The sequence below is a fragment of the Amycolatopsis sp. NPDC058340 genome (assembly GCF_042723975.1).
Lineage (GTDB): Bacteria > Actinomycetota > Actinomycetes > Mycobacteriales > Pseudonocardiaceae > Amycolatopsis.
This window is the reverse complement of the sequence record NZ_JBHXIB010000022.1, coordinates 72,942-125,200: the sequence shown is the minus strand read 5'-3', so window position 1 is coordinate 125,200 and position 52,259 is coordinate 72,942. Positions and strand designations below refer to the sequence as shown.

At 68.7% G+C, this 52,259-nt stretch carries 50 protein-coding genes, 2 tRNA genes and 1 pseudogene; 21 read left to right on the top strand and 32 right to left on the bottom strand.

Features of this window, described 5'->3' with window-relative positions:
* Window positions 1-244: 244 nt before the first annotated feature.
* From phoU to ACFWIW_RS24150, 5 genes are all read right to left on the bottom strand, one after another.
* Entirely contained in the window at window positions 245-907 is a 663-nt protein-coding gene (phoU, locus tag ACFWIW_RS24170) for a phosphate signaling complex protein PhoU (RefSeq protein ID WP_016337999.1), read from the bottom strand.
* Between the two features lie 80 nt (window positions 908-987).
* On the bottom strand, window positions 988-2,382 hold the full coding sequence (locus ACFWIW_RS24165; RefSeq protein ID WP_378370503.1) for an LCP family protein: 1,395 nt from the start codon (window positions 2,380-2,382) through the stop codon (window positions 988-990).
* Window positions 2,383-3,191: 809 nt separating this feature from the next.
* On the bottom strand, window positions 3,192-3,920 hold the full coding sequence (locus ACFWIW_RS24160; RefSeq protein WP_378370497.1) for a GGDEF domain-containing protein: 729 nt from the start codon (window positions 3,918-3,920) through the stop codon (window positions 3,192-3,194).
* Window positions 3,921-3,985: 65 nt separating this feature from the next.
* Window positions 3,986-4,597 (bottom strand): isopentenyl-diphosphate Delta-isomerase, encoded by a 612-nt coding sequence (gene idi, locus ACFWIW_RS24155; protein WP_378370496.1) that lies wholly within the window; start codon window positions 4,595-4,597, stop codon window positions 3,986-3,988.
* Window positions 4,598-4,655: 58 nt separating this feature from the next.
* Entirely contained in the window at window positions 4,656-5,489 is an 834-nt protein-coding gene (locus ACFWIW_RS24150; protein WP_378370495.1) for an alpha/beta fold hydrolase, read from the bottom strand.
* Window positions 5,490-5,678: 189 nt separating this feature from the next.
* On the opposite strand from ACFWIW_RS24150, the gene ACFWIW_RS24145 reads away from it, so the two are divergent.
* Entirely contained in the window at window positions 5,679-5,849 is a 171-nt protein-coding gene (locus ACFWIW_RS24145) for a hypothetical protein (protein ID WP_378370494.1), read from the top strand.
* Between the two features lie 46 nt (window positions 5,850-5,895).
* Here ACFWIW_RS24145 and dusB read toward each other — a convergent pair whose 3' ends face one another.
* The 3 genes from dusB to ACFWIW_RS24130 form a co-directional block, all read right to left on the bottom strand.
* Window positions 5,896-7,041, bottom strand: a complete 1,146-nt coding sequence (gene dusB / locus ACFWIW_RS24140) for a tRNA dihydrouridine synthase DusB (protein WP_378370493.1) — start codon at window positions 7,039-7,041, stop codon at window positions 5,896-5,898.
* A gap of 37 nt (window positions 7,042-7,078) precedes the next feature.
* Window positions 7,079-7,672 (bottom strand): hypothetical protein, encoded by a 594-nt coding sequence (locus ACFWIW_RS24135; protein ID WP_378370492.1) that lies wholly within the window; start codon window positions 7,670-7,672, stop codon window positions 7,079-7,081.
* Between the two features lie 183 nt (window positions 7,673-7,855).
* Window positions 7,856-8,149 (bottom strand): hypothetical protein, encoded by a 294-nt coding sequence (locus ACFWIW_RS24130; protein WP_378370491.1) that lies wholly within the window; start codon window positions 8,147-8,149, stop codon window positions 7,856-7,858.
* 263 nt (window positions 8,150-8,412) lie between these two features.
* On the opposite strand from ACFWIW_RS24130, the gene uppS reads away from it, so the two are divergent.
* From uppS to ACFWIW_RS24115, 3 genes are all read left to right on the top strand, one after another.
* Window positions 8,413-9,171: a polyprenyl diphosphate synthase gene (gene uppS, locus ACFWIW_RS24125; protein ID WP_378370490.1), complete on the top strand. Its 759-nt coding sequence runs from the start codon at window positions 8,413-8,415 to the stop codon at window positions 9,169-9,171.
* Between the two features lie 72 nt (window positions 9,172-9,243).
* Window positions 9,244-11,178: a DUF2339 domain-containing protein gene (locus ACFWIW_RS24120; RefSeq protein ID WP_378370502.1), complete on the top strand. Its 1,935-nt coding sequence runs from the start codon at window positions 9,244-9,246 to the stop codon at window positions 11,176-11,178.
* Window positions 11,179-11,222: 44 nt separating this feature from the next.
* Entirely contained in the window at window positions 11,223-11,624 is a 402-nt protein-coding gene (locus ACFWIW_RS24115) for a TIGR03667 family PPOX class F420-dependent oxidoreductase (RefSeq protein ID WP_378370489.1), read from the top strand.
* Here ACFWIW_RS24115 and ACFWIW_RS24110 read toward each other — a convergent pair.
* A complete protein-coding gene (locus ACFWIW_RS24110; protein ID WP_240596776.1) occupies window positions 11,621-12,172 on the bottom strand; it encodes a superoxide dismutase family protein in 552 nt (183 codons plus the stop codon). The genes ACFWIW_RS24115 and ACFWIW_RS24110 overlap by 4 nt on opposite strands.
* Before the next feature lie 83 nt (window positions 12,173-12,255).
* Here ACFWIW_RS24110 and ACFWIW_RS24105 point away from each other — a divergent pair, with 83 nt between their 5' ends.
* The gene (locus tag ACFWIW_RS24105) at window positions 12,256-13,218 is read left to right on the top strand and encodes a DMT family transporter (RefSeq protein ID WP_378370488.1); all 963 of its coding nucleotides are present in this window, start codon (window positions 12,256-12,258) and stop codon (window positions 13,216-13,218) included.
* A complete protein-coding gene (locus tag ACFWIW_RS24100; RefSeq protein WP_378370487.1) occupies window positions 13,163-13,627 on the top strand; it encodes a DUF6328 family protein in 465 nt (154 codons plus the stop codon). Before ACFWIW_RS24105 ends, ACFWIW_RS24100 begins: the two co-directional genes overlap by 56 nt.
* On the opposite strand, the gene ACFWIW_RS24095 is transcribed toward ACFWIW_RS24100, so the two are convergent.
* Window positions 13,628-14,155, bottom strand: coding sequence for a hypothetical protein (locus tag ACFWIW_RS24095; RefSeq protein ID WP_378370486.1), 528 nt, complete (start codon window positions 14,153-14,155; stop codon window positions 13,628-13,630).
* Window positions 14,156-14,232: 77 nt separating this feature from the next.
* On the opposite strand from ACFWIW_RS24095, the gene ACFWIW_RS24090 reads away from it, so the two are divergent.
* Together ACFWIW_RS24090 and helR are read left to right on the top strand one after the other, a co-directional pair.
* Complete coding sequence (locus ACFWIW_RS24090; protein ID WP_378370485.1) at window positions 14,233-16,044, top strand: LamG-like jellyroll fold domain-containing protein; 1,812 nt, start codon at window positions 14,233-14,235, stop codon at window positions 16,042-16,044.
* Between the two features lie 192 nt (window positions 16,045-16,236).
* Window positions 16,237-18,441, top strand: coding sequence for an RNA polymerase recycling motor ATPase HelR (gene helR / locus ACFWIW_RS24085; protein ID WP_378370484.1), 2,205 nt, complete (start codon window positions 16,237-16,239; stop codon window positions 18,439-18,441).
* Window positions 18,442-18,510: 69 nt separating this feature from the next.
* Here helR and ACFWIW_RS24080 read toward each other — a convergent pair whose 3' ends face one another.
* From ACFWIW_RS24080 to ACFWIW_RS24040, 9 genes are all read right to left on the bottom strand, one after another.
* Window positions 18,511-19,005: an Lrp/AsnC family transcriptional regulator gene (locus ACFWIW_RS24080; protein ID WP_016337981.1), complete on the bottom strand. Its 495-nt coding sequence runs from the start codon at window positions 19,003-19,005 to the stop codon at window positions 18,511-18,513.
* A gap of 168 nt (window positions 19,006-19,173) precedes the next feature.
* Complete coding sequence (gene lysA / locus ACFWIW_RS24075; protein WP_378370483.1) at window positions 19,174-20,517, bottom strand: diaminopimelate decarboxylase; 1,344 nt, start codon at window positions 20,515-20,517, stop codon at window positions 19,174-19,176.
* Window positions 20,518-20,659: 142 nt separating this feature from the next.
* Window positions 20,660-20,818, bottom strand: a complete 159-nt coding sequence (locus ACFWIW_RS24070) for a DUF6307 family protein (RefSeq protein WP_378370482.1) — start codon at window positions 20,816-20,818, stop codon at window positions 20,660-20,662.
* Between the two features lie 9 nt (window positions 20,819-20,827).
* Window positions 20,828-21,007: an RGCVC family protein gene (locus tag ACFWIW_RS24065; RefSeq protein ID WP_240596787.1), complete on the bottom strand. Its 180-nt coding sequence runs from the start codon at window positions 21,005-21,007 to the stop codon at window positions 20,828-20,830.
* Window positions 21,004-22,029, bottom strand: a complete 1,026-nt coding sequence (locus tag ACFWIW_RS24060; RefSeq protein WP_240596789.1) for an acyl-CoA desaturase — start codon at window positions 22,027-22,029, stop codon at window positions 21,004-21,006. The genes ACFWIW_RS24065 and ACFWIW_RS24060 overlap by 4 nt, the downstream gene beginning before the upstream one ends.
* Before the next feature lie 436 nt (window positions 22,030-22,465).
* A complete protein-coding gene (locus ACFWIW_RS24055; RefSeq protein WP_378370481.1) occupies window positions 22,466-23,377 on the bottom strand; it encodes a dihydrodipicolinate synthase family protein in 912 nt (303 codons plus the stop codon).
* 234 nt (window positions 23,378-23,611) lie between these two features.
* Entirely contained in the window at window positions 23,612-24,700 is a 1,089-nt protein-coding gene (locus tag ACFWIW_RS24050; RefSeq protein ID WP_378370480.1) for a chitinase, read from the bottom strand.
* A gap of 156 nt (window positions 24,701-24,856) precedes the next feature.
* Complete coding sequence (locus tag ACFWIW_RS24045; RefSeq protein ID WP_378370479.1) at window positions 24,857-25,327, bottom strand: heme-degrading domain-containing protein; 471 nt, start codon at window positions 25,325-25,327, stop codon at window positions 24,857-24,859.
* Between the two features lie 33 nt (window positions 25,328-25,360).
* Window positions 25,361-26,590, bottom strand: a complete 1,230-nt coding sequence (locus ACFWIW_RS24040; protein WP_378370478.1) for a M20 family metallopeptidase — start codon at window positions 26,588-26,590, stop codon at window positions 25,361-25,363.
* A gap of 76 nt (window positions 26,591-26,666) precedes the next feature.
* Between ACFWIW_RS24040 and ACFWIW_RS24035 the strand changes: the two genes are divergently transcribed.
* From ACFWIW_RS24035 to ACFWIW_RS24025, 3 genes are all read left to right on the top strand, one after another.
* Window positions 26,667-27,149 (top strand): tRNA adenosine deaminase-associated protein, encoded by a 483-nt coding sequence (locus ACFWIW_RS24035; protein ID WP_197684721.1) that lies wholly within the window; start codon window positions 26,667-26,669, stop codon window positions 27,147-27,149.
* Between the two features lie 23 nt (window positions 27,150-27,172).
* A complete protein-coding gene (locus ACFWIW_RS24030; protein ID WP_046200068.1) occupies window positions 27,173-27,625 on the top strand; it encodes a nucleoside deaminase in 453 nt (150 codons plus the stop codon).
* 85 nt (window positions 27,626-27,710) lie between these two features.
* Window positions 27,711-27,917: a CsbD family protein gene (locus tag ACFWIW_RS24025; protein WP_063271745.1), complete on the top strand. Its 207-nt coding sequence runs from the start codon at window positions 27,711-27,713 to the stop codon at window positions 27,915-27,917.
* Between the two features lie 47 nt (window positions 27,918-27,964).
* Here ACFWIW_RS24025 and ACFWIW_RS24020 read toward each other — a convergent pair.
* Window positions 27,965-28,052, bottom strand: a tRNA-Ser gene (locus ACFWIW_RS24020).
* A 42-nt stretch (window positions 28,053-28,094) separates the two neighbouring features.
* Window positions 28,095-28,640: a DUF305 domain-containing protein gene (locus ACFWIW_RS24015; protein WP_378370477.1), complete on the bottom strand. Its 546-nt coding sequence runs from the start codon at window positions 28,638-28,640 to the stop codon at window positions 28,095-28,097.
* A gap of 93 nt (window positions 28,641-28,733) precedes the next feature.
* Between ACFWIW_RS24015 and ACFWIW_RS24010 the strand changes: the two genes are divergently transcribed.
* Window positions 28,734-29,162 carry a limonene-1,2-epoxide hydrolase family protein gene (locus ACFWIW_RS24010; RefSeq protein WP_378370476.1) on the top strand — a complete coding sequence of 143 codons (429 nt, stop codon included), beginning with the start codon at window positions 28,734-28,736 and terminating at the stop codon, window positions 29,160-29,162.
* Between the two features lie 108 nt (window positions 29,163-29,270).
* Here ACFWIW_RS24010 and ACFWIW_RS24005 read toward each other — a convergent pair whose 3' ends face one another.
* Complete coding sequence (locus ACFWIW_RS24005) at window positions 29,271-29,453, bottom strand: hypothetical protein (protein WP_378370475.1); 183 nt, start codon at window positions 29,451-29,453, stop codon at window positions 29,271-29,273.
* Window positions 29,454-29,577: 124 nt separating this feature from the next.
* Window positions 29,578-30,906, bottom strand: a complete 1,329-nt coding sequence (locus tag ACFWIW_RS24000; RefSeq protein ID WP_378370474.1) for a BNR-4 repeat-containing protein — start codon at window positions 30,904-30,906, stop codon at window positions 29,578-29,580.
* A gap of 233 nt (window positions 30,907-31,139) precedes the next feature.
* Between ACFWIW_RS24000 and ACFWIW_RS23995 the strand changes: the two genes are divergently transcribed.
* A complete protein-coding gene (locus ACFWIW_RS23995; protein ID WP_378370501.1) occupies window positions 31,140-33,530 on the top strand; it encodes a lamin tail domain-containing protein in 2,391 nt (796 codons plus the stop codon).
* Between the two features lie 193 nt (window positions 33,531-33,723).
* Here ACFWIW_RS23995 and ACFWIW_RS23990 read toward each other — a convergent pair whose 3' ends face one another.
* From ACFWIW_RS23990 to ACFWIW_RS23965, 6 genes are all read right to left on the bottom strand, one after another.
* Window positions 33,724-34,095 carry a hypothetical protein gene (locus ACFWIW_RS23990; protein WP_016337969.1) on the bottom strand — a complete coding sequence of 124 codons (372 nt, stop codon included), beginning with the start codon at window positions 34,093-34,095 and terminating at the stop codon, window positions 33,724-33,726.
* Window positions 34,088-36,829: an FtsK/SpoIIIE domain-containing protein gene (locus tag ACFWIW_RS23985; protein WP_378370473.1), complete on the bottom strand. Its 2,742-nt coding sequence runs from the start codon at window positions 36,827-36,829 to the stop codon at window positions 34,088-34,090. The genes ACFWIW_RS23990 and ACFWIW_RS23985 overlap by 8 nt, the downstream gene beginning before the upstream one ends.
* A 15-nt stretch (window positions 36,830-36,844) precedes the next feature.
* A complete protein-coding gene (locus ACFWIW_RS23980; protein ID WP_378370472.1) occupies window positions 36,845-37,090 on the bottom strand; it encodes a hypothetical protein in 246 nt (81 codons plus the stop codon).
* A 1-nt stretch (window position 37,091) separates the two neighbouring features.
* Window positions 37,092-37,352, bottom strand: coding sequence for a hypothetical protein (locus tag ACFWIW_RS23975; protein WP_005167132.1), 261 nt, complete (start codon window positions 37,350-37,352; stop codon window positions 37,092-37,094).
* A 140-nt stretch (window positions 37,353-37,492) separates the two neighbouring features.
* Window positions 37,493-37,577: transfer RNA gene (locus ACFWIW_RS23970), tRNA-Ser, on the bottom strand.
* 72 nt (window positions 37,578-37,649) lie between these two features.
* Entirely contained in the window at window positions 37,650-38,396 is a 747-nt protein-coding gene (locus tag ACFWIW_RS23965; RefSeq protein WP_378370471.1) for a PP2C family protein-serine/threonine phosphatase, read from the bottom strand.
* A gap of 77 nt (window positions 38,397-38,473) precedes the next feature.
* Here ACFWIW_RS23965 and ACFWIW_RS23960 point away from each other — a divergent pair, with 77 nt between their 5' ends.
* The 5 genes and pseudogenes from ACFWIW_RS23960 to ACFWIW_RS23940 all read left to right on the top strand — a co-directional run bounded on the left by ACFWIW_RS23960 (window position 38,474) and on the right by ACFWIW_RS23940 (window position 47,501).
* Window positions 38,474-40,114 carry an N-6 DNA methylase gene (locus ACFWIW_RS23960; RefSeq protein WP_378370470.1) on the top strand — a complete coding sequence of 547 codons (1,641 nt, stop codon included), beginning with the start codon at window positions 38,474-38,476 and terminating at the stop codon, window positions 40,112-40,114.
* Window positions 40,115-40,999, top strand: a complete 885-nt coding sequence (locus ACFWIW_RS23955) for a serine/threonine-protein kinase (protein ID WP_378370469.1) — start codon at window positions 40,115-40,117, stop codon at window positions 40,997-40,999.
* Between the two features lie 111 nt (window positions 41,000-41,110).
* A complete protein-coding gene (locus tag ACFWIW_RS23950) occupies window positions 41,111-41,761 on the top strand; it encodes a L,D-transpeptidase (RefSeq protein WP_378370468.1) in 651 nt (216 codons plus the stop codon).
* 123 nt (window positions 41,762-41,884) lie between these two features.
* Window positions 41,885-44,592: pseudogene (locus tag ACFWIW_RS23945) on the top strand (PQQ-dependent sugar dehydrogenase).
* Between the two features lie 86 nt (window positions 44,593-44,678).
* Complete coding sequence (locus ACFWIW_RS23940; protein ID WP_378370467.1) at window positions 44,679-47,501, top strand: PQQ-dependent sugar dehydrogenase; 2,823 nt, start codon at window positions 44,679-44,681, stop codon at window positions 47,499-47,501.
* A gap of 171 nt (window positions 47,502-47,672) precedes the next feature.
* On the opposite strand, the gene ACFWIW_RS23935 is transcribed toward ACFWIW_RS23940, so the two are convergent.
* Window positions 47,673-49,196: a 3-hydroxyacyl-CoA dehydrogenase gene (locus tag ACFWIW_RS23935; protein WP_378370466.1), complete on the bottom strand. Its 1,524-nt coding sequence runs from the start codon at window positions 49,194-49,196 to the stop codon at window positions 47,673-47,675.
* A gap of 169 nt (window positions 49,197-49,365) precedes the next feature.
* Here ACFWIW_RS23935 and ACFWIW_RS23930 point away from each other — a divergent pair, with 169 nt between their 5' ends.
* On the top strand, window positions 49,366-49,560 hold the full coding sequence (locus tag ACFWIW_RS23930; protein ID WP_240596826.1) for a hypothetical protein: 195 nt from the start codon (window positions 49,366-49,368) through the stop codon (window positions 49,558-49,560).
* A gap of 9 nt (window positions 49,561-49,569) precedes the next feature.
* The gene (locus ACFWIW_RS23925; protein WP_378370465.1) at window positions 49,570-50,193 is read left to right on the top strand and encodes a TetR/AcrR family transcriptional regulator; all 624 of its coding nucleotides are present in this window, start codon (window positions 49,570-49,572) and stop codon (window positions 50,191-50,193) included.
* Here the strand turns inward: ACFWIW_RS23925 and ACFWIW_RS23920 are convergent.
* A complete protein-coding gene (locus ACFWIW_RS23920; RefSeq protein ID WP_378370464.1) occupies window positions 50,177-50,866 on the bottom strand; it encodes a TetR/AcrR family transcriptional regulator in 690 nt (229 codons plus the stop codon). The two genes, ACFWIW_RS23925 and ACFWIW_RS23920, sit on opposite strands and share 17 nt — an antisense overlap.
* 117 nt (window positions 50,867-50,983) lie before the next feature.
* Here ACFWIW_RS23920 and ACFWIW_RS23915 point away from each other — a divergent pair, with 117 nt between their 5' ends.
* The gene (locus tag ACFWIW_RS23915) at window positions 50,984-51,505 is read left to right on the top strand and encodes a nitroreductase/quinone reductase family protein (protein WP_378370463.1); all 522 of its coding nucleotides are present in this window, start codon (window positions 50,984-50,986) and stop codon (window positions 51,503-51,505) included.
* 79 nt (window positions 51,506-51,584) lie between these two features.
* Here ACFWIW_RS23915 and ACFWIW_RS23910 read toward each other — a convergent pair whose 3' ends face one another.
* Window positions 51,585-51,800: a hypothetical protein gene (locus ACFWIW_RS23910; protein ID WP_378370462.1), complete on the bottom strand. Its 216-nt coding sequence runs from the start codon at window positions 51,798-51,800 to the stop codon at window positions 51,585-51,587.
* Window positions 51,801-52,259 lie beyond the last annotated feature (459 nt).

Below are 52,259 nucleotides of genomic sequence, written 5' to 3'. Positions count from 1 at the left end.
CTCCTCACACTACCAGACACCGACCACCCCCCCCCCACCCCCAACACTGGGTGGCTGGGCACCGCGCGTGACTGAGTGGCCGACTCGCGTGACTGGACGGACGACACCCGTGACGGAGCGGACGACACCCGTGAGGGAGCGGACGACAGACGTGTCCGAGCGAGGCCGACCGGCGCCCAACGTAGCGAAGGGGCCCTTCACCGCACTGGATGCGGTGAAGGGCCCCTTCGCGGGGAAAGTCCCCTTACAGCTCGTCGGGTCCGTAGCCGGGCATCTTGCCGGTCACCACGAAGATCATCCGGCGCGCGACCGACACGGCGTGGTCGGCGAAGCGCTCGTAGAAGCGGCCCAGCAGGGTGACGTCCACGGCCGCGGCGACGCCGTGGTCCCAGTTCCGGTCCATGATGACCGTGAACAGGTGCTTGTGGATCTCGTCGACCTCGTCGTCGTCCGACTCGATCGTGCGGGCGGCCTCGACGTCCTTGGACTTGATGACCTGCTCGACCTGACGGGCCAGGCTCACGCCGACCTCGCCCATCTTGGCGAAGTCCGCCTTCACCTCTTCGGGCAGTACGGGGTCCGGGTGACGGCGGCGCGCGGCCTTGGCCACGTGCAGCGCCAGATCGCCCATCCGCTCCAGGCTTTCCGCCGCGTGGATCGCGGCGAGCACGGTCCGGAGGTCGGTCGCGACGGGTGCCTGCAGGGCCAGCAGCGCGTACGCCTGCTCCTCGCATTCGGCGCGCGCGTCGTCGACCTTCGCGTCGTCGCTGATGACCTGCTCGGCGAGCCCGAGATCGACCTCGAGCAACGCCCGGGTCGCCCGCTCCATCGCGTCGGCGACCTGGAGGGACATGCTCGCTAGGTTCTCGGCGAGCTGTTCGAGTTCGACATGGTAAGCCTCACGCATGGCCCAACCCTACGGGGAACAAGGGCCAAAAGCCGCATCCCAGAGTGAACCTGACATGAACCCGGACTAACGAATGATCCTCAGCCTGAGCTGCTGCTCTTCTTGGCTCCGCCGGACTTGGCCGAGCTGGTCGGGGCCGACGCCGTATCGCTCGCGGGAGGCGCCGGGGCCTTCTCTTCCAGCGGGGTGTTGTTGATCAACGCGTCGAAGACGGCCTTCGCCTTGCTCTGCAGCAACACCTCGTTGCCGCGTTTGTTCGCCTCTTCGGTGGTGGGCACGGTGAGGAACTTGACCTTGTCCGAGCCCATCCCACGCATCGACTTCGCCAGCGTCATCATCTGGTTGATGCCGAGGTTCTCGCCGAAGGTGGCCTTGGCGAACGCGTCGATGAAGCCGCTGAGCTTGCCGGTGTCCAGGATGACGTCCTTCGACATCACCGTCTTCAGCAGCGCGCCGAGGAAGGCCTGCTGCCGTTTGATCCGGCCGTAGTCCGACGTCGGGTCGCCCTTGACGTGCCGTGCCCGGACGTAGTTCAGCGCCTGGTCGCCGGAGATCCGCGTCTCGCCCGCCTGCGGGATGATCATGCCGAGCGTGGTGTCGTCGACCGGCTTCTCGTTGTACACGGTGACGCCTTGCACCGCGTCGACCATCGATTTGAAGCCGTTGAAGTCGATCCCGACGAAGTGGTTCATCTTCATGCCGGTGATCTGCTGGATGACCTTCGTGACGCACTGCGGGCCGCCGACCGCGTAGGCGGTGTTCAGCTTCGCGATCTTCTGCGCCGGCGAGGTCTCCTCCGAGTACGACGACGTCGCCGGATCCCAGCGCTTGCATTCGGGACGGCTGATCTCGAGGTCGCGCGGGAAGGACACCATGACGACGCGCTGCCTGTCGGCGGGGACGTGCGCGATCATGACCGTGTCCGAGCGGGCGCCCGGGGTGCCGTCGGCGTCGCCGACACCGTCTTCGGCGGCCGCGCCGTCACGGCTGTCGGAGCCGACCATCAGGAAGTTCTCGTCGCCGGTCTGGCCGGCGGCGTCCTGGATGTCGGCCGAGTCCTCGTCGAGCGAGGCGACGGTGTTGAACTTCGCGTCGAACCAGGTCTGGGCGCCCCACGCCGAGCCGATGGAGAGGAACACGAGCGCGGCGACCACGGCGGCGGTGATCCGGCCCGCCTTGGCCGTCTGCCTGGTCTTGCGTTCCTTCTTCTCCTGCAGCCGGGTCTGCGACGCGGATTCCTCGGCAGGCTCGGGATCGGTGGTCGTGACCACCCGTTGCAGCGCCGTGCGGGTCTGCTCCAGCAGGGCGGCGGGGCGGGCGGCGAACCGTTCGCGGCGCTCGCGCTTCTTGGCCTCTTCGGCCTCAAGTTCGTCGTGCGCGGCGGAGAACCGGGCGAGCGTGTGGTCGATCTTGCGCTTGGTGATCGTCGCGTCGTCGATCGCTTCGAGCTCGTCGGTCATGGTGAGCCGGTCCATCTCGGACCGCGGCGGGACACCCGGCGACTGCGGGACCGGCGCCTGCTGCACCGGCCGTTGCGCCGGACGGCGGGGACGACGCGGGGGCGGCGGTACCGCGGGCTGCTGCTGAGCGCCGGGGCTCACCACCGGCGGACGGCGCTGAGTCGGCGCCTCGGGGCTGGGCGCGGCCTGCGGAGTGCGGCGCGGCTGGCGCGCGCGAGGCGGGCGCGGGGTCTCGTCGGCCTGCGGGTTCCGCGGCGGCATCTGGGCGCGCGGCGCGGCGGGTTTGGCCGCGCGGGGCGCCGGTGCCGGGCTTTCGACGGGGGCGGCCTGCCGAGGGCGGCGAGGTGCCGGAGGCTCCGTCCGAGCGGCTCGCGCTCCGGGTCTCGGAGGCTCCTCGCCCTGCCGGAGACGGCGCGGAGCGGGCGCCTCGGCGGAAGGGTCGAAGATCGGGCGTTCACCCGTATGACGTGCGACGACGTCGGAAACGCTGATCCCGCCGTGGGTGTCCATCGAGCGTCGTCGAGCCCTGCGGCCGCGCTCACCGGCACTGCCGTCGGTGTTGCTGTGGCGACCGGTCCCCGGGGTGTGGTGCTCGTCGGGCACTCGGTCTCCTTTCAGGCCTGGCGTCGAAGCTCTTTCGTTATCGTACGGACACCTCAGGTTCGTGACGACAACCATCCCGGAATTTTCTTCACCCAAGGTACCGAGAAGCGCCGAACGGTCCATGCGATCGGGTGAGCGGTCGTGGTTAAAGCTGCGTTAAAAGGTGCGAAACCACTACGCAGAGTGCGACGGTTGACTGTGTGAGTGCCCGCCGAGTGGGGCTACGCGCCCGCGGACTCCGCGGCGTTCATCGGATGCGGAATCGTCCGTGAAGATTCCTTATCCCGATAGGCCACTTTGTTTCGGCCCGCCCGTTTCGCCATATACAACAAAGCGTCGGCGCTGCGCAACTGTCGTTCCGGTTCGGCCGCGAGATCCGGCTCCGCGCGGCTTTCGTGCGCGAGTCCCACGCTGATCGTCACCGAGAGACCGGGGCGGATCCGGCGCCACGGATGGCGGGCGACCCGGATGCGGGCGGTGTCGGCGATGCGCACCGCGCGGGCGGCGTCGACGTCCGGGATGACCAGCGCGAACTCCTCACCGCCGTAGCGGGCGCAGAACGCCTCCGGCGGAAGTCCCTGTTGCAGCAGGTCGGCCACCTCGCGGAGCACGCGGTCGCCGACCAGATGCCCGAACGTGTCGTTGACGTCCTTGAACAGGTCGAGGTCGACCAGCGCGATCGCGACGCCGGGCGGGCCGCGGTGGTCGACGGCCGGGCCGTGCAGCCACTGGTCGAGGTAGCGGCGGTTGTAGCTGGACGTCAGCGTGTCCCGCAGGTTGCCGGCCCTGGCGAGGTCGAAGGCGGATTTGAGGTGGTGGTACGCGCGTCGCCAGTCGCCCTGGGTGGCCAATACCCCGGCGATCGACTCGTGGAGGCTGAGCAGATCGGTGGTCGGCGCGCCCGGTGGGAGCGCGGCCTCGTCGTCGGCTGCCACGCTCACCTCCGCCACGAATTGGTTTTCGTCGTATAGGAGGGATCTCTTGAGGTATGAGTACGGGCCAAAGTGAATATCGCTCAAGAGGACGACGGTTCGGCGCCATTGTCACGCACCGAAGTGCCGTTCCGTAAGGAGGAAAATGGCTCGGTGTCCTTGAGCTGGGAAAACTGATCCTTCGCCCAGTAACTCACGTCAGTCACATCGTCATTCAGCAACAGTGCGTAATCATTCCAGCTCAGCCAGCGCCAGTCGCCGACCTCGTCGGGATGCGGTTCCGGATCGTCGTCCACCCAGGCGACGAAAACCGGGCAGAACTCGTTCTCGACCACGCCTTCGAACGGCGGCGTGGAGTAACGGTAGGCCGGAAGGACGCAGCGGAGCCCGTTCAGCCGGGGCAGCCCGAGCTCGAAGGCGGCGCGGCGCCGGACGGCCTCCTCGATCGGTTCACCCGGTGCGGGGTGCCCGCAGACGCTGTTGGTCCAGACCCGGGGCCACACCTTCTTGGTGGCGGCGCGGCTGGTGATCAGCAGGGACTGGTCGCTGCTGCGCAACAGATAGCAGGAGAACGCCAGGTGCAGCCGGGTGTGCTCGTGGTGCGCGGCCAGTTTGGGCGCGGTCTCGCCGGTCGGCTCGCCGTCCTCGGTGACGTAGACGATGCGCTCTGTGTCCACTTCGGTCATGTTGTTCATCGGACCCACTGAACCAGCAGGCTCGCTGTAACCGGTACCGCGACCAGAGTTACCCCTGTTAGTGGGACGAAAGGTGCTCCACGAGCAAAGATGTGACGGCTTCGGGAGCTTCCTCCACGACCCAGTGAGAGACGTCCTCGATCATCTCGAAGCGGTACGGCCCGGTGACCCGGTTCGCGGTGTCGAGCGCGGCCGTCGAACCGAAGGCGGCGTCCTCGGTGCTCCAGATGTAGAGCGTCGGAACCTCGATCGGCCCGATCTTCCCGCCGGGACGTCCGGCGCGGTACCAGTTGAGCGCGGCGGTCAGCGCGCCCGGCTCGGACAGGCGCTGGACGTACTCGTCGACCTTGCTCGGCGGCACTTTCCAGTCGAACATGCGGCGCAGCGCGTCGGCGTTGTTCTCGAGCATCCGGCGTTCGGTGACGCGGGTCTGCCGCCATTCGGTCATGTAGGCCGAACGGAGATGCTGGTCCTCGTCGGTCTTCATGGCCTCCGCCAGCGCCGCCGGATGCGGCGTCGAAATCACGGCGAGACTGCGGAGCCTGCCGGGATGCGCATCGGCCGTCCACCACGCGACGGCGCCGCCCCAGTCGTGCCCGACGAGATCGAATTCGTTCCACCCCAAGCGATCCGCGATCGCGATGACGTCACCGACGAGATCGTCGATCCCGTAGTCGGAGGCCTGTTCCGGCCGGACGTCCGGCGAGTAGCCGCGCTGATCCGGGGCCACCGCGCGATAACCGAGCACGCCGAGCGTCGCGACCTGGTGCTCCCACTCCACCGCGGCCTCGGGAAACCCGTGCAACAGCAGGACTGGGCGGCCGTCTTCGGGGCCGGCCGCGATGGCGTCGAAGGAACCGGCCGCGGTGGGGATGCTCAGCTGCTCGATCACGACGCCGACTTTACGGGTCTCCGGTTTCCGGCAAGCGGCAAGGGATTGACGACGAGTGTTCGTTGATCGTCTAATGAGCGCGCTGCCGATCTTCGGCCGCACTGGGGAAACTGGGGTGTCACACCGCTCGCGGGTGGAATCGGTGTCACCGCGGCGAATGTCGCGGTCGCGCGGGAGGCACCGGTTTCGGTGCTCGGGGTCTGCGACGGCAACCCGGGTTGCCATCTCGGGCCGTACCCGACCTACGAGGCGTGTCTCATCGAGCAGAGCAACATGGCCCGGTATTACACGATCACCATGCGGTGTTTCGAGGTCGACCACGGCCAGTGGAAGTTCGCCTACAAGACCAGGGGAACCTGAGTCGTGAACGAAACGCTCCCGCCGCCCGGCGGGAGCGTTTTTCGGTTCAGCCGCCCGAGTGCATGTCCTCGGCTTCGGGGACGCAGTCGTCGTCCGGGTCGTCGAGCCAGCCGTGCGGCAGCGTGACCTTGCCCGGCGAACCCTGCCGCCCGCGCGGACCGGTGGCCGCGGTGGGGAACGGCGCGTCGTGGTCGAGCCTGGCGATCAGGTCGTCGAGCTGGTCCATGCTGGACAGCATCGCGAAGCCGCGCCGCAGCTCGGAACCGACCGGGAAACCCATGAAGTACCAAGCCATGTGCTTGCGGATGTCGCGCATGGCCTTGTCGTGACCGTCGTGTTCGACGAGCAGTTCCGTGTGGCGGCGCAGCACCTTCGCGACCTCGCCGAGATTCGGCGGCGTCGGCTGCGGGCGGCCGGCGAAGGCGGCCTCCAGCTCGCCGAACAGCCACGGCCTGCCCAGGCAGCCGCGGCCGACGACGACGCCGTCGCAACCGGTCTCGTCGACCATGCGCAGCGCGTCCTCGGCGGAGAAGATGTCACCGTTGCCGAGCACCGGGATGCTGGTGACGGCTTCCTTGAGCGCCGCGATCTTCGTCCAGTCGGCCTGGCCGGAATAGCGCTGCGCGGCGGTGCGCGCGTGCAGGCTGACCGCCGCCGCGCCCTCCGCCTCGGCGATCCGCCCGGCGTCGAGGTACGTCAGGTGGTCGTCGTCGATGCCCACCCGGAACTTGACCGTGAACGGCACCCCCGCCTCGGCCGCGGCCTTCGCCGACTCGCGCACGATGTCGGCGAACAGCTTGCGCTTGAACGGCAACGCCGCGCCGCCGCCCTTGCGCGTCACCTTCGCCACCGGGCAGCCGAAGTTGCTGTCGATATGGTCGGCGAGCCCCTCGCCGGTGATGATGCGGACGGCCTCGGCCATGGTCTTCGGGTCGACCCCGTAAAGCTGCATGGACCTGGGCTTTTCGTTCTCGCCGAAGGTCATCATGTGCATGGTGCCGGGGTGGCGCTCGACGACCGCGCGGGCGGTGATCATCTCGCAGACGTAGATGCCGGCGCCGTACTCCTGGCACAGCTGCCGGAACGCGACGTTCGTGATGCCCGCCATGGGAGCGAGCACGACCGGCGGATCGACCTCGTAGGGGCCGATCTTCAGGCTGGGCTTGCTCAGGGTGGCTGTCACGTCCTCCATTGTCGCCTGTGGTGTCTGTCACGCGCAGGTGGGCCGGTCACTTGTCCCACACAATGACCTTGCTGCGAATCGTGCCGTTACCGACAGCGATCACGTCGATCCGAAAGACTCGTCCTTCTGCCGTCTTTCCGCAGACATGACTTGAGCTGACCAGGGAGCCGGTAAAACTCTGGCCACGTTCGGCAACAGCGGACGTGCACTCGTCCTTGCTGGGCAGAGAGTCGGTTTGCCATTCGGCGAGCCTGGCCGCCTCACCTTGGGTTGTGAAGCCGTTGCCGAGTGGGTAGATGTACTTGTCCGCGAGGTACCTCGGAGTTTTGAAATCGAGGTTGAACCGCCCCCACTCGAATTCATCAGACGAAAAGTAAACCCCTGGCTCGCTGCTCGCCGGAGAGGTAGGAGCCGACTGATTCGCGGTTACCGGAACCTGTCCAGTCATGACCTGGGTGACCGTGACGGTTGCCGATGCGGCGGTCGCAGGCGGCGCCGCTTCGGTTTTCGGCGCACTCTCGCGGCCGATGAAGAAGCCGGCGCCGGCTAGGGCCGTGACCAGTGCGGCGATCGCCGTGATCCACTTGTGGCCGAGTTCGCCCCAGCCGGACTTCTTTCCGGATTCCTCGTCCTCGCTCATCCCGTTCCCCTCCCCTGTTGAGACCGGGGTAACACTTTAGAGGGAGATGATGTGGGTTCTTTCACGAACCCGACATCGTGTCGGTCGCATGTGCTGCGCGGAGGTCGCCCGATGCGCGGGTGTTGTCCGTTGCCTCGGCCGGCGTTTTTGCTTGCCGATGCGGTCGGAGGAGGTCTTGGCGGTTCAGGACGACTTCGCCAGCTGGCTGGCTCGCTGGAAGGACATGCCGAGTTTGCGCTGGGCCTCTTCGCGCAGGACTTCGGCGCGGGCTTGGCGGTCCTTCACCGAAATCGGCAGGTGCACTTCGAGATACAGGTCGTACTCGTCGTCCTTGACGCCGTCCATGATTTCGATGAGCTCGTTGGCCATCGTCACGACGTCCTTGTACCGGAGAGCCTGGGTCGAGCGGTCGATCTCGCGGACGCGGATGAGCCAGGACCTGCCATCGCGAGTGACTTCGGCGTGGTAGGTCTTCACTTCCTCCACCATCCTTTCCCGAGGACGCCCCGCATTGCTGAAGATGTCGACGGCGAACACCCCGCCAAGTTCGGTAGGGGCACCACCAAGCCGGCACCCTCCCGTTTCCGGATCGACGCCGCGCGTTGCCGTTTGGCGGCGACAGCGATCTTCATGACGACCTCTCGCAAGCGTCGATCGCAGGCTAGAGATCTCCCGAGATCGGATGAAGAACGACGCCTCGTTGCCGCTGCGCATCACCGGATTTCGGTAGCTTCGCCTTCATGAGCGTCCGGACCAGACTCGACGACCTCTACGCACGCCGGCTCCGCGCCCGCCTCCGTCAAGGTCCGTTGCCCCGCCACGTCGGCGTGATCATCGACGGCAACCGTCGCTGGGCCCGCGCGATGGGCTTCGAGGACGTCCGCGAGGGGCATCGTCACGGGGCGCAGCACATCGCCCGGTTGATGTCGTGGTGCGAAGGCCTCGGCATCGGGCACGTGACGGTGTACCTCGCTTCGGTCGACAACCTGACGAAGCGCGCTTCGCCGGAGATGGCCTTCTTGATGCAGGTGATCGAGGACGTCGTCCGCGAGCGGCTCATCGCGCCGGGCGCGAACTGGCGCGTCGCGCCTGTGGGACGTCTCGACATGTTGCCGTCGTCGACGGCCGAGGTGCTGAAACAGGCCGAAGAGGACACTCGGGGTGCGACGGGGCCCGAGCTGACCCTCGCGATCGGGTACGGAAGCCGCGAGGAGATCGTCGACGCCGTCCGCGATCTCGTGCTCGAAGGGGCGGCTGAGGGCAAGACCCTCGTGGAGATCGCGGAGTCCGTCTCCGTGGACGCCCTCGCCTCGCATCTGTACACGGTCGGCAGTCCCGATCCGGACCTGATCATCCGGACCAGCGGTGAGGTCCGGCTGTCCGGATTCCTGCTTTGGCAGGCCAAGGATTCCCGGCTGCACTTCTGCGACGTCAACTGGCCGGGCTTCCGGTACATCGACCTGCTGCGGGCACTCCGGGTGTGGGCCAGATCGCGATGATCTTGCAGGTCGCGACCACATCGTCATCACGATTGAGTAGTGCTACGGATCCCCGGGCGGGCGTCAGGCCGCATGCTGATCGCCATGACCACCGATGGGGATGTGCTCCTCAGGCTCGCCGGGGAGATCGACGACCTTGGGGCCCGCCTCGCGCGGGTCGGCACGGAGCTGCGGACCGTCCGGTCCGAGGCGGAGCCGAAGCACGAAGAGGCGCCTGAGCAGGAAGAGCAGCAGCCGGAGCAGGCCAAGACACCGCAGGCCGAGCAGCCCGTGGCCCAGCAGGCTCAGCAGCAGCAGCCCCAGGTGCCGCACCAGGCCCAGCCCCAGCAGCCCTACCCGCACCCCCAATACCAGCAGGCCCACTACCAGCACGCCCACTACCAGCAGTACCAGCAGGCCCAGTACGCGCAGTGGCAACAGCAGCAGCAGTACCGCCAGCAGCCGCAGCAGCCCTACCGCCCGTATCAGCCCGCGCCGAAGGTGTCGCTCGCCGAGAAGCTGGGCAAGGAGGGCGCCGGCAGCAGGCTGCTGGCCTGGATCGGCGGCGCGGTCACGTTGCTCGGCATCGTGTTGTTCCTCGTGCTCGCGATCCAGCGTGGCTGGTTCGGCCCGATGCCGCGGGTGATCGGCGGCGCCGTGCTCGGCGCGGCGCTGGTCGGGATCGGCCTGAGGCTGCACCGCACGCCGGCCGGCCGCACGGGTGCGTTCGCGCTCGCCGCGACCGGGATCGGCGCGTTGTACCTCGACGCCATCGCCGCGACGACGATGTACGAGTACCTCCCGGCCTACGCGGGTCTCGCGATCGGGCTCCTGATCGCGGTCGGCGGGTTGCTGCTGGCCGTGCGGTGGAAGTCGTCGCTGCTCGCGACGGCCGTCGTGCTCGGCTGCGTGATCTGCGCGCCCATCATCACGCAGGGGTTCACCCCGCAGCTGGTCGCGTTCCTGCTCGTGGTCCAGGTCGCTTCGACGCCGGTGCAGCTGCGCCAGTCGTGGCCGTCGGTCGCGGTCGCGGCCGGGATTCCGCCGCTGGTCGCGTCGGTCTTCAGCACCGCGTTCACCGGCTTCGGCGGCAGCACGGCCAACACCGCCGCCGCGCTGGCCGCGGGCGGGGTCGGGCTCGTCCTCGCCTTGATCGTCACCCTCAAGCGGAGCGGGGACGCCGCCGCCCTCGCCCTGCTGGCCGTCGCTCCCGCGCCGTCGCTGCTCGCCGCGCTGTTCCTGCCGAAGACCCCCGCCGTGCTCGTCACCGCGTCGGTCGCGCTGGTGCTGCTCGCGGTGTGGGCGGCCGGGCAGTGGCTCGACGGCTGGACCGGTGAGCTCGCGGGCGCCGCCGGGCTCGTCGCGGCCCTGCAGACGACGATGACGCTGTTCGACGGCAGTGCCCGTTCGGGGATCCTCATCGGCGAAGCGGTTCTGCTGGCGCTGGTCGCGCTGTGGACGAAGAAGCACGTGGCGCTCTTCGGCGGGATGGGCTTCGCCGTCATCGGCGGCATGATCGCGCTGGTCATCGACGTCCCGCCGACGCTGTTCTTCCTGATCCGTAACCGTCCGGACGCCGACCTCGCCGCCGCGTTCCTGGTGGCGCTGGCGATCCTGGCCGCCTCGATCACGCTTCCGTGGGTCTCGCACCGGCTCGGGCTGTTCAAGGCCGCGGCGGAGAACGTCGTGCCGTGGCTCCTCGCCGGGGTCTGCGGGCTCTACGGCGCGGGCGCGCTGGTGCTGTGCGGCGCGCTGCTGGTGGTTCCCGGCCGGTCGGGTTTCCTGGTCGGCCACGTGGTGATCACGGTGTCGTGGACGGTCGCCGCCCTGGTGCTGCTCATCCGCGGCATCTCGGCGATCAACCTGCGGGTGATCGGGTTCGTGCTGGTCGGCGCCGCGGTGCTGAAGCTGGTCCTGTTCGACCTCTCCGCGCTCGACGGCCTGGCCAGGGTCGCCGCCTTCCTCATCGCCGGTCTGGTGCTGCTCGGCGCGGGGACGCGCTACGCGAAACTCGTCGCGTCTCGCTGACCGGAACGAGGAAGAAAAGCCGCCAGGTCGTGGTTGGTCGGTTCATGACCTACCAACCCGACCCGCGGCTCGCCGAGCGGGCGAAGGAGAACGTCGCCTGGCTGACCACGATCAGCCCCAAGGGACGCCCTTCGCCCCGCCCGGTGTGGTTCGTGCTCGACGGTGAGGATTTCATCGTCTTCAGCCAGCCGGACACGGCGAAGACCCGCCATATCGAAGCCAACCCCGAGGTCAGCCTCCACTTCAACAGCGACGAGCACGGGGGCTCGATCCTGGTGATCGGCGGCAAGGCCGAGATCCTGCCGGACGGTCTCGCGTCGGAGCAGCCGGGCTTCCTCGCCAAATACGAGAAGCATTACCCGGCGATCGACTACGACGTCCCGAAATTCGACCGGGAGTACCGCGTCCGGATCAGGATCCGGCCCGAACGTACGTGGGGCTTCTAGAAACCGACCGTCACGCAGGCCAGCCGGGCCCCCGCGGTCCCGGCGTGGCCGGGGTCGGTGTGCGTATGCGTTTCGTGGATCACGATCGAGTTCGCGCGCCGGTCGGTGAACGTCCAGTCCACTTTGGACACGGCGACGCCGCGGCCGGTGGCGTCGGTGGTGAGGTCGAGCCAGATCTCGTTGCGGGGGTTGGCGTAGGCCGGATCCACCGACGGCTTCACCGGGTCTTCGACGTTCTGGTAGTGCGGTCCGGCGAGATCACCGGTGGCGCCGCACGGTTTGGTGTGCGCGTGGGCGCCGTATTCGCGGTTGGGCAGCAGACCGGTCACGAGTACCGCGGTCGAGGTGCCGAAGGCCTTGGAAGTCAACCCGAAGACGTGCGCGCGGGCACCGGGCGGCGCCAGATCGGGTTTGTAGATGGTGAGACCGCTCTTGGCGGTGATCACGTGGACGCGGGAGCCGGGGACGGCGGTGGCCGGTCCGGCGCCGGCGGTCAGGGCCAGTGCGGCCGCGGACAGGACGAGGGCGAGTGCGGGGACGGGGCGCATGCCCCTTGCCTAGTCCGCACGAATCGGACACGCCAGAGTGATCACTCGGTCGGGCGATCATTCTCAAACTATGGGCAGGACAAGTGAGTAGCAATCCTCCGGATCGCACCTGGCTGGTCGCGGTCGCCGCCGCTCTTTGGGGCACCGACGGGCTTTTGAGGCTCCCGCTCGCCGAGGCGCTCCCGGCGGCCACGGTCGTCTTCTGGGAGCACCTGCTGGTGGTGCTCGTGCTGAGTCCCTTCATTCCCGGCGCTTTCCGCGCGCTGCGCCGGACCGGACCGCGGGAATGGCTGGCCGTGCTCGCCATCGGCGGCGGATCCTCCGCGCTCGCGACGGCGATGTTCACCGCGGCCTTCAAACTGGGCGACCCGGTGACGCCGCTGGTGCTGCAGAAGCTCCAGCCGGTGTTCGCCGTGCTCGCCGCGTATTTCGTCCTTCGCGAGCGGGTCCGCCCCGGATACGCCTTCTTCGCGATCCCGGCGCTGCTCGGCGCCTGGCTGCTGGCGTTCAAGGATCCGCTGAACATCCAGGTCGCCGCGGCGAAGGCGGCGCTGCTGGCGATCGGCGCGGCCGCGTTGTGGGCGGCGGGCACGGTGCTCGGGCGGATGCTCTCCACCGAACTGGCGCCGAAGGAGGTCACCACCCTGCGCTTCACCGTCGGGCTCCCGGTCGCGGCGGGCATCGTGGCGTACCAGGGCGGCCAGTTCGCGGTGGGCTGGGACAACGCGCTCGGGCTCGGCCTGCTCGCACTGGTCCCCGGGCTGCTGGCGCTGAGCCTGTACTACCTGGGCCTGCGGTCGACCCCCGCCGCCAGGGCGACGCTGGCCGAGCTCGCGTTCCCCGTCACGGCGGCCGTGATCGGCGTATTGTGCTTGAACGCCGATTTGTCGGGTACTCAGTGGCTGGGCCTCGCCGTGGTGGTCGTGTCAGTGACGTCGCTCGGCTGGCACGAAAAGGTCAGGCGTCAACCGATGGTCTTGGAGCCGCCGCATGGTCGAGCACACCGGCGAGACGAAGAACGAACGCCTGACCCGCAACGTCAGTGAGCTGCTGCAGGAGCTGCGGGTCGCGCAGGCAGGCGTCCAGATCCTCTTCGGTTTCCTGCTCACGGTGGTGTTCACCGACGAGTTCCACAACGCGAGCGGGTTCGAGAAGTCCGTTCACCTGACGGCGGTCCTGCTCACGGTCTGTTCGACCGTGCTGCTGACCGCGCCCGCCGCGTGGCACCGGCTGCTGTTCCGCACCGGGAACCGTGAGCGGATCCTCACCGTCGGCAATCGTTCCGTCCTGGTCGGCCTCGCCTGTCTGGCGGCCGCCATCACCACGACCGTCGCGCTCATCGCCAAGGTCGTCTTCGGCCCGATCGCGATGACGATCCTCGGCGTGGTGTCGGCGGTGCTGTTCGTCGTCATGTGGTTCGTCGTGCCGAAGAAGATCGACCGCAACGGCGACTGATCACCGGCCGGTGCGCACCGGGGTGCTTTCGGGCAGGCCGAACGCGGCGGCCGACACCGACTTCGGGTCGTCCGGGCTGGCGCCATCGAGCACCCGGCGGGCGCCGACCCACGAGAACATCTCCTTGACCGAACGCGAGTAGCCGGCGCCGTCCTCCGCGAACTTCCGGTCGAGCACGCGGAACCCGCCGGGAGTGCGTTCGACGCGGTAGACCATCGGCTGACGGCGGAATCCGCCGAGCGTGACGAGCCCGTCGCCGTCCCTCGTGACCTCGTCGCAGCTGGCGACAAGGCCGATCTTGACCTGGTCACCGTCCGGCCGGGTCTCGATCACCTTCTGTGTGCACACCCAGCGGACGCCCGCGTCGCGGGAACCGGCGAGCGCGCGCAGATGCTCGTCGATCGGCGGCAGCGCCTCCCTGGCGACGGCGTCGTCCACCGTCGGCATCTCGTCCACGATCCACCAGGCTGCCGCGGCCACCACCACACCGACCCCGGCGAGCACGGGCCAGCGTTTGACGTTCCCCATGGGACGAAGCTACCGAGCGGGGCAAGTGTTCACCCGCGGTTCGGGACACGTTGCCTCCGCGACCGTAGGTTGCGGCCGTGAACGACTCATCCAGACGGACCTTCCTGCGCGGCGCGGGCCTGCTCGGCGCCGGTGCGGCGGTCTCCGCGTTACCCGCGATCGGCGCCCCCGCGGCCTCGGCGACCTTCGGCCGCGGCCCGGACACCGAAGACGGCCGCTTCACCCTCGCGGTCCTGCCCGACACCCAGTACCTCTTCGACGCCGACCGTGGCGACCCCGCGCCGTTGGACGCCACGCTGCGGTACGTCACCGGCGGCGACGAGAACATCGTCTTCCTGGCGCATCTCGGCGACCTCACCGAGAACGGGCAGCCGGGCGAGTTCGACCAGATCAGCCGGTCCTTCCAGCACCTGGACCGGCGCCGGTTCCCGTACAGCACCCTCGCCGGCAACCACGACATCAAATCCTCGACCGACGACCAGCGCGGCCGCACGCCGTACCTCGACGCGTTCGGGCCGCAGCGGCAGCGGGGTTCGCGGACCTTCCGCGGCGCGAGCCCGGACGGCTACAACAGCCACCACGTCTTCCGCGCGGGCGGGCGTGAGTGGCTGCTGCTCGCGCTCGACTGGCGGCCGTCGGCGGGCGGGCTGGAGTGGGCGCGCTCGGTGCTCGCGCGGAATCCGCGGCTCCCGGCCATTCTGACCATCCATGAATTGGTATGGGCCGACGAGGCGGGACAGGCCCAGTTCTCGGAGTTCGGACAGAAGGTGTGGGACGAACTGGTCGACGGCAACGACCAGATCTTCCTGACGCTCAACGGGCACTACTGGCCGCCCGGACGCATGGTGAAGCAGAACAAAGCGGGCCACGACGTCCATCTGCACATCACCAACTACCAGGACCGCTACTACGGCGGCAGCGGGATGATCCGGCTCTACCGGTTCGACCTCGCGCGCAACGTGATCGACGTCCGCACGGTCTCGCCGTGGCTCGCGGACCAGGCACCGCGGTTGAACGAGCTGCAGCGGCAGGAGATCGAACGCACCGGCCCGGCGGACTACTTCAGCCTGGAGATCGACTTCGAGTCGAGGTTCGCGGGTTTCGCGCCGGTCCCGGTGCCGCCCGCCCGGCCCGCCGACCGCCAGCTGATCCGCGGGACCGTGGCGTACTGGCGGTTCGAGGGGCGTGACGGCGCGCCCGTGGACGGTGTCCGTGACCTTTCGGGCCGGGGCAACGACCTGGTCCGGGTGACCCTGCCCGGCAGCGCGCCCGAGGCGTTGCGGTTCTCCGGCGAGTTCTCCACACGGCAGCCGTCGAGGTCGAGCCTCCGGTTCGACGGCGGCAAGAAACCGGCGCGTGGCGGGTACCTGCGCACGGCGGACTCCGCGCCGATGAACGCGGAGACGTTCACCCGCGGCTACACCGTCGAGGCGTTCGTGAAACTGCCCGAGGATTTCAAGGACGGCAAGCATTCCTGGGCCGCGATCTTCGGCAGGCAGGGCTCCGGCGGCAAGGCGGGCAAAACCGGTGACGATCCCGGCGAGCCGTCGGCCACACTGTCCCTTTCGGACGGTGCCGCGTTCCAGTGGGCGGTGTTCCCGGTGAACCAGAACGGGATCTCCACCTGCTGGGGGCACGAACTGGCGCTGAAGGAATGGATCCATGTCGCCGCGGTCAACGACGGCAGGCGGACGACGCTCTACGTCGACGGCTGCCCGGTGCTGCGGAATCCGAAGACGCCTGCCGCGGGGATCGCGAATCCCGGCGGCTCGTGGCTGATCGGCGCCTACGCCTACGACTCGATCGTCGAGCAGGCCTTCCACGGCTGGCTCGGCGACGTCCGGGTGGTGGACAGGGCGCTCGACCCTCGCGAGTTCATGCTCGGCTGAGTGCCGTTGATCGTGGTGCCGTGGATCGTGCGCGGTAATGGTGGATGTCCGTCCCCATTATCGCGCACGATCGTTTCCGGGGAATGCCGGGGGTCTCTTGACAAGCGGTGGACAATAAAAAATCGGCGCCCGAATCAGAATCACTGATCAGTACGCCGAATGTGTTGTCAGTCTAACCGCTGTGAGGGGAACTTGTCAAATCAGGGGTACGACGAGGAATTGCGATCCGAGCGGCGATATGTGGCGTCGCTCTACGGGCGGCTGGACACCGAGCGCGTGCGCGTGCGCGAGGCGTATGCCGGTGCGCTGCGCGGAGAAGGCTTCGCGCTGTCCGACCGCGAGGTGTCCGTCGGTGCGAAGGCCCGCGAGATGGCCAGGCTGAAGATCGCCGACGAGGGTCTTTGTTTCGGCCGTTTGGACGCCCTTTCGGGAGAACGGTCGTACGTCGGCCGGATCGGTCTTTTCGACGAAGAGAACGACTACGAACCCTTGGTGCTGGATTGGCGGGCGCCTGCCTCGCGCGCGTTTTACTGCGCGACGGGCGCGTCACCGGAAGGAATGGCCCGGCGTCGCCAATTCCGCACCCTCGGCCGTGAGGTCCTCGACTTCACCGACGAGGTCTTCGGCCGTCCGGAATCGGCGGGCGAACGGGGTGACGCCGCGTTGCTGGCCGCGGTCAACGCGCCGCGCGGCGAGGGGATGCGGGACATCGTCGCGACGATCCAAGCCGAGCAGGACGAGATCATCCGGCTCGACCACGCGGGGGTCCTCGTCGTGGAGGGCGGCCCGGGTACCGGGAAGACGGCGGTGGCGCTGCACCGCGTGGCGTATCTGCTGTACACGAAACGAGAGCGCATGGAACGCCGTGGCGTGCTCGTGGTCGGGCCGAGCAGCGGTTTCCTCGACCACATCGGCCGGGTCCTGCCGTCGCTCGGCGAGACCAGCGCCGTCTTCGCGACACCCGGTGACCTCGTCGCGGGTCTGCGCACCGAACGGGAGGATCCGCCGAGGGTCCAGCGGATCAAGGGTTCGACGGCGATCCTGGACGTGCTCGCGGCGGCGGTGGCGGACCGGCAGGAACTGCCCGCCGAGCCGGAGCCGATCGAACTCGACGACGTCACCGTGCCGTTGGACGCCGAGATCGCGGCCGCCGCGCGCGAGGTGGCCAGGGAGAGCGGCCTGCCGCACAACGAGGCCAAGGCCGTCTTCGAACGCGCGGTGATCGCCACGCTCGCCGTGCGCGCGGTCGACCGGATCGGTGCGGGCTGGCTGCCGCCGGACGACCGGCACACCCGTCCGGAGATGCTCAAGAACGCCTGGCGGGACCTGGAAGCCAGTGAGCAGCTCGGCGCGGTGCTCGATCGGCTGTGGCCGTCGCTGACGCCGCGGCGGCTGCTCGCCGACCTTTACGCCTCGCCGGAGCGATTGCGGGCGGCCGGGGCCGATCCGGCGTTGTTCCGCGAGGAGGCGGACGCGTGGACGGTGTCCGACGTGCCGTTGCTGGACGAAGCCGTCGAGCTGCTCGGCCGCGATCGCACCGCCGAGCGTCGGGCGGAGGAGCGGCGTCGGCTGGCGCGCAAGGAATACGCCGAGCGGGTGCTGGAAATCGTCGAGGTCGAAGACGATCACGACGATTACGAGTTCGCGCTCCGGCCGACGGACGTGCTGATGGCGGAGGAACTGGCGGACCGGTTCGCCGAACGCGACGAACGGGATCTGGCGGAACGCGCCGCCGCGGACCGGGAATGGACCTATGGCCACGTGGTCGTCGACGAAGCGCAGGAACTGTCCGAAATGGACTGGCGGGTGCTGATGCGGCGCTGTCCCAGCCGGTCGTTCACCGTCGTCGGGGATCTCGCGCAGCGCCGGTCGCCGTCCGGCGCGCGATCGTGGGCCGAGATGCTCTCCCCGTACGTCGCCGATCGGTGGGTGTACCGGAAACTGACCGTCAACTACCGGACGCCGTCGGAGATCATGGCGGTGGCGTCGGCGGTGCTGGCGAGTTTCGCGGGAGACGTCGTACCGCCGGAATCGGTGCGTTCGTGCGGGGTGCGGCCGTGGGCCCGTCGACTGTCCGAAGTGGACATAGAGGATGCCGTCGCCGAGTTCGTCCGCGCGGAAGCGGAGCGCGAGGGGACGTCGGTCGTCATCGGGCCGCCGGGGGTGCCCGGTGCGATCGCGCCGTCCGCGGTCAAAGGTCTGGAGTACGACGCGGTCCTGGTGGTGGAGCCGGAGCGGATCCTCGCGGAAGGCCCCAGCGGCGAGGCGGAACTGTACGTCGCGCTGACGCGGGCGACCCAGCGGCTCGGCGTCCTGTACCGCGGGGTGCTGCCGAAAGTCCTCCGCGGTCTTGATTCCGGGCGGCGGACTCCCGACGCTCACCTGCACTGCGTCTAGCGGGTGCCAACGTGTCGTGAGTGGCAAGGACGGTTCTAACCGTCCTTGCCACTCACGACCCAACAGGGCCTATCTGGTCAGGTTGCCCCAGGCGTATGTCTGTTTTGCGAGTTTCAAATAGACCAAGGTCTCCGTGCTGACGACACCCGGGATGGGCCGGATGTCGTCGTTCAGCACACTCAAGAGGTGTTCGTCGTCCCGGCAGGCGACCTCGGCCAGCAGGTCGTAGCCCCCCGCGGTCAGCACGACGTAGTGGATGTCCGGCATTCCGGAGAGCTGGTCGGAGACCGCCCGCGGATCGCCTTGCACCTTGATCCCGACCATCGCCTGACGGCCGAGCCCGACGTTCGCCGGATCCGTGACCGCGACGATCTGCATCGTCTCGTCCCGCAGCAGCCGCTGGACGCGCTGCCGCACGGCGCCCTCCGACAACCCGACGGCCTTGGCCAAGGCCGTGAACGAGGCCCGCCCGTCGACTTGCAGTAGAGCGATCAGAGTGCGATCGGTATTGTCCAAACCTCTAGGTGTGCGCTGCTCCATCTGCGCGCGTGGTTCGTCACCCATGCCGTCCCTCCCTTTGTTTCGGCATGCGATTCTTGTCGCGCAGCGTATCGATAAGTGTCCAGAATGCTACCGCCGTTAAGTTGTTTGTCGTGATTCTCTTTCCCGGCGCCTTCCCGCGAAGGATTCTGTCGTTCGATAGGGCAAGTGACGAGGTTTTCGGATGACGCGTCAGCCGAGGTCGCGTTTCAGCAGGTCTTCCTCGGTTTCGCGGCGGACGAGCAGTGTCGCGGTGCCGCGGGAGACGCCGACCACCGGCGGCCTGCCGACGAGGTTGTAATTCGAGGCGAGCGAGTGGTGGTATGCCCCGGTGCACGGGACGGCGAGCAGGTCGCCGGGGTGGACGTCGTCGGGGAGGGAGAGCCCGTCGGCGAGGACGTCGCCGGATTCGCAGTGCCGTCCGACCACCGTCATCGGCCGACGGGCGGCGCGACTGCGCCTGCCGATCAGGCGCGCGGTGTACGCCGCCCCGTAGAGCGCCGGCCGCGCGTTGTCGCTCATCCCGCCGTCGACGGCGACGAAAGTGCGCGAGCCGCGTTTCACCGCGCAGACCCGGTACACGGTGATCCCCGCCGGGCCGACGATCGCGCGACCCGGTTCGATCGTCAGCTTCGGCAGGGGGAAGCCGTGCGAGGTGCATTCGTAAGCGAGCGCGACCCGCAGACGCCGCACATAACCGTCGATGTCGAAACCCGTGTCGCCGGGCAGATAGCGCACGGCGTGCCCGCCGCCGAGATCCAGTTCCCGCAGGGTGATGCCGTGGCTGTCCCGGAGTGCGACGAGCACCCCGATCATCTTGCGGGCGGCCAGTTCGTAGAAATCGACCCGCGACACCTGCGAACCGATGTGGCAATGCAGCCCGGCCAGGCGGAGCCCGGGCTGCGCGAGCACGGCGGACACGGCCCGGCCGAGGTTGTCGCGGACTCCCTCACGCAGCGAGAAGCCGAACTTCTGTCCTTCGGTGCCGGTGGTGATCGCCGCGTGCGTACCGGCCGCGACGTCGGGGGTCACCCGGATCAGCACCTGCTGCGCTCCGGTGGCGAGCGCGCCGAGCTGCTCGATCTCGTCGAGCGAATCCACCACGATGCGGCGGACGCCGTAGGACAAGGCGGCTTTGAGGTCTTCTGGGGTCTTCGCGTTGCCGTGCAGCAGGATCCGCTCGGCGGGGAAGCCGATCGACCGCGCCACCGCGATCTCGCCCGCCGAGCAGGTGTCGAGGGACAGCCCTTCCTCGGCGACCCAGCGCAGGACCGCGCGGGTGCACAGCGCCTTGCTCGCGTACGCCACCTCGGCGTCGGGGAGCGCCTTCCGGTACGCGCGGGCGTTCTGCCGGACCTCGTCCTCGTCGAGCAGGTACGCCGGCGTCCCGAACCTCGCGGCGAGGTGGGACACCGGCGCGCCCGCGAACAGCAGTTCCCCGCCCGGCCCGAGCCGGGTGCTCCGTGGCCAGACCCCGGGTTCGAGGTGGTCGGCGGCCTCGCAGCCGAGGCTGGGCAGGAGCTCGCTGAGCGTCACGGTTACCTCCGCGTCGATCGGGTCAGTGCCTTCTCAGCACAACTCCGATCGACCCGGCCCGGCCGTCCCGGCAACGTCTCCCTGACGCTTCGCGAGGTCTCGCTGACGCCTTGTTAACGCGCGAGTAACCCCGGCCACAGTGTCAGCGGACGGGCTCCGGGACGGTGTCGAGCGCCCGCACCATGTGCACGGCCAGCGCGAACGCCGCCTCGTTGTCCAGGTCGGTGTGTTCGTTGACGATCTTCTTCACGGTGTCGACCCGGGTCTCGTAGCGGGAGACGGGGACGGTGTCGGCGTTCATGGTGATCCTCTATTCGGTTGTTTCGGGTTTCGTGGCACAGGTGCAGCCGCGGCTGAAACCGCCGGCGGCGGTCGCGGTGCAGAAGCGGCGGGCGATCGCGTCGTGCGCGGACATCGGATGCGGGCAGCTCGGGCAGCGGTCGTCGGCGGCGGGTTCGGCCACGTCGCCGAGGGAGCGGATGGAGGTCATCGCGCGACGGCCGGTTGAGCACGGAGTGGCGCCCCGACCTCGTGCAGATGCCGGAGCACGTAGCCGTACGACGCCGCCCAGCCGCACTGCGCGTAGTCGATGCCGTGTTTCGCGCAGAACTCACGGACGATCACCTGCGCGTGCTTGAGGTTCGGCCGGGCCATGCTCGGGAACAGGTGGTGCTCGATCTGGTAGTTGAGGCCGCCGAGGGCGAAGTCCACGACGCGGCCGCCGCGCACGTTGCGCGAGGTGAGGACCTGCTTGCGCAGGAAGTCGAGCTTGTGCCCGGCCGACAGCGTCGGCATGCCCTTGTGGTTCGGGGCGAACGAGCAGCCCATGTACACGCCCCAGAGGCACTGGTGCACGGCGATGAAGACGAAGCCGACTCCCGGCGAGAGGACAACGAACACCGCGGTCAGATACGCGGCGAGGTGGGCGAGCATCAGCGCCGATTCGAGTTTCCGTCGTTTGAAGCCGCGCTGGAAGATCGCCGTCACGCTCGACACGTGCAGGTTCAGGCCTTCCAGCAACAGCAGCGGGAAGAACAGGAACGCCTGGTATTTCGCCATCCAGCGCAGGAAACCGCGCCGCTCGGCGCCCTGCGCCTTGGTGAAGATCAGCGCGGCGAGGTTGACGTCCGGGTCCTCGTCCTCGTGGTTGGGGTTGGCGTGGTGGCGGGTGTGTGTCCCGATCCACCAGCCGTAGCTGAGCCCGGTCAGTCCACCGTGGACGAATCCGGTGACGTCGTTCGCCTTGCGGCCGCGGAAGATCTGCTTGTGTCCCGCGTCGTGGCCGATGAAGGACAGCTGCGTGAACATCATCGCGAAGAAGGCGGCGAGGAACAGCTGCCACCAGGAGTCGCCGAGATGCGCGAACGCGACCCAGCCGCCCGCGAAGGCGAGCAGGTTCAAGCCGATCTTCACCGCGTAGTACTTGCGACGCCGATCGAGGAGGCCGGCGTCCTTGACCAATTTGGACAGTTCGGCGAAGTCGCTGCCCTGCCTCGTCTGGGTGGAGGTCATGGGAGATCACACCGTTCTGGTTCGTGAAAGTGGGCAATCCAGCAACGGGTTCGCGAACACCGAAGTGTCTGATTCGGCCGAGAAAGGCACTGGTACCACAACACGCCACGGTCGTTCCGTGGCCTGACACCAGTGTCCCACGACCGTGGAGCGGAAGCAATTCACCAAAGCGGCACGATCTGGCGTACAGTCGAAGACATCGAGGGAAATTTCCCCCGGTTCCGTCCGGTCGCGAGCTTCGGCCGGAGACAGGAGCACCGGCCAGACATCGGTCCCTTCGCGCTCATGGTCCCGCCGGCTTCGCCGGTGAGCAGCCGCCCGCCGCGCCTCATGGCGCGCCCCGAGGCGCCCATATGGGCCAAGCCGCGATCCGTCGATGGCCACGACCTCTGACCTGTCACCGTGTCCGCGCCCGCCCCAGTGGGCGCGGACACGGTCAGAAAAACGTCAGCGCCGCGGCGACCTGCTCCCCTTCCGCGCCGGTCAGCGCGCGGCTCGGCGGCCGGACGTCGGCGCGGCACAAACCCAGCTGTGCCAAGGCTTCCTTGACCACGCTCACGTTGTTGGCGCTGCCTTCCGCGGCCCGCAGCTCCTCGAACGGCCGGATCCGCTCCCAGACCGCCATCGCTCCGGTGAAGTCGCCGTCCCGCAACGCACGGAACATCTCCAGCGAGAGCTCTGGCGCGACGTTCACCAGCCCCGAGGTGAACCCGGTCGCGCCGACGGCGAAGTAACCCGGCGCGGACAGCTCCGCCAGCCCGGCGATCCACACGAAGCGATCGATCCCCGCGTCCCGCGCCACCGAGGCGAACCGCACCGGATCCGGCACCGCGTACTTCACGCCGATGACGTTCTCCGCGGCGTCGGCGAGCTTGGCCAGCTGCTCGCCCTCGATCCGCGCGTCGCGCACGTACAGCACGACACCCAGCTCCGGGACCGCCGCCGCGATGGCGCGGTGATATTCGACCCAGCCCTCCGCCGAGACGTACGGATGCACCGGCTGATGGATCATGACCAGGCCGGCGCCCGCGTCCCGGGCATGCCGCGCGGCGCCGATCGCCGTCCGGACGTCGTGTCCGACCCCGGCGACCACACTCGCCCGTCCCGCCGCGGCCTTGACCGTCACTTCGAGGCAGTGCCGCGTCTCGGCCTCGTCCAGCGCGTAGAACTCGCCGGTGTTCCCGTTCGGCGTCACGACCTCGACCCCGACGGTGAGCACGCGGTCGACCAGGTGCCCGTAGGCCTCGGAATCCACGGCGCCGTCGGCGTCGAACGGGGTCACCGGGATGGCCACGACGCCGGACAGCCGCCGTTTCCGCTCGTCGAACCGTGGAGAGGTCACTGGCATGTCCGATCTGATATATGATGTGAAACGGTAGCACGGTGGGACAGGTGTCCTGAGGTTTGGGACACTTGGCCGCCTGGCCGTGCGAGGGGCGGCTGCTCGGCGTTCCAGATGCCGACGATGTAGGAATCGGGACGTTGAGTGTCCCGATTCCTACATCGTCGAGGCCCTGCTCCTAGCTTGATCGACGGAGGACGGGGACACTGAACGTCCGAAATCCTCCCCGCTCGCCGGATCTCAGCCGAAGTACGAAGCGAAGTTCTTCGAGAACTCCCAGCCGCCGAACTTGTCCCAGTTGATCGACCAGGTCATCAGCCCGCGCAGCGCCGGGAAGCTGCCATGCGGCTTGTAGGTGCCGCAGCCGCTCCCCTTCATCAGGCAGTCCAGCGACGCGCGCACGTCCGCCGGGGTCGTGTGCCCGTTGCCCGCCGACGGCGACGCCGGCAGGCCGATCGCGACCTGTTCCGGTTTCAGCGCGGGGAACACGTTCGCCGCGTCGCCCGCGACGGGGAAGCCGGTGAGCACCATGTCGGTCATCGCCGTGTGGAAATCCGCGGTCCCCATCGTGTGGTACTGGCCGTCGAGCCCCATGATCGGGCCGGAGTTGTAGTCCTGGACGTGCAGCACGGTCAGCGAGTCCCGCAGCGCGTGGATCACCGGCAGGTAGGCCCCGGAGCGCGGATCGGCGCTCCCGTTCGGGCCCGGTCCGTAGAACTGGTGCCCCAGTTGGACGAAGAACGTCTCCGGTGCCATTGTCAGCACGAAGTCGTTGCCGTACTTGGCTTTCAACGTCTTCAGCGCGGAGATGAGGTTGACCACCACGGGCGTCTTCGGGTTCTTGAAGTCGGTGTCGCCGGGGTCGAGGGACAGCGAATGGCCCTCGAAGTCGATGTCGATCCCGTCGAGGCCGTACTTGTCGATGATCGCGCTCGCCGAACTGACGAAAGCGTCCCGCGCGGCGGCCGTGGTCAGCCGCACCTGCCCGTTCTGGCCGCCGACGGAGATGACGACCTTCTTGCCCTTCTCGCGCTGCGCCTTGATCCCGGCGATGAACTCCGCCTCGGATTCGACGTTCGGGCATTCCGCCGCCGGGCACAGACCGAACCGGAGTTCGCCCGAGGTCGTGGATGTCGGCTCGGCGAAGGCGAGGTCGATGATGTCCCAGTCTTCGGGGACGTCGGCGATTCTCGTGTAACCGGAGCCGTTCGCGAAGCTCGTGTGCAGGTAGCCGACCAGGGCGTGGGCCGGGATCGCGGCCTGTGCCGCGGCGGGCATCAGCAGGCCCAGTAAGAGGAAAACGATGCCGACGGCGGCTTTCCGGCGCATGGGGACTCCCTCGGATGTGGTTCAGGTCACGTCAAGGATTGGACTAGACCACTAGGGAGTTTGTCAAGAAATAACCGGAACTCGTCGGGTTTTGTCGCCGCCGCACGGAGTTGTCCACACGTGAACAACCTGTGGACAACTCCGCGAACGGTCCACTTAGGACAATGCGGCGAGGAAGATCTCCAGCTGCTCGACGACGAACGCGTGATCGTCGGCCTGTGGCAGCCCCGAGACGCCGACGGTGCCGACCGGGCCGACTCCCTCGACGATCACCGGGAACACCCCGCCGTGCGCGGCGTACAGGTCCGGGTCGAGGCGAGAGTCGGCTTCGAATGTCGAGCCCTTCGCGCGGAACTGTTCGCCGACGAAGAACGAGCTGTGCCCGTATCGGTCGACGACGCGGCTCTTGCGGTCGATCCACGCGTCGTTGTCGGCCGAGGTTCCCGGCAACGCGGCGTGGAACAGGCGCTGCCCGCCGCGGCGCACGGAGACCGTCACCGGGAGGGCGCGGTCCCGTGCCGCTGCGAGCAGATGGGCGCCCAGCTTCAGCGCGGTCTCGTTGTCGAACCGGCGGAAGACCAGGCGCTCCTCCTGTGCGGCCAGGACGGCCAGGGTGTCATCGCTCATGGCACCCATTAAATCAACGCTGTTGTTTAATGGCTAGCGAAGGGCGTCCAGTGCGAAGGCGGCGTACATCGCGACGCCATTGGCCATCGCGTCCTCGTCGAAGACCACCCGGTTCGAGTGGTTCGCCTCCACTGTGGCCAGGTCGGCGTCGGGCGGGCAGGCCCCCAGGAACGCGAACGCGCCCGGCACCCGCTGCAGGACGTAGGAGAAGTCCTCCGCGCCCATCACCGGGTTCTCCATGACCTCGGAGTTGCCGGCGCCGAGTACCTCGGCCGCCAGCTCCAGCACCCGGGCCGCGACCTGGGGATCGTTCACCGTGACGGGGTAGCCGGGGAGGACCTCGGCGCTCACCTTGACGCCGTGCGCCGCGCCGACCGCCTCGCACACCCTCGGCAGCTCCTCGCGCACGAACGCCTGCGTCCGCTCGGACAGCGTGCGGATCGTGCCCTCCAGGAACGCCGTCTCCGGGATGATGTTCGTCGTCGTACCCGTCTCGATGCGGGTCACCGACACCACGGCGGGCTCGAACACGCTGACCTTGCGGGTCACCATCGTCTGCAGCGCGCCCACCATCGCGGCCGCCGCGGGCACCGGGTCGATCGCCTGGTGCGGCGCCGAGCCGTGCCCGCCCCGGCCGGTGACGGTGACGTGGAAGCTGTTCGCCGACGCCATGATCGGACCCGGCCGCGTCTGCACGACGCCGGCCGCGGCCGAGGTGAAGATGTGCAGGCCGAACGCCTTTTCGACGCGCTCGCCCGCGGCGTCCAGCACGCCCTCGTGGATCATGTGGCGCGCGCCGTGCTCGCCCTCCTCGCCGGGCTGGAACATGAACACCACCGACCCGGCCAGCTCGTCGGCGTGCTCGCAGAGCAGCCGCGCGGCCGACGCCAGCATCGCGACGTGGGTGTCGTGCCCGCAGGCGTGCATCGCGCCGTCGTCTTCGGAGGCGAAGTCGAGCCCGGTGTCCTCGTGCAGCGGCAGCGCGTCCATGTCGCCGCGGAGCAGGATCGCCGGACCCGGCTTCCCACCACGGAGGACGGCGGTCAGCGAGGTGGTCGATTTGCCCTCGGTGATCTCCAGCGGCAGGCCCTCGAGGGCGGCTTTGATCGAGGCCTGGGTCTTCGGCAAGTGGAGGCCGATCTCCGGATTCCGGTGGATCTCCCGGCGGAGCTCCACGGTTTTCGTCTGGAGAGCGCGGGCTTCGGCCAGCAATCCGGCGAAGCGGGCGTCGGGGAGGGTGGGCAGGTCGGTGGGTCCGGTCATGTCTCGATAGTGGCGCATGCGGCGCTTCGGGCGCACCGTGCGTGCGTTCCGAATGCGGGCGGAATACGGTGTGCGCATGGCGGTGCAAGAGCCGATCACGGGGTTCGCGGTGGCCGTGGTGCGGGAGGACGGTCGGTGGCGGTGCAGTTCCCTTGATCCGGGGGCGCTCGGCGAGCTCGACGCTGCGATCACGGAGCTGGGCAAACTGCGTTCGACAGGGGCCGCGTTCGGGCTGCTGGCGGTGGACGACGAGTTCTTCGTGATCGTCCGGCCGAGCCCGAGAGGCCCGTCGCTGCTGCTGTCCGACGCCGCCGCGGCGCTCGACTACGACATCGCCGCCGACGTCCTCGACGTGCTGAGAGTCGACCCTCCGGACGAGGACGACGACGCGGTCTGGCCGGAAGGCGACCTGGAGATCCTGTCCGACCTCGGACTGCCCGGGGCCGAACTGCAGGTGATCGTCGGCGAGGTCGACCTCTATCCGGACGAACAACTCCAGATGGTCGCGCAGCGGTGCGGCTTCGCCGCCGAGTTCACGAAGATCCTGGACGAGATCTGAGCCCCGCAGCCTCCGCCGCCGACATCGCCGCCGTCCGTGCGGCGATCGTCGCGGCGCGAGGTGCCGGCGAAGACGTGCCGATCGGTGCCGTCGTCCTGTCGCCGGACGGCACCCCGCTCGCTTCCGCGCGCAACGCCCGCGAAGAACTCGGCGACCCGACGGCGCACGCGGAGATCCTCGCGCTGCGGGCCGCGTCGAAGATCTACGGCGACGGCTGGCGGCTCGAAGGCTGCACGCTCGCGGTGACGCTGGAGCCGTGCACGATGTGTGCCGGCGCCCTCGTGATGGCCAGGGTCGCGAAGGTCGTCTTCGGCGCCTGGGAGCCCAAGACCGGGGCCGTGGGGTCGCTGTGGGACGTCGTCCGCGATCGGCGGCTCAGTCACCGCGCGGAGGTCGTCGGCGGTGTCCTGGAGGCCGAATGCGCGGCCCTGCTCGAAGACTTCTTCCACGGGCAGCGGGGTAACCGCACCGGGTGAAGGATGTGTCGGACCCGGCGACACGGGTAACCCTCCGGACAGGCGGCCGCAGACGGTGGCCGCAGTCGAAGGAGGAACATCCGCCATGAGCGTTTTCGACAAGGCGAAGGACAAGGCCGAGCAGGCCATCGGCGCCGCCAAGGAGAAGCTCGGCGAGAAGACCGACAACCAGGACCTCGCGAACTCCGGCCGGGCCGACCAGACCGAGGGCGAGGTCAAGGAGGCCGGGCACGACCTTCGCGACCGCGCGGAAGGCGGCGTGCAGGACCTCAAGGACAAGTTCAACAAGTAGCCGCGAACGCAGAAGAGCCGGTCTCCGTGGAGACCGGCTCTTCGCTGCGGTGGCGGTGGGATTTGAACCCACGGACGGGTATTAACCGTCACACGATTTCGAGTCGTGCTCCTTCGGCCGCTCGGACACGCCACCGCCGAGAACAATACCGGAGGGCCTTCCGGTGTCTTCAGGGGGTCAAGGAAGCTGCGCGGTGATCTCGTCGATCGCCGCCGTCTGGTTCTCGACGATCTCCTGTGCCAGCGCTTTCGTCTCGGCGTGCTCGCCGGAGGAGAGCACCGTCTTGGCCATCGCGACGCCGTTGCGCAGATGCTCGGCCATCAGCGGGAGCCACACCTTGTCGAATTCGGCGCCGGTCAGGTTCTGCAGCGACGCGACCTGCCCTTCGGTGATCATCCCGGGCATCGCGTGCCCGGCGTGGCCAGCCGCGGGGAGCACGGCCGCGTTCCACGACTGGAGCCAGGCGGTCATCGTCTTGACCTCGGCCGACTCGGCCTTGACGATCTTGGCCGCGGTGGACTTCACGTATTCGGAGGCCGACCGTTCCGAGGCCAGGTTCGCGACCTGGATCGACTGCTGGTGGTGCGGCACCATCTGCTGGGAGAAGGTGATGTCGGCCTGGTTGGCGCCCGGGGTCGCCGGTGCCGCGCCCGTGGCCGTCGAGCAGCCCGCGAGCACCCAGGCGACCAGCGCGAACAGGGCCATCGGCAGTCGCCGTCGCATCGATACCTCCGTAGTCAGGGAAAACCGGCCCCTCCGCCCTGTGATACGGCTGTGACCTTCCGGCGGTTCAAAACCGGATTAGCCTTGGTGGACATGACGGATCCGAAGACCGTGGTGACCGGTTTCCTTCAGGCCCTCGAAGAGTTCGACATCGACCGCGCGCTGGGCTTCGTCGCGATCGACATCGTCTACCAGAACGTCCCGCTGCCCCCGGCTCGCGGCCTTTCGGCGGTGGAGAAGCAGTTGCGCACCATGGCCCGCTACGGAAGCGGGTTCGAGGCCCGCACCCACCACATCGCCGCCGACGGACCGATCGTGCTCACCGAGCGCACCGACGTCCTGCGGCGCGGTGCGTGGGAGGCCGAGTTCTGGGTGTGCGGCACGTTCGAAGTGCGCGACGCCCGGATCGTGCTGTGGCGCGACTACTTCGACTGGACGACGTTCCTCGTGGCGAGCGCGAAGGGCGCGGGCAAGGCGGCGGTCGCCGGGGTCAAAAAACTCGTGAGTGGCAAGGACGGTTAGAACCGTCCTTGCCACTCACGAGGCGGAAATGACAGACCGCCGGTGTACGGGCTCCGTCCTCCCCCGACGGGTCCCGTGCACCGGCGGTGCGCCCCCAGTTCCCCCTGCTCACCCTCCCCGGTGAGCGTCGAGAAGCCCTTCGCCAAGGTCTGCCTCGCGCAGGACGGCGTCGAGCCGTGCCCCGCCGAAATGGCCCACCGGGCGCCCGCCGCGTTTCCGGTCGCGCAGGTCGACGGCCAAGGCGATGCTCAGCAGCAGAACCAGTGCCGTACCGACGATGAGCCAGTTCATCGGACACCTCCTCCGGCGACGTGAGGGAGGATTTGTGTCCTCGCTCACGTCGCCAAGGTAGCTCCGGAAATGCCGGGTTGTACCCGGACTTGAGGTTCATTTAAGGCAGCGGAACACCAATGGGCTATTTCCGTGGGGCTCCCGCGACATAAATGTCACCGTCGGCCACGGAGACGTCACGGGCGCTGGACGCGCCGGTCGCCAGAATGCGGGCCGGGTCCCGGAAACCGGTGATCACTTCGACGCGCTGGACCGGTTTCGGCGTGGTGATCAAGGTTTCCGGTTTCCAGACCCGGCCGTTCTCGAGTAAGAACGTTTCGATGCCCGGCTGTCCGTCTCGCGTTCCGTAAACGCGCCACGTGCCGCCATTGAGCTGTTCGATCTCACGCAATCGAAGCCCCTTCGCGACTTCGCGCACTTCCCAGTTCCGGCCGTTCCACGCGCCCGCGAAATCGCGCGGCGAACCCGCGGCGTCGAACTGGAACCAGGTGACGAACGGTTTGCCGTCGCGCTGGGTGCCGACCTGCAGGATGTAGTCCGGCGACTTGAGCCCGCCGGGGAGTTCGAGCGGGGTCTCGACGACCTTGAGATACCGCTCCTGCTCGGCGTCGTCGACCTGCGTGCCGAGATCGCGGCCGGCCGCGGAGAAGAAGTGCAGGGTTCGGACGTCGAACGACAGGTGGTAGACGTTCCGGTGGTAGACGTCGTGTTTGTGCTGCGACGGCCCGCCGCCCGCGAGCGTGTAGACGAAGTGGATCCGCCCGGACGACGGCAGGTACCGCAGCTGCCCGACGTAGATCTCGTCCATGTGGTCCGCCCGGCCCAGCGAGCCGAACGCCCACCGCTTCCCGGTCAGCCGCACGGAGTTCTCCCACGTCTTCCCGTGATCGCGGGAGACGATGTACTTCATCGGGCGGAAGTCGGAGTTCGCCGTCGGATCCAGCTCATTGGTGGTCTCGCGGTAGAACATGAAGAGCGTGCCGTCGACGGTCTTCACCGGCATCGGGTAGCTCGCCGAATCACCCTCGGGGACCTCGGTGTCGGTCCAGGTGCCGTCGAGGGAATGGGCGAGTGGCGCGCGGCTGATCACGGTCCGCGTGTTGTGCATGCCGCGGAAGATCAGCAGATGACCGTCGCCCGCCAGCAGCATCGTCGGGTAGTTGTGCGGGTCGGACTCGCCGTCGGCGATCTTCTTCGGCGCCGTCCAAACGCCGGTGCGATGGTCGTACGCCTGGACGTAGGTGTCCGCGGCCTTGCCGGACCACGAGATGAAGGTCTTGCGCGCCACCGGGTCGAAGACCCCGCCCGCGTTCGGCCGCCGATCGGTGCGGGACGCGACCGTGCTCGCCGGGGTCATCACCTCGAACGTGGCCTTCTCCGGCGGTTCGGCGGCCGCCGGGGGAACCGGGATCACGAGACCGGCCGCGACGATCGCGCAAAGCAGTCTGCGCATGAAAAACGCCTCCTGGTGCGTAGCAGGCGGCGGACTTCGATCGTCTCACGCGAGGATCCGATCGGGCTAGTGGTGACGAATCGTTGTCTTGACGTCTTCCTCATTTCACTTGTTCGGGGGAGTATGCCTCGACCGATCTTGCGAAAAGGGGACTCAGCGTGACCACATCCCGACGTGCTGCCCGGAGACGGGCCCTGACCGTGGCCGTCGCCTCGGGCCTGGTCGTGAGCGGCATGACCGCTCCGGCCGCGCTCGCCGCACCCAGCGCCGACGCCGTGATCGCCGAGGTCTACGGCGGTGGCGGCAACTCCGGCGCCACGCTGACCAACGACTTCGTCGAACTCGCGAACCGTGGCGCGGCCGCCGTGAGCCTCGACGGCTTCAGCGTCCAGTACGCGCCCGCGTCGGGGAGCAGCTGGCAGGTCACGCCGCTGGCCGGCAGCGTCGCGCCTGGTGCGCGGTACCTCATCGCGCAGGCGAAGGGCTCTGGCGGCACGGTCGCGCTGCCGACGCCGGACGCCACCGGCTCGCTGGCCCTGTCCGCGACCGCCGGCACCATTGCGCTCGTCCAGGGCACCACGGCGCTGACCTGCAAGACGGCCGCCGACTGCGCGGCGGACAGCCGGATCAAGGATCTGGTGGGCTTCGGCTCCACCGCCGTCATCCGTGAGGGAACCGCGGCACCCGCGCCGTCCAACACCGCGTCCGTCGCCAGGGGTGCGACGCTCGCGGACACCGACGACAACGCCGCCGACTTCACCTCCGGCGCGCCCACGCCGACCAACGCCAAGGGTGAGACGCCGGGCGAGACCGGCCCGCCGCCGGTCGACGCCAAGATCCACGACATCCAAGGCACCACGCGGATCTCGCCGCTCAAGGACCGGAAGGTCGCCGGGGTCACCGGCGTCGTCACCGCGATCCGGAGCTTCGGCTCGGCGCGCGGGTTCTGGATCACCGACACCGCACCCGACGCGGACCCGCGTACCAGCGAGGGTCTGTTCGTCTTCACGGGCTCGACCACGCCCGCCGTGGCCGTCGGCGACGCGGTGACCGCCGCGGGCACTGTCCGCGAGTTCTACCCGGACGCGCCCGCGACCTCGCCGTACCAGTCGCTCACCGAGCTGACTAGTGCACAGTGGACGGTCCAGTCGAACGGAAACGCCTTGCCCGCCCCGACGGTCGTCACGCCGGACACGGTGCCGGACACCGTCGCCCCCGCGCCGGGCGGCAGCATCGAGCCGTTGCCGCTGGAGCCCGCGAAGTACTCGCTGGACTTCTGGGAGACGCACGAGAGCGAGATCGTCAGCGTCTCCGACGCGCGCGTCGTCGGCCCGACGTCGTCGTTCAACGAGCTTTACGTGACCACCAAACCGAAGCAGAACCCGAGCGTCCGCGGCGGCGCGGTGTACCTCGACTACGACCGGCTCAACACCGGCGTGCTCAAGGTCGCCTCGCTGATCCCGTTCGCCCAGCAGCCGTTCCCGAAGGTCAACACCGGCGACGTGCTCACCGGCGAGACCTCCGGCCCGGTCGAGTACAGCAACTTCGGCGGCTACACGCTGTTCGCGACGAAGCTTGGCGCCGCCAAGGACAACGGATTGCAGCGCGAGAGCACCCGCGCCCAGCGCGGTGGTGAGCTTTCCGTGGCGACGTACAACGTCGAGAACCTGTCCGCTTTGGACAGTGCGGAGAAGTTCGGCGAGCTGGCGAAGGCCGTCGTCACCAACCTGGCGAAGCCGGACATCCTGAACCTGGAAGAGATCCAGGACAACAACGGGCCGACGAACGACGGCACCGTCGCCGCTGATCAGACGCTGCGGAAGTTCGTCGACGCGATCGTCGCCGCCGGTGGCCCGCGTTACGAGTGGCGCCAGATCGACCCGGAGAACGGCAAGGACGGCGGCCAGCCCGGCGGCAACATCCGCGTCGGCTTCCTGTTCAACCCGGCCCGGGTGTCCTTTGTGGACCGGTCGGGCGGCGACGCGACCACTCCGGTCGGTGTGGTCAAGGAGCATGGCAAGACCCACCTGACCATGTCGCCCGGCCGGGTCGAGCCCGGGAACGAGGCGTGGGAAGCCAGCCGCAAACCGCTGGCGGGCGAGTTCGTCTTCAAGGGCCGCACCGTGTTCGTCATCGCGAACCACTTCAACTCCAAGGGCGGCGACCAGCCGACCCACGGCCGCAACCAGCCGCCGGTCCGGAGTTCCGAGGTGCAGCGGGTCAAGCAGGCGACCGTGCTCCGCGGCTTCGTCGACAAGCTGCTCGCGTCGGACAAGAACGCGAACATCGTGGTCGCCGGTGACATCAACGACTACCCGTTCTCGCCCGCCGTTCAGACGCTGACCGCCGGTGGCGCGCTGAAGGACCTCATCGCGTCGCTGCCCGAGAACGAGCGGTACAGCTACGTTTTCGAGGGTCAGTCGCAGGTGCTCGACCACATCCTGGCGTCCCGGGCACCGCGCGGGCTCGACTACGACGTCGTGCACCTGAACGCTGAGTTCGCGAAGCAGGCGAGCGACCACGACCCGCAGGTGCTGCGGTTCCGGCCGAGCGCGGGCAACCCGGTCCAGGACGCGTTCTGGGACCTGGCGGACCACCTGGAGAAGATCTTCGGCAAGCTGTAGCGAGTTCCGCCTCTGATCACGCGAGTTACGGCTCTGATCACGCGAGTCGTCCGTTCGATCACGTGTGTCGTCCGTCCAGTCACGAGTGCCCTCCATCGAGTGCGCGTGATCGACGCCGGGACTCGCGTGATTGGAGGGCGCACTCGCGTGACTGGAGGCGTAACTCGCGTGACTGGAGCCGTAACTCGCGTGATCAGGAGCGTTTCGCCCGCCAGCCCAGGGAAAGGACGGCCTGCACGAGTTCCTGGTAGCTCGGCTTGACCTCTTCCAGGTACTTCTCCAGGTACCCGGCCCGCGCGGTCGGCACCGGGCGCGGGTCTTCGTCCTCCGGCAGCCACGAGAGGCCTTCGACGTTGTGCTGCGCCATCTTCCACCAGCGTGTGCAGCGGTCGACGGCGCGCTGCTCACGTTCGGCGGCGTCCGCGACGGCCTGGTGCGCCTCGGCGAGCCGGGCCTCCAGTTCGTCCGCGCGGCCGATCTCCCAGTTCCGGAGGTTCTCCGCCGAAGCGCGCGCGAGGCCGACGATCTCCTTGTACCGCATGGCCGCGGTGATGCCGTCATCCATCGAGAAGCCCTTCCGGACGCTGGAACGGGATGATCACCTCAGGGGCGCCGTGGGTGGTGCGGTCGAAGAACAGCGCCCGCCCCGGCCGCGGTGACCAGTGCACGACCTGCCCGGCGGCGAACGGCGACAGCTCGTTGCCCTGGACGTCCAACGCCGCCCAGGATCCGATGTCGTCGGTGCCGGCGAAACCGAGCGTGTCCTTCAGCCGGGCGATGCTGCGCCACCAGCCGATGGTGTGGACACCGTGTGTCGGGCCCTGCTTCAGCAAGACCCGCAGCTGATCCAGACCGCTCTTGAGCTGTCCGGGCGCCTTCGCCTCCAGTGCGGGGATCGACGCGTCGACGCCGTACAGCAGCAGCACCCGCGCTTTGTCCAAAGAGGACAGATTCTCCGCGATATCGATTACCCGGGCGGGCAGATCGTCGACCAGGGTCGCCTCGTGGCCTTCCGAACGCAGTCGGTCGGCCAGCTCGGCCACTGCGGGCACGGACGCCTCGATGGGGCACGAGAGCACGAACTCCACCGAGCCGTGCGGATGCTGGCGGGCCAGTGAACGCGCGGCGGAGTCCATGATGGACAGTGCTTCGGCCGTGGCCGCGCCGAGGACGGCGACGTTCCGCCCCGGTGCCTTCGGCAGCTCGACCCCGCAGGCCGCCTCGTCGACGTCGATGGACTGGCCGAGCAGCGCCCGCGGTTTGTCCGTCGGCTTCAAGTCGGTGAACGCCGGGAACTGTTCCAGCACCGGGGAATGCGCCCCGTCGAACAGCCTCGGCCGCTTGAACGACTCCGAGTACCGCTCCCAGAGCCGGTGCTGCAGCTTGTTGAAGACGTCCTTGCTGCTCGCGTCCGGGACGTGGGCGAGCTGGTTCCCGTGTGCCACCCCGGAATCGTGGTTGATCACCGCGTGCCACTTCGGCGCCGACACGGCCGCGTTGTTGGTCTCGGACAGCACCCGCCGCGCCTTCGGCATCGCGATCCGCAGCGTGCACTGCTCGAACACCGCCGGTTTGCCCCAGAAGGCCTCGATCCCGGCGACGTCCTGGCTCGCCAGCACCAGGTGGATGCCCTGAGACCTCCCTCGCCGCGCGATGTCCTCCAGCAGCTGGGTCGCGGTCGCCGTCACGCCGTCGCGGCCGGCGAACAGGTACTGGAATTCGTCGATCACCGCGACGATCCGCGGCCAGTGCCCGCCGGGGTCCTGCTCGCGCAGGTCGGCGAGGTTGGTGACCTCGTGCAGTTTCGCGGCGGCCGACCGGCGGCGCAGCTCGTCGGCGAGGTAGCGCAGCAGCGCCAGGCCGAACTCGCGGTCGGTGTTGACGTTGACCCCGATGAGCTTGGCGTGCGGCAGCCAGCTGGCGTCCCGCCGCCCCGGCGCGAGCCCGGCGAACGACACGCCTTCCTTGAAGTCCAGCAGGTACAGCGCGAGCTCGTCCGGCGAATACCGCGCCGCGAGGCTGCCGAGCAGCGAATACAGGAAGTTCGTCTTCCCGGAACCGCTCGGCCCGCCGATGAGCACATGCGGGCTGGCGTCGCCGATGACGACCTCCACCGCCTCGCCCTCGAAGAAGCCGACAGGCGCCCGCAGCTCCCGCGCCGAGCTCTCCTTGCCGAGCTCGGTGGGCAGGAGGTCGGCGAACGCGCGCGGCCCGCCCTGTTTGGCGATGAGCGCCTCGGCGATCCGCCCGGCGGCGCGGATGACCTGCCCGGACGGCATCGGCGGATCGAGGTCGACGATCAGGTCGGGGCCGGTCATGCTGCTCATCGCGCGCCGCTCGTCGTGCAGGCTCAGCGATTCGACCGACGTCGACAGCATGGTCGGCACGTCGATCAGGATCAGGCAGATCCCGGCCGCGAGCGCCCCGGTGGCGACCCGTTTCAGTTCGCGGGCGCGTTCCGGTTCGAGGGTTTCGCCGTTGCCGTAGAGCACCGCGACGCGGAACGGTTCGACACGCTGGCCGCTCGCCCGCCGGATCTGCCGCAGCGACGTGTGCCCCGCCTGCATCCCGGTCGCGTGGATGCGGCGGATGTGCCCGGCCAGTTCGTCGAGGAGGTCTTCGAGCCGCCCCGGGTCGTACAGCGTGAGCGCGCTGGTGCGGCTCAGCGGGTACAGGTCGGGGAGGATCGCGGTCAGCTGCCCGACATCCCACAGATGGACGCGCACCGCGCCGGGTTCGAACGTGCTCAGGATCCGCATCAGCAGGTTCTGCACGATGCCGTCCACCGCGGCCCTGGTCTTCGGCGCCGACGTGATCGACAGATGCGACTCGTCGAGCAGGGGGACCGCGACGTCGAAGGTGCGCGGCACGTCCTTGCCCGGCACGGTCGCCGAGCCGACGCGCCACAGCCCGGGCGCGGTGATGCCGGGATTGCCGCCGACGCGGCCGAGCCAATTGCCCGGCTGCTGGCTCGCGGGCCCGGGCGCGTTGTTCGCGACGAGTTCGCGCAACGCGTTCGGGCCCGCTTCCCAGTCGGCGTAGAACTGGCCGCGCACGCTGCCCAGCAGGCCGAACACCTCGTTCGCGGCGGGATGCCGCGACCATTCGGCGTACTGCTCCGAGGTGGAGTTGTTCATCCCCACCCGGACGATGTGCTGTTCCAGCTGCAGTTTGGCCAGTTCCGCCTCGGCGGCCTGGCGGGCGCCGGCGGCGGCGCCGAGGACGAGCCCGATCTGGTGCCGGACCCGTTCGAGCGCCGTGGCGACGCGATTGCGCTGTTCACTCGCTTTGCTGCCCATACCGGCTGGCCAATCTCAGAGACGGGATTGGTAACCGCTGACCAGGTCGTCAGCGGCGGAAAGGCGCGTCAGGAGGTTTTCCATTCCCTCGTCGGCCTGCTCCAGCTGCGGCGGCACCCATGGCACGGCTTGGGCCTGGGGTTCCACGATGGCGCGTCTGGACTCCTCGAGCAGGCTCCTAGCCCGCTCGGCATGGGCGCGTCCGTCGGCGAGGCCGGTTTGGACGGCCGTCAGCAGCTGGTGCAGTTCCTCGAGGTACATGTCAGAGACGGGTCGAGTACGACTCGGCCGACGAGATGCCCGCCTGGATGGTGCTCTGCATACCGGTGATGCCTTGCAGCGCTTCGGCGAGAAGCCCGTGCGCCTGGCTCACCTCGTGCTGTGTGCTGCCCTGGGTGGCCTGGGAAAGCGAAAGCTGGGCTTCTTCGAGAGACTGCGCTGCCTGCTGAAGTGCGGCGATGCTCGCGGATGCCTTCTCGTTCGCGAGCGCGATACCAGCGCGGATCTCTTCGACTCCGGCCATTTTGGCGGACTCCTTGGGACGTCGGGGGCTGGAACGACCACTATTAAACTTAGCGTGATCAACTGACTCTGTTAAGTGAAGGTCCTGCTAAGTAATCAACAAGGCCCCGGACGTCGGAACGTCCGGGGCCTTGCTGACGGCGGAGGATACAGGATTCGAACCTGCGAGGGCGTGAACCCAACACGCTTTCCAAGCGTGCGCCTTAGGCCGCTCGGCCAATCCTCCGTGGGGAACGATACCGGATGCCGTTTCGCCCCCGCGAAGGCGGGTCTGACCTGCGTTTGCCGCTTCGTGGACTCATGCGGCCGAAGGGGCGAGAACGTCGGCCACGACGCAGGTGATGTTGTCCGGTCCGCCGCCCTCGTTGGCCAGGTCGATCAGCCTCGGGACGGTCTCGGCGGGATCTTGGAAGGCGCCCAGGACGTCCTTGATAACGGTTTCGACAACCGTTGCCGTTAACCCGTCCGAGCACAGCAGGAGACGGTCGCCGGGGGCGGCGTCGAAGGTCCAGATGTCCGCTTCGCCGCTGCCGGTGCTCAGGAGTGCCTTCATCAACAGCGAGCCGCGAGGGTGCCCCTCGACCTCTGACGGGTCGATGCGTCCGTCGTCCGCGAGGGCCTGCGCGAGCGTGTGGTCGCGGGTGAAGCGCTGAAGCGTGCCGCCGCGCAGCAGGTAGCCCTTCGAGTCGCCGATGTGGGCGGCCGTGAAGTGGGAGCCGTCGAATAGCAGCATGGTCAGCGTGGTGCCCATGCCGCGCGTCTCGGGCTCCTGCTCGGCCGTCGCGGCGAGCCGGTCGTCGATGGCGCGAAGGCCGCCGGTGAGCACCTCGACCAGGTCGACGTCCGCGAGGTCGAAGCCGCGGAGGTCCGTGTCGAGCCGGGACAGGACGCCGACCGCCTCGGCGCTGGCCACTTCGCCGTGCGGCTGCCCGCCGATGCCGTCGGCGACGGCCAGCATCCTGGTGCTGGCGTAGACCGAGTCCTGGTTGACCTGGCGGCGCCGCCCGACGTCCGAGCCGGCGGCGTACCGAAGGGTGTACCTCATGGCTCCCAGTAAAGCAGCTGTGTACTGAGTTCACAAACAAAGGGCTGGAATGGTCAGCTGTCGGTTACGATGCGGCGATGGAGGAGCAAGCCACCGTCACCGCCGCGGACATCGCGCGCATCGCCGGCGTCGGCCGCGCCGCCGTCAGCAACTGGCGTCGACGTTACGGCGATTTTCCGCCGCCCGTCGGCGGGACGGCGTCGAGCCCCCTCTTCTCCCTGCTCGCCGTCGAGAGCTGGCTGCGTGAGCGGGGGAAACCGGTCGAGATCTCGCTCGGGGACCGGGTGTGGCAGCGGCTGCGGAACCTCGGCGACGATCTGGCGCTCGGCGACCGGGTCGGCCGGGTGGGGTCGTACCTGTCGCGGCGAGGTGCGTGGACCTTCTCGTCCCGCTACGACGACGCCGAACTGCTCGGCCTGCTGGACCGCTTCGCCGAGGAGCGAGGAGCACGCGAGGCCTACGAGTTCCTGTGCGAACGCTACGTCGAGGCGCACTCGCGCCAGCTGTCCGTCACGCCGGAACCGGTGGCGGCGCTGATGTCCCGGCTCATCGGTCCGGATCCCGGGGTCGTGCTCGATCCCGCGTGCGGGCTCGGGACCCTGCTGCTGGCCTCCGGCGGCACCCGGCTGCTCGGCCAGGTCGACGATCCGGCGACCTCGTGCATCGCCGCGCATCGGCTCCTGCTCGCGGGGGCGGACATGGAGATGTACGGCGCGGACGCCCTGTCGATGGACTCCTACGAAGGCGTTCTCGCGGACGCCGTCGTCTGCGATCCGCCGTTCAACGAACGGGAATGGGGCTACGACGAACTCATCGGTGACCCGCGCTGGGAGTACGGCCAGCCGCCGCGCGGCGAACCGGAGCTGGCGTGGGTGCAGCATTGCCTCGCGCACGTGAAACCCGGCGGGCCCGTCGTGATCCGCATGCCGCCCGCCGCGGCGGGCCGTCGCACGGGGCGGAGGATTCGCGGGAACCTGTTGCGTGCCGGGGCTTTGCGTGCCGTGGTCACGGTCGGCGGCGCCGATCTCTGGTTGCTGCGACGGCCGGAACCGGGGGAACGGCCCCCGTCCCGGCTTCTTCTGGCGACCGATCCGTCCACTGTGGAGGAATACCTGCGCGGTGCCGACGTGCCGGGCACGGTCCGGATCATCGAGCTGCTCGACGAGGAGATCGACCTGTCCCCGGCTCGTCATCAGGCACGCGATGTGCACGCGGGTGAGGCTTTCCTCGACGTGCGAAGGCATTTCGAGGGGATTCGGCCGGAGCTGCCGTCGCTGGTGGCTTCCGACGAGAAGCTGTCGTACGTCACGATCGGGGAGCTGCTGAAGTCCGGCGTGCTCACCGTGCCGGAATCGGTGGAAGAAGGCGATGTCGTCGCGTCGCCGATCGTGCCCGCGTATGTCCACAGTGGAGAGACCATCGCGACGGAACCGACGATGTCGAAGTACCGCACCGATCCCGAACGGCTCGACGCCGCGTTCCTCGCCGGCTGCCTGCGCGCGGCGGGACGGCTCGCGCCGACGTCTTCGACCAGGATCGACCTCAAACGCACCCGGATCCCGCGCCTGCCGATCGAGACGCAACGTGCGCACGGGGCGGCGTTCACCCGGCTCGCCGCCTTCGAGGACGCCCTCCGTGAGGCGGCGGAATCGGGCCTGGAGCTGGTGAGGCTAGGCTTGGTGGGACTGACTGAGGGCCAGCTCAAGCCGGAGAACTAGTTGTTGATCGCGGACCGTTACGAACTCGACGAGCTCCCGCTCGGCCGGGGTGGGATGGGCGCGGTGTACGCGGGCCACGACCGGCATCTCGGCCGCCGCGTGGCGGTGAAGTTCCTCGGGCTCCCCGGCGGCCCGGACGCCGAACTCGAACAGCGGTTCATCCGCGAGGCGCGGATCCTCGCCACCCTGGAACACGCGGGCGCGCCGACGTTGTACGACTTCGGCACCTACGACGAGCGGTTGTACCAGGTCATGCAGTTCATCGAGGGCGTGACCGTCGCCGACCTCGCCGCCGAACACGGGCCACTGCCGGTGCCGTGGGCGGCCGCGATCGCCGCGCAGGCCTGCGCCGTGCTGTCCGCCGCGCACGCGCTTTCCATCTGTCACCGCGATCTCAAGCCCACCAACCTGATGCTGTGCCCCGACGGCAGCGTGAAGGTGCTCGACTTCGGGCTCGCGATGCTGCGCGAGACCGACGTCGCCCAGTTCACCCGCGCCGGGCAGATCCTCGGCACTCCCGCGTACATGGCGCCCGAACAGATCCAGCGCGGGATCGCCGGGCCGCGCAGCGATCTGTACGCGCTGGGCTGCGTGCTGCACGAAATGCTGACCGGCAGGCAGCTGTTCACCGGCCCGACGGCGTACGCCGTGTTCGAGAAGCAGGTCAAGGAGAGCCCGGCCGAAGTGGACGGTGTCCCGGGTGGACTGAACATGCTGCTCGCCGACCTGCTGGAGAAGGACCCGGAACGGCGGCCTCGCGACGCCGACGAACTGTTCGGGCGGCTGGCCGTGTTCGCGCGGGACCTGCCGCCGCTGCCCGGATATCTCGACGAAGGCGCCAATCCGGGCCGGATGTACGCGAGGGTCGTCGGCCGCGTGCCGTGAGCTTTCAGCCCCCTGAGACGCGATCGTGACCTCCCGATCAACAACCCCGGACGGGTGAGCTCCGTCTTTACCCATGTCAGACGGACTACGGGCAAACGGGGGGTACGGGTCGTGAAGAAGTTCCTGATGGGGGTGACCGCACTGGCCACCGCGCTGGTGCTGACCGCGTGTTCCGGAAACGCCGGGGGCAGCGCACCCGGTGGCGGTGCCGTCGCGCAGGGCGACCCGTCGGGCGGGCCCACGACCACGTCGGCGCCGTCTTCGGCACCGTCGACCTCCTCTGCGACGCCCACCCCGAGCAGTTCCACGCCGAAGCCGACGTCCTCCAAGCCGAAGCCGACGTCATCGAAGCCCAAGCCGACGCCGAAACCGGCGCCCAAACCGGCCGCGAACGCCGCCGACGTGCCTTGCAAGGCCGCGCTGGCCTCGCCGGGCGTGAGCGCCTGCGTGGACCTCTCCGCGCTGAAGACGTGGCTGCTGCAGGACGGCAAGGTCATCTACGGCCCGGTCAAGCAGCTGCCCGGCAAGAAGGGGTACCCCACGCCGACCGGTGTCTTCCACGTTTCGGCCAAGGTCAAGAACTACCACTCGAAGCAGTTCGACGCGCCGATGCCGAACTCCGTGTTCTTCCTGCCGGGGATCGCCTTCCACACGGGCAGCCTCTCGGTGTACTCGCACGGCTGCATCCACCTGTCGGCGGCGGCTTCCCAGAAGTACTTCACGACCCTGCAGAAGGGCGATGTGGTGCAGGTCGTGGCCTGATCGCTCCACCGCGTGACGATCGATTGCGGTTCGGTTGCTTTGAGATAAATGAAAGCCCCCGGCGGCAATGACTTCCCGGTTCCCGGCGACGTGCCAGGACACGCCGGAAATGGGGAAGTGCCGATGATCTGGAGCCGGGTACTCGCCGCGCTGTCTGTTTCGCTCCTGCTACTCCCGGGATGGGTGGGCGCTCCGGAAGCGACCGGAGCGCCCACTCTGCCGTCCGGCTTCGTCCTGCGTGACCAGCCGAGCGGTCAGGCCGCGTTCGACCTGACCGATTTCGCCTATCTGCCCGACGGTTCCGTGCTCAGCATCGGCAAGAGCGGCAAAGTCGCCTGGGTGCCGGTCACCGGTCCGGCCAGGACGATCGCGACCCTTCCCGTCCACGACGACGGCGACCTCGGGCTCGTCGGTCTCGCCGTCGCGCCGGACTACGCCACGTCACGCCGGATCTACCTCACGTGGTCGTTCGACACGGGCGGCGGCGCGTTCACCATGCGGGTGGCGCGCTGGACGGTGACCGGCACGGACGTCCCGACCGGTCTCGGGAACGAACGGGTGCTCGTCGACCTTCCCGGGTTCCACAACGTGCACGGCATCACCGGGCTCGTCACGGCGCCCGACGGCACGTTGTGGATCTCCATCGGCGACGCCGCGGACTTCACCAGGATGGACCCGGGCGCGTTGCGCTCGCTCGACCTCGATCAGCTCTACGGCAAGATCCTGCACGTCACCCCGGACGGTGCCGGCGTCCCCGGCAATCCGTACTACTCCGCCGCGGCGCCGGACGCCAATCGCTCCAAGGTCTTTTCCAGCGGCTACCGCAGCCCGTTCCGGTTCTCCCTCGACCCGCGGCTCGGCCTGCCGGTCGTCGGCGACGTCGGCTGGAACACCTGGGAGGAGGTGGACGTCGTGCGGCCCGGGGCGAACCACGCCTGGCCCTGCTGGGAGGGAAACGCGCCAACGCCGGGATCGTCTACAGTGGATCGTCCTATCCGGACGAATACCGGGGCGCCTTCTTCTTCGGTGACTATGTCACGCAGAAGATCTGGACGATGACGTACGACAGCCAAGGCAGGCTCGTCCGGGCACCGGAGCGGCCGCCGGAGTTCGTCGGCGTCGGCGGGCCGGTCAAATTCGCGGCCGCGGCCAACGGCGACATCGTGTACGCCGACATCCACACCGGCAACCTGCGGCGGCTCAGCTATCCGGGGACGAACGCGGAACCGGTCGCGGTGGCGACGTCGAGCACCGAGCCGTCGACGAGGACGGTGACCTTCGACGGTGGCGATTCCTACGACTTCGACGGCGATCCGCTGACCTATCACTGGGATTTCGGCGATGGCACAAGCCAGACCGGCGTCCGCGTGACCCACACCTACGGCACCGGGCTCACGAGGGCGACAGCGCGGCTCACCGTCACGGACCGTCTCGGTGCCTCCGGCGGAACGGACGTCGTCGTGGTGCCCGGAAACCATTCGCCGGAACCGGTGATGACGGATCCCGGCTCCCGGACGTTCGCGGTCGGGGAACCGGTCACCGTCGAGGTGACGGCGACGGACGCGGAGGACGGCGTGCTGCCGGTCTCGTGGACCACGCTGATCCGGCACTGCCCGGAGGAGGCGACCTGCCACGCGCACCCCGGTTCGCCGGGCAGCGGACCGGCGTTCACCGTGCCCTTCACCGATCACCAGGACTCCCGCGTCGAGATCACCGCGTCGGTGACCGACAGTGCCGGGGTGACGGCGAGCAGGACGTACGTCGCCATGCCGCGTGAGCACCGGCTGACGTTGACCGGCAACGTCGCCGCGGCGTTGAGCATCCCGGCCGAAGGCGGGGTCAGCACGGCGATGGTGACCGAAGGCGCGACGTTCGAGGTCGTGGCGGAGGAGATCGCCGCGGACGGCGTCTCGACGTTCTCCAACTGGTCCGACGGGCGGACTTCGCGCACGGTGACCGTCACCGCCCCGGCGAACGACCTGACCCTGGTCGCGAACTACCTCACCCCGATCGACAAGCGCTACCAGGCGGAACCCGCGCTGCGGCAACGGCTCGGCGCACCCGTCGGGCCCGAGGTCGCCGACGGGACCGTGCGCTACCGGCCGTACGCGAACGGCAGGCTCTACTGGAGCGCCGAGACCGGCGTGAAGCAGATCGAGGGCGAGATCCTCAAGAAGTACCTCGCCATGGGCGGTCACCGGAAGTTCGGCCCGCCCGCGACCGACGAGACCGGCACCCCGGACGGCGTCGGCCGCTACAACCACTTCCCGAACTGGCCAGGCACGATGCAGTCTTCGATCTACTGGACGCCGTCGACCGGCGCGCATCCGGTGTACGGGCGGATCCGGGTCAAATGGGCGGCGCTGGGCTGGGAGACGGGCCCGCTCGGCTACCCCACGACCGACGAGCTCCCGACCCCCGACGGGGTCGGCCGGTACAACCACTTCAGCAAGAAGGCGTCGATCTACTACACGGTGCCGACCGACGCGCACGCGATCTGGGGCCGCATCCGGGTCCGGTGGGAGGCGCTCGGCTGGGAGACCGGCCCGCTCGGTTACCCCACGACCGACGAATCCGCCACGCCGGACGGCGTCGGCCGCTACAACCACTTCACCAAGGCGGGCTCGATCTACTGGACGATGGCGACCGATTCGCACGCGATCTACGGCGCGATCCGGCAGCGGTGGGCCGCGCTCGGCTGGGAGCGGTCGTACCTGCGCTACCCGGCGACGGACGAGTTCGGCATCCCCATCGGACGGCAGAGCAGCTTCCAGAGCGGCTACATCACCTGGAACCGGAGCACGGGGCAGGTGATCGACCGACGGTGGTGATCACAGTTCGATAAAGGCACTCGAAAGTGTGAAATGTCCACCTGGGCCCCTTCGATGAGACGTTCGACTGGGGAAAGGGGCCCTGCATGCCTTCGAGATTCCGCGCGCTCTGTCACGCCCTCGTGACGTTGCTGATAGTGACCTTGCTGGTGCCGTTGACGTCCACCTCGGCGTCCGCGGCGCCGGTGCTGCCGCCCGGCTTCGTCCTGCGTGACCAGCAGAGCGGACAGGCTCCATACGACCTGACCGACTTCGCCTACCTGCCCGACGGCTCGATGCTGACCACCGGTAAGCAGGGCAACGTCGCCTGGGTGTCCACCACCGGGCAGACCCAGAGCATCGCCACGCTGCCGGTGCGCAGCAGTGGTGACCTCGGCCTGGTCGGCATCGCGATCGCGCCCGACTACGCCACCTCCCGCGCGATCTACACGGCCCGCGCGGTCGACGTCGCCGGAGGTGGGATCGCCCTGCGCGCCTCGCGGTGGACGGTCACCGGCACCGCCCAGCCGACCGGGCTGACCGGTGAGAAGGTGCTCATCGAGGGCGCCGCCAACACCGACATCCACGGCATCACCGGCGTCGTGGCCGCCCCCGACGGCACGGTGTGGGTCTCGACCGGCGACAGCTCCCGGTTCCAGGGCGCGGCCGACCCGTTCGCGCTCAACGTGTACGACCTCGACAAGATCTTCGGCAAGATCTTCCACATCACCGCGGACGGTGCGGGCGTTCCCGACAACCCGTACTACTCCGCGGCGAACCCGAACTCCCTGCGCTCCAAGGTGTTCGCGAGCGGCTTCCGCAGCCCGTTCCGGTTCAGCCTCGACGCCAGCACCGGCCTCCCGGTGGTCGGCGACGTCGGCTGGGGCACCTGGGAAGAGATCAACTTCGTCCAGAAGGGCGCGAACCTCGGCTGGCCCTGCTTCGAGGGCAACCAGCCCGCGGACGGTTTCTCCGCTATGCCGCAGTGCGCATCGGCCGTGAACACCCCGCCGATGCTGGCGATCCGCCACGGGCAGGGCATCGACAACGGCAACAGCGTCACCGCCGGCATTGTCTACAATGGAGAGTCGTACCCGGAGGAATACCGGGGCGCGTACTTCTTCGGCGACTACGCCACCCAGAAGCTCTGGACGGCCAAGTACGACACGCAGGGCCGCGTCGTCCGCCCGCAGGAGACGCCGCCGAAGTTCACCGGTATCGGCGGTCCGGTCAAGTTCCTGGCCGCGGCCAACGGCGACATCGTCTACGCCGACATCTACAGCGGTCTGCTGCGACGGCTCAGCTACACCACCGGGAACAAGGCGCCGGTCGCGGTCGCCACTTCCGAAACGAACCCCGAAACCCGCACGGTCACCTTCGACGGCAGCGGTTCCTACGACTTCGACGGCGACCAGCTGACCTACGAGTGGGACTTCGGTGACGGCACCACCGGCGCCGGCGCGAAGGTCAGCCACACCTACGCGGCGGGCACCGAGAAGTTCACCGCAAAACTGACGGTGAAGGACGGCCTCCAGGCGTCCGGGAGCACGGACATCGCCGTGGCGCCCGGGAACCATTCGCCGAAGCTGACCATGACCGACCCCGGTGAGCACCTGTTCGCCGTCGGCGAGGAGGTCAAGGTCGGCGCGACCGTGACCGACACCGAGGACGGCGCTCTCCCGGTCACCTGGACCACCCTGGTCCGGCACTGCCCCGAGAACGCGGTCTGCCACGCGCATCCGGACCAGAGCGGCACCGGAGCCGAGTTCGCCATGCCGTTCACCGATCACACGGACTCCAACCTGGAGTTCACCGCGACGGCGACCGACAGCGCCGGCGTGAAGGTCTCGAAGACCTACATCGCGAAGCCTCGCGAGCACCGGCTCACCCTGACCAGCAACGTCGCCGCGGCGCTCGGCATCACGCCGGAAGGCGGGGCCTCGTCGGCGATGGTGGTCGAAGGCGCGACGGTGGAGATCCAGGCGGCCGAGGTCGCTTCGGACGGCGCTTCGACCTTCACCGGCTGGTCGAACGGATCCACCGGGCGGCTGACCAACATCACCATGGGCACGACCGACCAGACCATCACGGCGAACTACATCACCCCGATCGACAAGCGCTACCGCGACGAACCCGCGCTGGCGCAACGACTCGGCGCGCCGACCGCGCCCGAGGCCGTCGACGGCACGGTCCGCTTCCGCACCTACGAGCGCGGGCGGCTGTACTGGTCGAAGGACACGGGCGTGAAGCAGATCGAGGGCGAGATCCTCAAGAAGTACCTCGCCCTGGGCGGTCACGTGAAGTTCGGTCCGCCCGCGACCGACGAACAGTCCACTCCGGACGGTGTGGGCCGGTACAACCACTTCCCGGTCTGGCCCGGCGTCCTGCAGACGTCGATCTACTACACCGTGAACACCGGGGCGCACCCGATCTACGGCAAGATCCGGCAGAAGTGGGCTTCGCTCGACTGGGAGCGCGGACCGCTGGGCTACCCGAGCACCGACGAGGCGGGCACCCCGGACGGGCTCGGCCGGTACAACCACTTCAGCAAGGACGCGTCGATCTACTACACCGTCCAGACGGACGCGAGGGCGATCTACGGCCGGATCCGGGTCCGGTGGGCGGCGCTCGGCTGGGAATCCGGTCCGATGGGGTACCCGACCATGGACGAGGCGGCCACTCCGGACGGTGTCGGCCGGTACACCCACTTCACCAAGGGTGGTTCCATCTACTGGTCGATGGCGACCGACTCGCACGGCGTGTGGGGCGAGATCCGCAAACGCTGGGCCGCGCTCGGCTGGGAGCGCTCGTACCTGCGCTACCCGACAACCGACGAGATGGCCGTCACCGGCGGACGGCAGAACAACTTCCAGGGCGGCTATGTGTTCTGGAACGCCTCCAACGGAACCGTGACCGACGGCCGCTGGTAAGCGGTAAACGCGCGTGAAGGCCCCCTTCCCTCGGTTCAGCCGAGGGAAGGGGGCCTTCACGCGCTTCGGGCATTAGCGGCCGGAGCTCCGACGTGAGTGGCCGCGCTGTCCGTGATGGCCTCCTTCCCTACCTTCAAAGTAGGGAAGGAGGCCATCACGGCGTTCGGGGTATCAGCGCAGCAGGTCGGCAGGGGTGGTGCCGGTCGAGGTGAGCGGCAGGCCCAGCGCGACGCGTTCGGTGAGCCAGGCGCTCGGCCGGTAGCGCTGGTCGCCGGTGCTCGCGACGAGCCCGCGCAGGACCCGCAGCACGAGCTTCGCGCCCGCCTCGTCACCCCAGGTCAGCGGCCCGCGCGGGTAGCCGAGGCCGAGCCGGACGGCGGTGTCGATGTCCTCCGGCGTCGCGAGCCGTTGCCCGGCGATGAAACAGGCGGTGTTGACGATCGACGCCAGCAGCCGCTGCGCGATCGGCGCGGGACCGTCGCGGACCACGGTCACCGGCAGGCCGGTCGCGGCGAGCGCGCCCCAGGCGGTGCGGCCGGCGGCCGGGTCGAGCGCGGGGTGGACCGAAAGCGTCAGGCGTTTCCCGTATCCACCGAGAGGATCGACGCCGACGACCCGTTCCGCCGGGAGGCCCGCCGCGAGCGCGGTGTCCACAGTGGACGCGCCGATCGGGCTGACGATCAGGACCGTGTCCGGGTAGGCGTCGTGCACGACCTGGATACCCGCCGCCGAGAGCAGCGTGCCGAGGCGTTCGTCGTCGACCCACACCGGGGTGTTCGGGGCTTCCGGCGCGGCCGGTTCCGGCTCGACCTGTTGCTGCCTGTCGACATAGCTGTAGAAGCCTTCGCCGTTCTTGCGGCCGAAGAGCCCGGCGGCGACTCGAGGGCGCGTCAGCCACGACGGCCGCAACCGCGGTTCGCCGTGGAAGCCGCTCCAGATGCTTTCGAGCACCGCGTGCGAAACGTCGAGACCGGTGAGGTCGAGCAGTTCGAACGGGCCGAGTTTCAGACCGAGGACGTCGCGGGCGATGCGGTCCACTTCGGACGGTTCCGCGATCCCTTCGGCAAGGATCTGCAGTGCCTCGGTGCCGAGCCCGCGCCCGGCGTGGTTGACCAGGAAACCCGGTGCGTCACGGGCGAGTACGGGTTCGTGTCCCCAGCCGCGGACGAGTTCGGTCACGGCGGGCGGCAGCCATGCGGCGGTCCGCGCGCCGGGCACGACCTCGACCAGCCGCATCAGCGGGACCGGGTTGAAGAAGTGGAGGCCGAGCAACCGGCCGGGATCGGTCAGCGCGGCACCGATCTCGGTGACCGAAAGCGAGCTGGTGTTGGTGGCGAACACGGTGTCCGGGCCGCAGACGCGTTCCAGCTCGGCGAACAGCGCGCGTTTGATCTCCAGATCCTCGCGGACCGCTTCGACGACGAGGTCGACGCCGTCGGCGGGAGCCAGCGGACCCTCGGCGGCGATCAGCCTGCCTTTCGCGGACTCGGCCGCTTCCTCGGTGATCTTGCCCTTCGCGGCGAGCTTGCCCAGCATCGCGCCGACATGGTCGATGGCCTCGCCGACCGCCTCGGGCCGGGCGTCGGCGAGCTCGACCTCGAGCCCCGCCGTCACGGCGAGCTGGACGATGCCCCGGCCCATCACCCCGGTTCCGATCACCCGGATCCTGCCGACCTGCTCCGCCCACTTCTCCACCGCGAGCCGCCTTTCCCTCGATGTCGTCCTGTCGTGACGCTAGCCGCCACGCCGCAATCTCGCCCGGACGGGTGATCCGCGCCCGGCTCGGCGTAAGGCCACCGAGCCGGCGAGGTCTCCTCCGCGAAAACCGAGTGTTCCGCGCACCACCCCCGAAGGGAAAGCTCCCATGGCCACCGTCCCCGCCGCCGCAGCCGTCCGGACCACGCCGTTGCTCCTCGTCGCCGTTCTCTTCGGCGCGGTCGCCGCGTTCCTGGCGAGCCAGGCGTTGTGGTCGCTCACCGCCCTGGCCGTCGTGGTCGCCGCCGCCGTCCTCGCGGGCGGGGTGTGGCTGTCCGGTCGGAAGCCCGAGCCCGAACTCTAAGATCGCCGTGTGACGGCGAAACGCTTGACGCGGGAGGAAAGCCGCGAGCAGACCAGGCAGCGCCTGCTCGCGGCGGCCGCCGAGCTGTTCTCCGAACGCGGGGTCAACGGCACGTCCGTCGAGCAGATCGCCGAGCGTGCCGGCTTCACTCGCGGTGCCTTCTACGGCAATTTCGACGGCAAGCACGAGCTGGTCGTCGAACTGCTGCGCCGTCGCACCCAGCGGGAGGCCGAGGAGGTTGCCGCGCTGCGTGACGGCGTCGGCTCCTTCGCCGAGATGATGGACCGCCTGCGTGCCTGGAACGCCGAGCGCGCCGAACACCTCGCCGGCTGGCTGACGCTGCGCACCGAGCTGGCGCTTTACGCACTGCGGAATCCCGACGCCCGCCCGCTCGTCGGCGAAGGCGAGAAGTCGACAAGGTCGCTGCTGGAGACCTCGATCCTGACCGAGCTCGCCGCGCGGGGCGCGGAACCGCCCGCCGACCCGGCCTTCCTCGCGTTGATCCTGCACGCGCTCGAGGACGGGCTCCTGTTGCAGCGCTTCCTCAGCCCGGAGGGAACCGGTGACGAGGACGTGGTGGACGCCGTCCAGCTGCTGATGCGCTCGTGGACCGCGCTCAGCCGGTCATCTTGATCCCGGTGAACTCGGCCATCTGACGGACCCCGTGCGCGAAGAAGGCGTCCGAGGGGTCGACGGAGCCGACGTACTGGCCGAACAGCTCGAAGTTGATCATCCCGAACAGCTGGGTCCAGGCCATGATCAGCCGGGAGGCGGTCTCGGGGCCCAGATTGACCTTGAGGATTTCGGTGAGCGCGTCGAGCTGGTGAAGCAGCTCGACCGGCATCTCGCCGACCTCGGTCTCGACCCGGAGATTCGCGTCGCGCAGGACCGCGACCAGCGCGAAGGCCACCCGGCCGGCGGGGGCGACGGTGTCCTGCGGGGCCTGGTAGCCGGGAATCGGCGATCCGTAGATCAGCGCGTACTCGTGCGGGTGCGCCTTCGCCCAGGCGCGGACCGCGTGCCAGATCGACTCCCATCGCTCCAGCGGGGCCTTCTTGGGGTCGTCGGCGGCCTCCGCGGCTTCTCCGACGGCGTTGTAGGCGTCGACGATCAGCGCGGTCAGCAGCTCTTCCCGGCTGGAGAAGTACCGGTAGAGCGCGGACGAGACCATCCCCAGCTCTCGCGCGACCGCGCGGAGTGAGAGGCCGAGCGCGCCGACTTCGGCGAGCTGGCGGCGGGCTTCGTCCTTGATCTCACGGGTGAGCTCGGCGCGGGCGCGTTCGCGCGCGGTCTGAGTGGCGGCCATGCTCTCACTCTAGAGCATCGCACCTAAACAAGAGCACTGCTCTTGACATGGCGCACTGCTCTGGTGTTCACTGCTCTTAACAGAGAGCACTGCTCTCGCAGACTTCGAGGAGACGAGATGACCACCACCAACACCCCAGTCGCCGCCGCTACCGCTACCGCCGGTGCCGCCGCCACTGATGCCGCAGCCGTCCCGGCGGCCGCCGCGATTCGCTACGTCAAGCCGGCGAAGGCGACCAACGCGTTCAACGAGTTCGTGCTCAAGCTGACGAAGCTCGGCGTCAGCGTCCTGGGCAGCCGGGTGCTCTCGGTCCGCGGTCGCAAGAGCGGCGAACTGCGCTCTGTCCCGGTGAACCTGCTGAAGCTGGGCGGGGAGCGCTATCTGGTCGCTCCGCGCGGTGTCACGCAGTGGGTGCGGAACCTGCGCGTCGCCGGCGAGGGGCAGCTCCGCGTCGGACGCCGCACCGAGACGTTCACCTACACCGAACTCGCCGACCACGAGAAGCCCGAGATCCTGCGCGCGTACCTCAAGCGCTGGAAGTTCGAAGTCGGTGTGTTCTTCGACGGTGTCGACGCGAAGGCGTCCGACGAGAAGCTCCTGGAGATCGCGCCCGGCTACCCGATCTTCAAGATCGCCTAATGTCCTGTGTTCCGCCTCTGATCACGTATGTCCCGCCTCTGATCACGCGTGTTCCGGCGACCTTCGGAAGCCTCCGCGGCTAGCCGGCCTTGTCGTCACTAGACGTCTGTCGCGTCCGGCGGGCGGTGGCCGCCACCAGCACCACCCCGACCAGGAACGCGACGAGTCCGATCAGGAACCACAGTTTCTGCCCGGTCATGAAGCTGCCGGTCAGCACGCCGGCGCCCTGTAACACCCAGACGCCGCCGACCAGCAGGAAGACCAGCCCGATCGTGAGCGTGACCCAGCGTTTCATCCACAACTCCCCGCCTCGACGTGTCCTGCCGGAATTCTGGCACCGGTGGGACCGGCGGGCGAACCGATCAAGCGGTGCTCCGGCCCGATGCTCGGCGGACTACGAACGACCCCGGCGGGCCGACCGCCTGGCGCCGCCGATCTCACGTGACCGGGGACCGATCTTTCGTGACTGGGGAGCGATGTCTCGTGATTGGGGAGCGATCTCTTGTGATTGGGGAGCGATGTCTCGTGATTGGGGAGCGATCTCTTGTGATTGGGGAGCGATCTCTTGTGATTGGGGAGCGATGTCTCGTGATTGGGGAGCGATGTCTCGTGATTGGGGGCCGATCTCTCGAGTGCGCTGTCTGATCACGTGAGTGCGCTGTCTGATCACGCGAGATCGCGGCCGCCCCACCCCTCCGACGTGGTGCTTAGCCCTGAGCCACCAGGTTTACTTTGTGTATTCTCTGTTGTGAGA

Coding starts and splice junctions, on each gene's coding strand:
- phoU (WP_016337999.1), bottom strand. CDS start 907: ATGCGTGAGGCTTACCATGTCGAACTCGAACAGCTCGCCGAGAACCTA.
- ACFWIW_RS24120 (WP_378370502.1), top strand. CDS start 9,244: ATGCTGATCGCCATGACCACCGATGGGGATGTGCTCCTCAGGCTCGCC.
- ACFWIW_RS23930 (WP_240596826.1), top strand. CDS start 49,366: ATGGCCACCGTCCCCGCCGCCGCAGCCGTCCGGACCACGCCGTTGCTC.
- ACFWIW_RS24080 (WP_016337981.1), bottom strand. CDS start 19,005: ATGGGTGACGAACCACGCGCGCAGATGGAGCAGCGCACACCTAGAGGT.
- ACFWIW_RS24040 (WP_378370478.1), bottom strand. CDS start 26,590: ATGACCGGACCCACCGACCTGCCCACCCTCCCCGACGCCCGCTTCGCC.
- ACFWIW_RS23920 (WP_378370464.1), bottom strand. CDS start 50,866: ATGGCCGCCACTCAGACCGCGCGCGAACGCGCCCGCGCCGAGCTCACC.
- ACFWIW_RS24115 (WP_378370489.1), top strand. CDS start 11,223: ATGACCTACCAACCCGACCCGCGGCTCGCCGAGCGGGCGAAGGAGAAC.
- ACFWIW_RS23965 (WP_378370471.1), bottom strand. CDS start 38,396: ATGAGGTACACCCTTCGGTACGCCGCCGGCTCGGACGTCGGGCGGCGC.
- ACFWIW_RS23960 (WP_378370470.1), top strand. CDS start 38,474: ATGGAGGAGCAAGCCACCGTCACCGCCGCGGACATCGCGCGCATCGCC.
- ACFWIW_RS23910 (WP_378370462.1), bottom strand. CDS start 51,800: ATGAAACGCTGGGTCACGCTCACGATCGGGCTGGTCTTCCTGCTGGTC.
- ACFWIW_RS24000 (WP_378370474.1), bottom strand. CDS start 30,906: ATGCGCAGACTGCTTTGCGCGATCGTCGCGGCCGGTCTCGTGATCCCG.
- ACFWIW_RS24055 (WP_378370481.1), bottom strand. CDS start 23,377: ATGCCAGTGACCTCTCCACGGTTCGACGAGCGGAAACGGCGGCTGTCC.
- ACFWIW_RS23990 (WP_016337969.1), bottom strand. CDS start 34,095: ATGGATGACGGCATCACCGCGGCCATGCGGTACAAGGAGATCGTCGGC.
- ACFWIW_RS24045 (WP_378370479.1), bottom strand. CDS start 25,327: ATGAGCGATGACACCCTGGCCGTCCTGGCCGCACAGGAGGAGCGCCTG.
- ACFWIW_RS24065 (WP_240596787.1), bottom strand. CDS start 21,007: ATGACCTCCATCCGCTCCCTCGGCGACGTGGCCGAACCCGCCGCCGAC.
- ACFWIW_RS24010 (WP_378370476.1), top strand. CDS start 28,734: ATGACGGATCCGAAGACCGTGGTGACCGGTTTCCTTCAGGCCCTCGAA.
- idi (WP_378370496.1), bottom strand. CDS start 4,597: ATGAACAACATGACCGAAGTGGACACAGAGCGCATCGTCTACGTCACC.
- ACFWIW_RS23985 (WP_378370473.1), bottom strand. CDS start 36,829: ATGGGCAGCAAAGCGAGTGAACAGCGCAATCGCGTCGCCACGGCGCTC.
- ACFWIW_RS24025 (WP_063271745.1), top strand. CDS start 27,711: ATGAGCGTTTTCGACAAGGCGAAGGACAAGGCCGAGCAGGCCATCGGC.
- ACFWIW_RS24060 (WP_240596789.1), bottom strand. CDS start 22,029: ATGACCTCCACCCAGACGAGGCAGGGCAGCGACTTCGCCGAACTGTCC.
- ACFWIW_RS24035 (WP_197684721.1), top strand. CDS start 26,667: ATGGCGGTGCAAGAGCCGATCACGGGGTTCGCGGTGGCCGTGGTGCGG.
- ACFWIW_RS24165 (WP_378370503.1), bottom strand. CDS start 2,382: ATGGACCGGCTCACCATGACCGACGAGCTCGAAGCGATCGACGACGCG.
- ACFWIW_RS24070 (WP_378370482.1), bottom strand. CDS start 20,818: ATGAACGCCGACACCGTCCCCGTCTCCCGCTACGAGACCCGGGTCGAC.
- ACFWIW_RS24135 (WP_378370492.1), bottom strand. CDS start 7,672: ATGAGCGAGGACGAGGAATCCGGAAAGAAGTCCGGCTGGGGCGAACTC.
- ACFWIW_RS24050 (WP_378370480.1), bottom strand. CDS start 24,700: ATGCGCCGGAAAGCCGCCGTCGGCATCGTTTTCCTCTTACTGGGCCTG.
- uppS (WP_378370490.1), top strand. CDS start 8,413: ATGAGCGTCCGGACCAGACTCGACGACCTCTACGCACGCCGGCTCCGC.
- ACFWIW_RS24110 (WP_240596776.1), bottom strand. CDS start 12,172: ATGCGCCCCGTCCCCGCACTCGCCCTCGTCCTGTCCGCGGCCGCACTG.
- ACFWIW_RS24100 (WP_378370487.1), top strand. CDS start 13,163: ATGGTCGAGCACACCGGCGAGACGAAGAACGAACGCCTGACCCGCAAC.
- dusB (WP_378370493.1), bottom strand. CDS start 7,041: ATGGAGGACGTGACAGCCACCCTGAGCAAGCCCAGCCTGAAGATCGGC.
- ACFWIW_RS23975 (WP_005167132.1), bottom strand. CDS start 37,352: ATGGCCGGAGTCGAAGAGATCCGCGCTGGTATCGCGCTCGCGAACGAG.
- ACFWIW_RS23995 (WP_378370501.1), top strand. CDS start 31,140: ATGACCGCTCCGGCCGCGCTCGCCGCACCCAGCGCCGACGCCGTGATC.
- ACFWIW_RS23980 (WP_378370472.1), bottom strand. CDS start 37,090: ATGTACCTCGAGGAACTGCACCAGCTGCTGACGGCCGTCCAAACCGGC.
- ACFWIW_RS24005 (WP_378370475.1), bottom strand. CDS start 29,453: ATGAACTGGCTCATCGTCGGTACGGCACTGGTTCTGCTGCTGAGCATC.
- ACFWIW_RS23915 (WP_378370463.1), top strand. CDS start 50,984: ATGACCACCACCAACACCCCAGTCGCCGCCGCTACCGCTACCGCCGGT.
- ACFWIW_RS23940 (WP_378370467.1), top strand. CDS start 44,679: ATGCCTTCGAGATTCCGCGCGCTCTGTCACGCCCTCGTGACGTTGCTG.
- ACFWIW_RS24095 (WP_378370486.1), bottom strand. CDS start 14,155: ATGGGGAACGTCAAACGCTGGCCCGTGCTCGCCGGGGTCGGTGTGGTG.
- ACFWIW_RS24015 (WP_378370477.1), bottom strand. CDS start 28,640: ATGCGACGGCGACTGCCGATGGCCCTGTTCGCGCTGGTCGCCTGGGTG.